Genomic DNA, 56,660 nt, shown 5'->3' on the forward strand with positions numbered 1-56,660 from the left:
CCATCGCTCTGCAGGAACGAGAGAAAACCCAGGGCAAGCTGGACGCGCTGTTTCTCGACAAGCAGGCCGACTACCGCTGGCATGGCAATACCCTGGTGACCCAGAGCGAACTGCAGATTTCGTTCCTCAAGGACCTGGTGACCCTGCGCAACCCCACCAGCCCGTACTCCTTCGTCAATTACCTGAAAGCCCACGACCGCCTGGTGGACTTCATCAACCTGGGCACCTTTTACCCGTGCCGCATGGAGTACAACGACTACCTGCGCTGGGTCGCAGCGCAATTCCAGAACCAGGGCCGTTATGGCGAGGAAGTACTGGCCATCGAGCCGATCCTGCATCAGCAGCAGGTCGAGGCACTGCGCGTGATTTCCCGCGATGCCCACGGTGAGCAGCACGTGCGCACGACGCGCTCGGTGGTGGTCAGCGCCGGTGGCACGCCACGGGTGCCTGCGGCGTTCAAAGGGCTCAAGGATGACAACCGCGTATTTCATCACTCCCAGTACCTGGCCCGCGTGGCGCAGCAACCCTGTGTGGACGGCAAGGCGATGCGCATCGCGATCATTGGCGGTGGCCAGAGCGCGGCTGAAGCCTTCATCGACCTCAATGACAGCTATCCGTCGGTGCAGGTCGACATGATCCTGCGCGGTTCGGCGCTAAAGCCGGCCGATGACAGCCCGTTCGTCAATGAGGTGTTCTCGCCGGCCTTCACCGACCTGGTGTTCCAACAAGTGGGGGCCGAGCGCGAGCGTTTGGTCGCGGAGTACCAGAACACCAACTATTCGGTGGTCGATCTGGACCTGATCGAGCGTATCTACGGGATTCTCTACCGCCAGAAAGTCTCCGGCATCGCCCGTCACGCGTTCCGCACCATGACCGTGGTGGAAAAAGCGGTGGCCGGCCCGATGGGTATTGAGTTGACCCTGCGCAACAATGCCAACGGTGACATCACCGTCAATCATTACGATGCGGTGGTGCTGGCGACCGGCTACGAGCGTCAGATGCACCGCGAACTGCTGGCGCCTCTGGAAGCGTATATGGGTGATTTCGAAGTGGCTCGTGACTACCGCATCGTGACCGACGATCGCTGTAAGGCGGGTATCTATATCCAGGGCTTCAGCCAGGCCAGCCATGGTTTGAGCGACACATTGCTGTCGATTCTGCCGATTCGCGCGGATGAAATTGCCGCGTCGTTGTATGAATACGACCGCAGCCGAGGCAAAGCGCGTTCGGTGCAGGACCTGCTGTTGGCCACCGCCAGCTGACAGACTGCACTTGTGACCCGGAGGGTTGCCTGATACTGTACAAAAAACCAGTATCGGTAGCCTTCCATGCAGTTGATCGAAAAACTCAGCATCCTCGCCGACGCCGCCAAGTACGACGCTTCGTGTGCCAGCAGTGGCGCACCCAAGCGCAGTTCGGAGGGCAAGGCGGGGCTGGGTTCAACCGATGGCATGGGCATCTGCCACAGCTATACGCCCGACGGCCGTTGCGTGTCGTTGCTGAAGGTGCTGCTTACCAACTTCTGTCTCTACGACTGCCAATACTGCGTTAACCGCCGCTCCAGCGACGTGCCCCGCGCGCGTTTCAGCCCGGAGGAGGTGGTCACCCTGACCCTCGATTTCTACAAGCGCAACTGCGTCAGCGGGCTGTTTCTCAGCTCCGGCATCATTCGTTCGGCCGACTACACCATGGAGCAGCTGGTACGGGTGGCGAAGCTATTGCGTGAAGAGCATGACTTCCGCGGCTATATCCACCTCAAGACCATTCCCGACGCCGACCCTGCGCTTATCGCCGAAGCCGGGCGCTACGCCGACCGGCTGAGCGTGAACATCGAACTGCCCACCGAGGCCAGCCTGAATACCCTGGCGCCGGAAAAACAAATCGTCACCATCAAGCAGGCCATGCAGACCATCTACACCGGCGAACAGACCGTGTTCAACGAACCTCGCGCCCCGCGTTTCGCCCCGGCTGGGCAGAGCACGCAGATGATCGTCGGCGCCGACGATACCGATGACAGCACCATCCTGCACGGCGCCGAGGCGCTGTATGGCAACTTCAAGCTGCGCCGCGTGTATTACTCGGCGTTCAGCCCCATCCCCAACAGCCCGAAAAGCGTGCCCCTGGCTGCGCCGCCTTTGATGCGTGAGCACCGTCTGTACCAGGCGGATTTCCTGCTGCGCAGCTATGGCTTCAGCGCCAATGAATTGTTCGAAGGCCCCGGCCATCTGGCGTTGGATATCGACCCCAAGCTGGCTTGGGCCCTGGAGCATCGTGAGGTGTTTCCCCTTGATCTGAACCGCGCCGAACCCACGCTTATTGCGCGCATCCCAGGTATCGGCCTGCGCACCACCCAACGCCTGGTGGACCTGCGCCGTGAACGCAAGATTCGCTTCGAAGACCTGGCCCGCATGCGCTGCGTGCTGGCCAAGGCCAAGCCGTTTTTCATCACCAGCGACTACCACCCGCAACAGGCTGACAGCACCAGCGTGCTGCTGCGCGAACAACTGCGCGATCGTCCGCAACCGCAACAGATGGGGTTGTGGGGATGATCAGCCTGGAATGCGACAACCTGTTCAGCACCTGGCGCGAACAGGCGCGCTGGTTGCTCAGCCATCAGGTCGACCCCAGCCAGGTGAGCTGGGGTGAGGCCGAAGTGGCGGATTTGTTCGCCACTGACGAGGCGATTCCTGAAGGGCTCGGTCCGTTTCAGGCGCGTATTCCCAAGGCGCTGATCGAGCTGCTGGAGTCTGCGGCCTGCTATCACGGCGACCAGCGTTGGAGCCTGCTGTATGAGGTGCTGTGGCGGGTCAGCCATGGCGACCGCACGGCGATGCTGGCGGGCGACAAGCTGGGCAGCGAATTGCAGCGGCGCATCAAACAGGTCAGCCGTGAAGCCCATCACCTGCATGCGTTTGTGCGGTTCATCGCGTTACCGGCAGAGGCGGGGCCTGAACTGCCGGAGTATGTGGCCTGGCATGAGCCGGCCCATGACATCTTGAAATCGGCCAGCCAGCACTTTGTCGGGCGTATGGGGCGTCATCGTTGGATGATCGCTACGCCGTTGGATGGGGTGTATTACGACGGTGAACAGCTGATTCATCAGCGCGAGTGCCCCGAGGCGTGGCAGCAATTGGCGCAGAATGTCGAAGACCCGCACAGCGCTATGTGGCTGACTTATTACAGCCATATTTTCAATCCGGCGCGGTTGAATCCCAAGGTAATGGAAGGGCACTTGCCCAGCCGGTTCTGGAAGAATCTGCCGGAGGGCAAGTTGATACCGGGGTTGATCAGCGAGGCGCGCACGGGCAAGCAAAAGGATGGGCAGGCGAAGCTGGTGGGCGCGCGCCAAGGTAAGAAAATCTTAAGCGGGCATGGTTAAAAATGTTGGAGGGGCGGTGCGACGATTCGACTTGCTCCCGATAGCAGTGTGTCAGTCAGCTCATCTTTCACTGACCCACCGCTATCGGGAGCAAGTCGAATCCTCGCACTGCCCCTCCCACATTCGATCCTCATTGGCTTGGCGAGTGGGGCTCAGGCCAGTTCGATGGCGGTATTTTTCACCACCGCCAACTCCGGATGCGCCACCAACTTATCAATGTGCAACTCATCATTGTTCAGCCAGATCTCCGATACCACCCGGTAGTGCTCCATGTCCCGACAGCGCATGCGCAGACTGTAGTCAAACGGCCCGCTGATCAACTGGCATTCGAACACCTGGGGGCAGGCTTTGATGCAAGCTTCGAAGGCCTTTTGCGCCGAGCGCCCGCTTTGGTTGGACAAGGCCACCAGCACCAGCAACGACAGCCCTGGCGAGACCATCTGCACGTCGATGATCGCCCCATACCCACGGATCACTCCACGGCGCTCCAGCTTGCGCACCCGCTCCAGGCAAGGCCTGGGGGTAAGGTGCACCAGTGACGAGAGCTTTTCATAGGTGATCCGCCCCTGATGGCGCAGTACTTCGATGATTGCCTCATCGATGCGATCCAGCGCGGGGGAGGTATGGGGTCCGTTGGCCTTGGTATCCATGGGTTTCACTTCAAACGGTTGGAAAGAAATTGCTGCAAGCGCTCGCTTTTGGGGTGGTCGAGGATCTCGGCGCTGCCTTGTTCCTCGACCCGTCCCTGGTGCAAGAACAGCACTTGGCTGGACACCTGGCGGGCAAAGCCCATCTCGTGGGTGACCATCAGCATGGTACGACCTTCCTCGGCCAACGTCTGTATGACTTTGAGGACTTCTCCTACAAGTTCTGGGTCCAGTGCGGACGTCGGCTCATCGAACAGAATGATTTCCGGCTCCATCGCCAAGGCCCGTGCAATCGCCACGCGCTGTTGCTGGCCGCCGGACAGGAACGCCGGGTATTGATCTGCCACGCGGCCTGGCAGGCCGACCTTGTCCAGGTACATCCGTGCGCGTTTTTCCGCCTCGGCCGCACTTACGCCCAGCACCCGGCGCGGCGCCATGGTGATGTTTTCCAGCACGGTCATGTGGCTCCACAGGTTGAAGTGCTGGAACACCATGGCCAGGCGCGTGCGCAGGTTCTGCAATTGCGCCTGATCCGGGGCACGGGTGCCGGCACGCCCTTGCTGCATTTCTATACTGATGCCGTCCAGGGTGATGACTCCGGCGTCGGGCTGCTCCAGAAAGTTGATGCAACGCAGCATGGTGCTTTTGCCGGAGCCGCTGGCGCCGATCAGGCTGATCACATCGCCTTGGCGCGCGTTAAGGGAAACACCCTTGAGCACTTCGTGCTCGCCGTAGCGTTTATGAATGCCTTCGACTTGCAGCTTGATGGCAGCAGTTGCAGCCTTGGTAGCGGGTACATCGACAGGATAAGTGGCCAGGGCCTGCGCGGACTGATTCATGGGTTAGCCTCGGGTAGGAACAAGAAAACGCATCCAGCGACGTTCGGCCAGTCGAAACAGGCCCACCAGTGCAAAGGACAGCAACATGTACAGCAGGGCAGCGATGCCAAAGGCCTGGAACGTCAGGAACGTCTCGGCATTGGCGTCGCGGGCCACTTTGAGGATATCGGCGACGGTGGCGGTGAACGCCAGCGAGGTGGCGTGCAACATCAGGATCATTTCATTGCTATAGGCCGGCAACGCGCGGCGCAGCGCGGCGGGCACTACCACAAACAGATTCTTGCGCCAGCCGTGCAGACCGTACGCGCGGGCGGCTTCGATCTCGCCATGAGGGATATTGCGAATCGCCCCGGCGAAGATCTCCACGGTGTAGGCGCAGGTGTTCAAAACAAACGCCAGTAGGGTGCAGTTCAGCGCATTGCGGAAAAACTGGTTGAGCAGGGCGTTGTCCTGCACCACTTCAAGGCTGTAGAGCCCGGTGTAGCAAATCAGCAGTTGGATATACAGCGGCGTGCCGCGAAACAAGTAGGTGTAGACCTCCACCGGCCAGCGCAGCCAGAAGTGCTCCGAGACCCGCGCCAGTGCCAGGGGAATCGACAGAATGAAGCCCAGCACCACCGAGATGATGAACAGCCACAGGGTCATGGCCACGCCGGAAAGGCCCGAGCCATCACTGAACAGGTAGGCCAGGCCGTATTGCTGGAACAATTCGATCATCGCGCCATCCCCTTGATGCCGAGGTTATAGCGCCGCTCGAGGCGCTTGAAGATGCGGTTGGAGAGGGTGGTGATCACCAGGTAGACCAGGCCGGCAAGGATCAGGAAGTACAGCGGCTCGTTGGTGGTCTTGCCGGCGTTTTGCGCGGCTTTGACCAGGTCCGACAGGCCGATGATCGACACCAGCGCCGTGGACTTGAGCAGTACCAGCCAGTTATTGCCCAGGCCCGGCAAAGCGAAGCGCATCAACTGCGGAAACAGCACCAGATGAAACCGCTGCCAGCGACTCAAGCCATAGGCGGTGGCGGCTTCCAGTTGGCCGACCGGCACACTGAGGATTGCGCCACGGAAGTTCTCGGTGAAATACGCGCCGTAGATAAACCCCAGTGTGATCACGCCGGCGGTAAACGGGTCGATTTCAAAATAATCCCAGCCGACGCGTTCGGTCAGGTCGTTAAGCCACAGTTGCAGGCTGTAGAAAATCAGCAGGATCAGCACCAGGTCCGGCACGCTACGGATCAACGTGGTGTACAGCGTGGCCGGCACCCGCAGCCATTTGGCGCTGGACAGCTTGGCGCCCGCGGCTAGCAGGCCGAGGGTGAGGCTCAAGGCCAGCGCGAGGAACGCCAGCTTGAGCGTCATCCAGGCACCCTGGGCCAGCATGGGGCCGTAGCCTTGCAGGTTGAGGAGTTCGTTCATGGGGGGAATCTCTAAAGGGCGCAGACATACCCCTGTGGGGGGCTTTTGTGGGAGGGGGCTTGCTCCCGATGAGGGTGTGTCAGTTGATGCAGTTGTGACTGACCCACCGCTATCGGGAGCAAGCCCCCTCCCACACAAATCTTTTCCCACAGGGATTGTGTTGGCTTATTCGTTGTAGATGTCCTGATCGCCGAAGTACTTCTTCTGGATCTGCGCGTAGGTGCCATCGGCCTGGACGGCGGCGATGCCCTTGTTGATCAGCGCACGCAATTCCTGGTCGTTCTTGCGCAACCCCATGGCGATATCCAGCGGCAGGGTCGGGTCCTTGAAGGCCGGGCCGGTCTTGAAGTCGGCGCCTTCAGGTTTGGACAGGAAGTTGAGCTGGGCTTCGAGTTTGTCGGTGAGGGTGGCGTCGAGGCGGCCGTTTTGCAGGTCGGCGTAGTTCTGTTCCTGGGACTGGTAGGCCTTGACCTGAGCCCCGAGCTTAGCCAGGTGCGCACGGGCATAGGCTTCCTGCAACGAGCCTTGCAGTACGCCGACCTGCTTACCTTTCAACGATTCAGGCGTGTCGCCGAAGTCGGCGCTTTTGCGGGTGATCACCGAGGTTGGGCTGAGGAACAGCCGGTCGCTGAAGTCGATGACTTTTTCACGGGCCGGCGTCACGGCCATGGACGACATGATGGCGTCGAATTTGCGCGCGCGCAGCGCCGGGATCATGCCGTCGAATTCGTTGTGCACCCAGGTGCATTTGACTTCGAGCTTGGCGCAGATGGCATTGCCCAATTCGATATCGAAGCCTTGCAGGCTGCCGTCAGCGGCCACGGATTCAAAGGGTGGGTATTCGGGGAATACGCCGAAGCGGATTTCTTTCCAGTCCTGGGCGTGGGCGGCGCTGGCGCACAGTGGCAACAGCAACGCAGCGAAAAGTGATCGCAGTGGAATCATGTGTCAGTCCCTATATTTTGTAATTGATGTCAGGGCAGTAAAAAGGGTGCGGCTTGCATTCATTCGGTGACTCTTCGGTCGGGCTCAGAATGCTTGATGGTGGTGCTTTTTTTGTGTCGTTTACCCGGTGCTCAAAGCGCAAATTGCGCTGTTAAAACGAGCATTGCAGCGGAATCGGCTGTTGCACCCGCTGAATCGGCTTTTCAGCTCTGTAAGTCGGGCCTGCCCTCGGCGCAAAGGGGCAGGCCAGAGCGGTCTCAGGCGCGCTTTTTGTGCTGTGCGCGTGGCTGCTGGGCCAGGCGTGCGAACAGGTCTTTCGGGTCGGCCAGGTCCGGCACCAACTCCAACTCGCTGCCCACATCCAGAGCCTTGGCCACGTCGAGCACGTAGCGCAGGGCCGAGTAGTCTTCGATGGCAAAACCTACCGAGTCGAACAGGGTGATCTGGCGCTCATTCTCGCGGCCGGCTACCTGGCCGTTGATCACCTGCCACAGCTCGGTCACTGGCGAGTCTTTCGGCATGTGCTGGATCTCACCTTCGATACGGCTTTGCGGCTCGTACTCGACGATGACCCGGGCGCGCTCGACGATGCGTTGGTCCAGTTCGGTCTTGCCTGGGCAGTCGCCGCCCACGGCATTGAGGTGCATGCCTGGTTCGATCATCTCGTCAGTAAGGATGGTGGCGTAGGCCTTGTCCGCGGTCACGGTGGTGACGATATCCGCGCCCTTGACCGCTTCCGCCACGCTGCCGGCCAGGATCACCCTGATCGCCGGGAAGGCCTTGAGGTTGGCTGCCAGTTTGGCAGTGGCCTTGGCGTCGATATCGAACAGGCGGATTTCGTTGATGCCGAGCATGGCGTGGAAGGCCAGGGCCTGAAACTCGCTCTGCGAGCCGTTGCCGATCAACGCCATGCTGCGGCTGTTGTCTCGGGCCAGATAACGCGCGACCAGCGCCGAGGTGGCGGCGGTGCGAATGGCGGTAGTCAGGGTCATTTCTGCCAGCAGCACTGGTTTGCCGGTGTCCACGTCGCCCAACGCACCGAACGCCATGACGGTGAGCATTCCGGCGAGGGTGTTTTTTGGGTGGCCGTTGACGTACTTGAAGGCGTACAGCGACGCGTCTGACACCGGCATCAACTCGATCACGCCATCCGGCGAGTGGTTGGCCAGGCGCGCGCACTTTTCAAAATCCTGCCAGCGCAGGTAGTCAGCGCGAATGTACTCGGCCATCTCGGTGATGCAGGTTTGCAGGCCTTTTTGCGAGACCAGGTAGCTGAGGTCGTTGACGTCGATATAGCGGGTCATGGCAAGACTCCTTATTGAAATGAGGGGCGGGCGGGCAGGTGCACTTCCGCGAGCATGCAGCGGGCACTGCCGCCGCCGATGCGTTCGATGTTGTCGATATTCACCACCACAGGCCGCGTATGGCGTTCCACATGCTGGCGCTGGGCCGGTTGCAGTGCGCCCCAGGCGCTGGCAGACATCACCAGCAGCGGGTGGCCGTCGCGGTCGTGGACTTCAAGCATGTTGCCGGCGAAGGCTTCCAATTGGTCGAAGTCGAGGGCGAGGATGTCCTTGCCGGTGTCGCGCAGGGAGCGTTCCAGGGCCAGGCGTTCGTTTTGGTCGGGCAGGGCTTGCAGGCACACCACCGACAGGTCGCGGCCGACGCTCATCATCACGTTGCTGTGGTAGATCGGCGCGTGGTGGCGGTCTACCGCATGGAATACGCAGAGCCGGTAGTCGAGGCGTTCGGCGAATTCGCGCAGCGCATCCTGATGGGTGCGCCCGGAGTGGCAGGCGTAGCTGATGCGGTGTTGGCGGTCGAGCACCATGCTGCCGGTGCCTTCGAGGAATATGTTCTGTTGTTCGAGGTGGCTGAGGTCGATGGTGCTGTTGATCGCAAAACGTTGCTCCAGCACTTGCAACACACCCTTGTTGCGCTCCAGTCGTCGGTTCTGGCCTTCCATCGGGTACAGCACCAGGCTGCCGTCGGCGTGGCTGCTCCACCAGTTGTTGGGGAAGATTGAGTCGGGAGTGTGGGGCGCCGGAGTGTCCTGCACCACCAGCACTTCCACACCGTGCTGGCGCAGGGTGTCGACATAACCGTCGAACTCTTCCAGCGCTTTCTGCTGTGCGCTGAGCGGGTCAAGGGGCGGGCGTTGAAAGCGGTTGTTGATCGCAGTGTCCGGGTTGAAGGCAAAGCGCGCCGGGCGAATCATCAAGACGGTGTTGGTGGTTTGCATGGGTGCACGGATCCATGAGTAAGGCGGTGAACAAAGATGCAGTGGGGCTATTTTGTGGCTTGTGCGGGATGAATCCCGGCTGAAACCCAGGGGCGGCTCAGCCGGGAAAGCTGAAAAGGGGGGTAGGCCAGCCGAATCGGCTGCGAGAGGTGGAATGCGGTCAAAATGCGGGAGGGGCAAGCCCCTCCCACATTGGTACAGTAGCGACTGTTATAGCGCCGTCAGCCAGGAGGAATCATGTCTACCGCCGTTCGTCTCGCCCAACCCACCGATGCCGAAGGGATCAGCCAGGTCATCCTGGCGGCCCTGCACAGCAGCAATGCGCGGGATTACCCGGCGGACGTGATTGCCCGTGTGGCGAGCAACTTCACGCCGGACGCGGTGTTGACCTTGCTCAAGCGCCGTGTCGTGCTGGTGGCGATTGAGGATCAGAGGGTGGTCGCCACGGCGGCACTTGATGCCAATGTGGTGCGCTCGGTGTTCGTCAACCCGACCTTGCAAGGGCAGGGCATTGGCCGGTTGCTGATGATGGAAATCGAACTACGCGCCCGCGAAGCAGGAGTCACCGTATTAAGTGTGCCGTCTTCGCTGACCGCCGAGCCGTTCTACACCAAGCTGGGGTTTCACACGGTGCGCGATGTTTACCATGGCAACGAGCGCACGCTGGTGATGGAAAAGACGTTGTCATCGCGCTACCCCATCGGGCCATATCGCGATCGTCCGCATCGCGCGCAGGTGATTGAGCTATGGCAGGCGGCGTTTGGTTATGACACGGCCCATAACCTGCCGAGCCTGGCGATCGATAAGAAGCTGGCGGTCAATGACGGGTTGTTCTTCGTGGCGACGGATAAAAAAACCGTGATCGGCACCATTCTCGCCGGGTACGACGGGCATCGTGGTTGGCTGTATTCGGTGGCGGTGCACACGGACTACCGGCGTCATGGCCTGGGCTCTTCGCTGGTGCGGCATGCGGAACAGGCGTTGACGGCGCTGGGCTGGATGAAGATCAACCTGCAGATCACCAGTGGCAATGAGGCGGTGGCGGGGTTTTACGAGGCGTTGGGGTATGGGGTGGAGGCGAGGGTCAGCATGGGGAAGAAGATTGCCGAGAATATCCCGAAAGAGTCTTGAATACGCCGGAGAGCAAATGTGGGAGGGGGCTTGCTCCCGATGGCGATGTATCAGTCAACAGATTCATTGACTGACCCACTGCTATCGGGGGCAAGCCCCCTCCCACATGGGATATGCGTTGAGGCTGTTAGACCTTCACGATCCAACCCGCTGGTGCTTCGACGTCGCCGGTCTGCACACCGGTCAGCTCTTTGTAGAGCTTCTGGGTGATCGGGCCGACTTCGGTTTCGCTGTGGAATACATGCAGGTTGCCGTTGTACTGGATGCCGCCGATCGGCGAGATCACCGCAGCAGTACCGCAGGCGCCGGCTTCCTTGAAGTCAGCCAGCTTGTCGATGAACACTTCGCCTTCAACCACTTCCAGGCCCAGGCGGGTCTTGGCCAGTTCGATCAGCGACAGGCGGGTGATGCCTGGCAGCACCGAAGGCGACTTCGGCGTGATGAACTTGTTGTCGTGGGTGATCCCGAAGAAGTTGGCCGAGCCGACTTCTTCGATCTTCGAGTGGGTCATCGGGTCCAGGTAGATCGCATCGGCGAAACCGGATTTTTTCGCTTCAGAGCCCGGCATCAAGCTGGCCGCGTAGTTGCCGCCCACTTTCGCAGCACCGGTGCCTTGTGGCGCGGCGCGGTCGAAAGTGGATATCTGGAAGTTGTGTGGCACCAGGCCGCCCTTGAAGTAGGCACCGACCGGAATGCAGAACACCGAGAAGATGAACTCCGGCGCGGTACGCACGCCGATGTTGTCACCGGTGCCTATCACGAACGGGCGCAGGTACAGCGCGCCGCCACTGCCGTACGGCGGGATGAAACGCTCGTTGGCCTTGACCACCTGTTTGCAGGCGTCGATGAACACGTCGGTCGGCACATGGGGCATCAGCAGGCGGGCGCAGCTGCGTTGCATGCGCGCGGCATTCTGGTCCGGACGGAACAGGTTGATCGAGCCGTCCTTGCAGCGGTAGGCCTTGAGGCCTTCAAAGCACTGCTGGCCATAGTGCAGAGCGGTGGAGCCCTCACTGATGTGCAGCACGTTGTCGTCAGTCAGGGAGCCTGCTTGCCACTCGCCGTCTTTAAAGGTCTGGATATACCGTTTGTCGGTCTTGATGTAGTCAAAACCCAGCTTGTCCCAATTGATGCTTTCGTTACCCATGACACCCTCTATCTTTGGTCAAGTCGGTTTTTTTCTGAATGGGCGCAACAATACTTCATTCTTGGCTTGTGTGGGAGCCACTGCGTGGACGCCTTCAGCCTCTGTATTGACCGATCCACCGCTATCGGGGGGCAAGCCCCGTCCCACATGTGGAATGCATTCCCCTGTGGGAGGGGCGGTGCGACGATTCGACTTGCCCCCGATGGCCTCACCACGGTTTTACAGATGCAACGCGTGGCCCAATGCGCGCAGCGCAGCTTCCTGCACCGCCTCGCCGAGCGTCGGATGAGCGTGGATGGTGCCGGCTACATCCTCCAGGCGCGAACCCATTTCCAGGCTCAGGCCGAACGCAGTGGACAGCTCAGATACACCCACACCCACGGCCTGCCAGCCGACAATCAGATGATTATCACGCCGCGCCACCACCCGCACGAAGCCGGTTTTTGACTCCAGGGTCATCGCCCGGCCGTTGGCTGCAAAGGGAAAACTCGACACGATACAGTCCAGGCCGGCGGCCTTGGCTTCATCGGGCGTCTTGCCGACCACCACCAGTTCCGGGTCGGTAAAGCACACCGCCGGGATTGCCGCCGGGTTGAATTCGCGGTGTTGACCGCTGATCAGTTCGGCAACCATTTCGCCCTGGGCCATGGCGCGGTGGGCGAGCATCGGCTCGCCGCTCAAGTCGCCGATGGCGTACACATTGCGCATGCTGGTCTGGCAACGGCTGTCGATCTTGATTGCCGCGCCATTCATCGCCAGGTTCAGCGCTTCAAGGTTCCAGCCTTGGGTGTTGGGTTTGCGACCCACGGCCACCAGGACCTGATCGGTCTTCAGCGACACCGTGTCGCCGTTCGGATCACGCACTTGCAGGCAGTTGTCGGCAAACCCGGTGACGCTGTGCTTGAGGTACAGCTTCACCCCCAGTTGCTTGAGAGATTCGTTCACCGGCTGGGTCAGCTCGGCGTCGTAAGCCGGCAGGATGCGATCCTGGGCCTCGACCACACTCACCTCAGCACCCAGCTTGCGGTAGGCAATCCCCAGCTCAAGGCCAATGTAGCCGCCGCCCACCACAATCAGGCGTTTGGGCACGCGGGTCGGCGCCAAGGCTTCGGTGGAGGAGATGATCGACCCGCCAATTGGCAGCATCGGCAGGTTGACGCTTTTCGAACCGGTGGCCAGCAGCAGGTGTTCGCACTGGATGCGCTGGTCGCCAACATCGACGGTCTTGCCGTCCACCACCTTGGCCCAGCCGTGGATCACCTGCACTTTGTGCTTTTTAAGCAGTGCGGCGACGCCAGTGGTCAGGCGGTCGACGATGCCGTTTTTCCATTCAACGCTTTTGCGGATGTCCAGGGTCGGCACATCCACTTCGATACCCAGTTGCGAACCCTGGCTATGGTGGATGGTTTGCTGAAACTGCTCGGCCACATGGATCAAGGCCTTGGACGGAATGCAGCCGATGTTCAGGCAGGTGCCGCCCAACGCCTGGCCTTCCACCAGGATGGTCGGGATGCCCAGTTGGCCGGCGCGAATGGCTGCCACATAACCGCCAGGGCCGCCGCCGATAATCAGCAGCGTGGTATGCAATGTCTGAGTCATGCCCTTACTCCAGGAACAGGCTGGCGGGTTGTTCGAGCAGGCCGCGAATGGCCTGGATGAATTGCGCCGCGTCCATGCCATCGACCACGCGGTGATCGAAGGAGCTGGAGAGGTTCATCATTTTGCGAATCACGATCTGGCCCTTGATCACCATCGGCCGCTCAACGATACGGTTGACGCCAACGATGGCCACCTCCGGCAAGTTCAGCACCGGGGTGCTGACGATCCCGCCCAAGGCGCCCAGGCTGGTCAAGGTAATGGTCGAACCCGACAACTCGTCACGACTGGCCTTGCCATTGCGCGCGGCCGTGGCCAAACGCGCGATTTCCTCGGCATTGCCCCACAGGCTGCGGGCTTCGGCGTGACGCACCACCGGCACCATCAAGCCCACGTCGCTCTGGGTGGCGACGCCCACATGCACCGCGCCGAGGCGGGTGATGACCTGGGCTTCGTCGTCATAACGCGCGTTGATCTGCGGGAAATCCCGCAGCGCCACGACCATGGCGCGCACGATAAACGGCAGTAACGTCAGCTTGCCGCGCGTTGCGCCATGCTTCTCGTTGAGGTGCACGCGCAGCTCGTCGAGGGCGGTGACGTCGATCTCTTCCACATAGCTGAAGTGCGCGGCACGGCGGGTGGCGTCCTGCATGCGCTGGGCAATCTTGCGGCGCATGCCGATCACCGGGATCTGTTCTTCGGTGTTGCGTTCGGCGTAAGGGTTGGCTGCCGTCGAAGCTTTTGACGCCCCTTGTTGCAGGTAGGCGTCGAGGTCTTCGTGCAGGATCCGCCCAGCGGGGCCGGAGCCCTGGACCAGCCGCAGTTGAATTCCGGCATCCAGCGCATGCTTGCGCACGGCGGGGGAGGCCAGGGGGCGTTCATCGGCATCGCGGGCCACAGGGGCCTGTGCGGTCACGACGGGCGCGGGCTTGCTTTCAACCACTGGTGCAGGTTTGGCCTCGACAACGGGAGCAGCTTTCACCGGCTCCGCCACCACGGGCGCCTCCTTGGCGTTGCCCGCACCTTCTACTTCAATGCTGATCAGAATACTGCCCACGGCCATCACTTCACCCGGCTCGCCGCCAAGGGAAATCACTTTGCCGTGCACCGGCGAGGGAATATCCACCATCGCCTTGTCGGTCATCACATCCGCCAGCACCTGGTCTTCGACGACCATGTCGCCGACCTTCACATGCCAGACCGACAGTTCAACTTCCGCGATGCCTTCGCCAATGTCCGGCATCTTGATAACGTGCGTGCCCATTCAGACCTCCATGACCCGTTTCAACGCCGCGCCCACTCGGGACGGGCCTGGGAAATACGCCCACTCCTGCGCGTGCGGGTAAGGGGTGTCCCAGCCGGTGACGCGTTCGATCGGCGCTTCCAGGTGGTGGAAGCAATGCTCTTGCACCAGCGCCACCAATTCGGCACCAAAACCGCAGGTGCGGGTGGCTTCGTGCACCACCACGCAACGGCCGGTCTTCTTCACGGATTTGACGATGGTCTCCAGGTCCAGCGGCCACAGGCTGCGCAGGTCGATGACTTCGGCGTCGATGCCGGTTTCTTCGGCAGCGACTTGGGACACATACACCGTGGTGCCGTAGGTCAGCACGGTGACTGCCGACCCCGGACGCACAATGGCGGCCACGTCCAGCGGCACGGTGTAGTAACCGTCCGGCACCTGCGCTTGCGGGTGTTTCGACCACGGTGTTACCGGGCGGTCGTGGTGGCCATCGAACGGGCCGTTGTACAGGCGTTTAGGCTCAAGGAAGATCACCGGGTCATCGTTTTCGATCGAGGCGATCAGCAGGCCCTTGGCGTCATAGGGGTTGGACGGCATCACCGTGCGCAGGCCGCAGACCTGGGTGAACACCGCTTCGATACTCTGGCTGTGGGTCTGGCCGCCGTAGATGCCGCCGCCGCAGGGCATGCGCATGGTCAGCGGTGCAGTGAACTGGCCGGCCGAGCGATAACGCAGGCGCGCCGCTTCGGAGATGATCTGGTCGGTGGCGGGGTACACATAGTCGGCAAACTGAATCTCAGCCACCGGGCGCAGGCCATAGGCACCCATGCCCACGGCCACGCCGATAATGCCGCTTTCCGAGATCGGTGCGTCGAACACCCGCGAGCTGCCGTATTTGGTCTGCAAGCCTTCGGTGCAACGGAACACACCGCCGAAGTAACCCACGTCCTGGCCGAACACCACCACGTTGTCATCACGTTCAAGCATCACATCCATGGCCGAGCGCAGGGCCTGGATCATGGTCATGGTGGTGGTGGTCATGGCGGTTTCCAATTCGATGCTGTTGTTGTGATCGTTCATGTCAGACCCCCAACTCTTGACGCTGGCGCTTCAAGTGCTCCGGCATCTCTTTATAGACGTCTTCGAACATGGTCGCGGCGCTTGGGATCTGGCCACCGGCCAGGGTGCCGTACTGTTCGGCCTGTTTCTGCGCGGCGATCACCTCGGCTTCAAGTTCAGCACTGACCGCCGCGTGTTCCTCTTCGGACCACTGGCCAATCTTGATCAGGTGCTGTTTGAGACGAGCAATCGGATCGCCCAACGGGAAGTGGCTCCAGTCATCGGCGGGGCGGTACTTGGACGGATCATCGGACGTGGAGTGCGGGCCGGCACGGTAGGTGACCCACTCGATCAGGCTCGGGCCGAGGTTGCGCCGCGCACGTTCAGCGGCCCAGGCGGAGGCAGCGTACACGGCGATAAAGTCGTTGCCGTCCACGCGCAGGGAGGCGATGCCGCAACCGACGCCGCGTCCGGCGAAAGTGGTGGCTTCACCGCCGGCGATGGCCTGGAAGGTGGAGATAGCCCATTGGTTGTTGACCACGTTGAGAATCACCGGCGCGCGGTACACGTGGGCGAAGGTGAGGGCGGTGTGGAAGTCGGATTCGGCAGTGGCGCCGTCGCCGATCCAGGCCGAGGCGATCTTGGTATCGCCCTTGATCGCCGAGGCCATGCCCCAGCCCACGCCCTGAACGAATTGGGTGGCGAGGTTGCCGGAAATGGTGAAGAAGCCGGCGTCTTTCACCGAATACATGATCGGCAACTGGCGACCCTTGAGCGGGTCGCGCTCGTTGGACAGCAACTGGCAGATCAGGTCCACCAGTGGCACGTCGCGGGCCATCAGGATGCTTTGCTGGCGGTAGGTGGGGAAGCACATGTCGTCGATGTTCAAGGCCAGGGCCTGGGCGCTGCCGATGGCTTCTTCGCCGAGGCTTTGCATGTAGAACGACATTTTTTTCTGACGCTGGGCGACCACCATGCGGTTGTCGAAGATGCGCGTCTTGAGCATCGCACGCATGCCTTTGCGCATGATGTCAGTGGAGACGCCTTCGGCCCACGGTCCCAAGGCTTGGCCCTGGTCGTCGAGTACGCGGATCAGGCCCTTGGCCAGGTCGGCGGTGTCGGCGGGTTCTACGTCGATGGCGGGTTTGCGCACCAAGCCGGCGTCGGTCAGGCGCAGGTAGGTGAAGTCGGTCTTGCAGCCTGGTCGGCCCGAGGGTTCAGGGACGTGCAGGCGCAGTGGTTCGTACTGCTGGGTCATGGCTTCTACGCTCGATCTTGTGAATTTCTTGTAGTGGGCGCGCTAGCTGACAGTCAGTCTTCGGGTAGAAGAAATCTTGTCCTACAACAATCATAGGCGTGGCGTAGAAGAATATTTATCTCTGTTTCGTTGCGCCTGGGATCAATTGCGGATAAAAAACCTGCATAAACATAATAAACAGGTGATTTTGTCTCATGCGCAAACTGGACCGTACCGATATCGGCATTCTCAACGCTCTGCAGGAGAATGCCCGCATCACCAACGCCGACCTGGCCCGCTCGGTCAACCTGTCGCCCACGCCGTGTTTCAATCGGGTCAAGGCGATGGAGGAATTGGGCCTGATTCGCGAGCAGGTCACGCTGCTCGACGCCGATTTACTGGGGCTGCACGTCAACGTGTTTATCCATGTGAGCCTTGAAAAGCAGAACGAGCTGGCGTTGCAGCAGTTCGAAGGCGCGATTTCCGACCGGCCCGAGGTGATGGAGTGCTATTTGATGGCCGGTGATCCGGACTATTTGATTCGGGTGTTGGTGCCGACGATCCAGTCGCTGGAGCGGTTCATGATGGACTTTCTGACCAAGGTACCGGGGGTGGCGAATATCCGCTCCAGTTTTGCCCTCAAACAAGTGCGTTACAAAACAGCATTGCCGCTGCCAAGAGATGGACTGATGGTCTAATAAAGTGGCGCGGTTTCCCTTGGCACGTTAATAGTTAGCTAGACAACTAAACTCGCTATTTAAATATTTAGGGTTGCCAATAAAAAAATACCTAATTAGTCACGTATTTTTCACGTCTGGTTTAACACATTAATCCCCATCAGGCCGTGAAGTTCGCGGCCCAGGAAAGGGGTGCGCCGCGATGTCCATGAGAGCCTTGAAGCTGAACTTCCGTACCACACTTTGTTTTGGTGTGGTGTGTCTTTTGCTGTTGATCCAAGGAGCAATGACGCTGATAAAAGTCGATAAAGTCTATTCATCGACGGTTGAAATCGAATCTAACTGGCTTCCCAGTATTCGTTCGGCAGGTGAAATAGATTCGGCTTTTTACAAACTGCGTCTTGATCTACGCCGCTATGCCATGGATATCGGGCGCCAGGATCCGGCCTCCCTTGAGAAGCTCAAAGCGACGCGCAAGGAAGCCCTTGATATTGCAGAGCGTTATGCGCCGTTAGTCTCAAGCCCCGAAGAACAAGCCAAGTACAACGACGCATTGACCGGCATAAAGAACTACAGCCAGAAGATGGATGAGTTCCTCGCGCAAGCCTCCACGCTGTCCGCTGAACAGATGTCGACTTATTTGCGTGACGTCAACGGGCCGATTGCCCTTGATGTACAGCGTTCCATCAGCGAGTTGATCGCGTTGAATTCCGGTGGCTCCAATACGGCGGTTCAGGTGGCTTCCAGCGAATATGACGCGGCGCGTCTGTTCACTTGGATATTGATGGGCACCTCCTTGATGGTCACCGTCGTGGTTGCAAGCCTGTTTACCCGCAGCATCATTACTCCGGTCCGTGAACTGTTGGTATCAACCGGCAAGATTGCTGACGGCGATCTGCGCGTGGCGATTGCCATCAATGGCAACGACGAGTTGACCGAGTTGCAACGATCTACCGCGTCTATGCAAATGAACCTGAAAAGCACCTTGCAGCATATCTCGGAGGCGTCCGGGCAATTGGCTGCGGCGGCGGAGGAGATGAGCGCCATTACCCGCGAGTCCAGCGCCGGTATTGAACGCCAAAGCATGGAAACCGATCAGGCCGCCACGGCGGTTAACGAAATGACGGCGGCCGTGGAAGAAGTGGCGCGCAATGCGGTGTCGGCTTCCCAGTCAACACAGGATTCCCAGCGCTCGGCCAAAGTCGGCCAGGAGCGTGTGAAGCAAACCATCGCCTCCATCGAGAAGCTCAGCGCCACGGTGCAGCAGACCGGCGTCGAAGTCGAAGGGTTGGCCAAGCAGGCCCAGGATATTGCCCGTGTGGTTGAAGTGATCCGTTCAATTGCCGAGCAAACCAACCTGCTGGCCTTGAACGCCGCCATTGAGGCGGCCAGGGCAGGGGAGCAGGGCCGAGGCTTTGCGGTCGTCGCCGACGAAGTGCGGGCATTGGCCCATAGAACCCAAACCTCGACCCAGGAAATCGAGCAGATGATCGCGAAAATCCAAACATGCTCCAGCGAAGCGGTGTCTTCCATGGCCCTTAACTGCAACGAAGCAGTGGATTCATTGAAGATCGCCCATGAAGCGGGCGCCGCGATTACTCAGATCACCGACGCCATTACCGACATCAATGACCGCAACCTGTTGATCGCCACGGCCTCCGAAGAACAGGCCCATGTGGCCCGCTCGGTGGACCAGAACCTGATCAGCATCCGTGATCTTTCCATCCAGAGCTCTTCGGCGGCTGGTCAGACGTCGATTGCCAGCCAAGAGCTGTCGCGGCTGGCGGTGGACCTCAAGCAGATCGTGTCGAAATTTGCCGTAGCCTGATCACACCTGCGTAACACCCTCGGAACATTCAATGGCATGGACGCCACGCGGGGCGGCTTTAGAGCTGGTTCAACGGAATCTTCAAGTAAACCACCCCGTTTGCCTCCGCTGGCGGCATATGACCGGCCCGCACATTCACTTGGATCGCCGGCAACAACAGCGTGGGCATCCCCAGCCCAGCATCGCGTTGGGTGCGCATCGCCACGAACGTCGCTTCATCCACTCCGTCATGCACATGAATATTGCCCGCTCGCTGCTGCGCCACGGTCGTCAGGCATTTTGCCTCGCGACCCTCGGGCGGGTAGTCATGGCACACGTACAGCTGCGTGTCGGGAGCGAAGGCCAACAGCTTGCGCATCGACGCATACAGCTGCCGCGCATCGCCGCCAGGGAAGTCGCAGCGGGCCGTGCCGACATCGGGCATGAACAGGGTGTCGCCGACCAGGATCAATCGATCCTCGATCAGATAAGCCATGTCCGCCGGGGTGTGGCCGGGCACGTGCAGCGCCTGGGCCTTGAGGTTGCCGATGTGAAAGATTTCATCCGGCGCAAACAGGTGGTCGAACTGCGAGCCGTCGACGCGAAATTCCGGCTCCAGGTTGAACAGGTTCTTGAACACGCCCTGCACCTTGCTGATCGACTGACCAATGGCGATCTTGCCGCCCACTGTCCGGCGCAGGTACGGCGCGGCGGACAGGTGGTCGGCATGGGCGTGTGTCTCCAACAGCCACTGCACTTGCAAGCTGTGCTCACGCACAAAGGCAATAACCTTGTCGGCCTGGGCGGTGTCAGTACGCCCGGAGGCCGGGTCGTAGTTGAGGACCGAATCGACGATGGCACAGGGGCCGCCGTCCGTTTCATAGACGACGTAGGTGTAGGTCGACGACGTCTCGTCCAGAAAGGAATGAATCAACGCTGACATGACGGCTGCCCCTGATGCTGAAAAAAGTGATTACAATCACTTTACATTTACACATAATGTTTTGAGCTTAAGTGAGGCAAAGGACCCGAGGCAAATGGAATCTACTCTGAGTGAAGGCGAAGTCGCCCAGTTGCGCGCGTCGGCGTCCAAGGCCTGTGCCTTGCTCAAGGCCCTGGCCAATGAGGATCGCCTGTTGATCCTGTGCCAGTTGACCCAGGGCGAGCGCAACGTCGGCGAGCTGGAAACCATGACCGGCGTGCGCCAGCCCACCCTGTCACAACAGTTGGGCATCTTGCGCGACGAAGGGTTGGTCGCCACCCGTCGGGAAGGCAAGTACATCTTCTACGGGCTGGCCAGCCACGAAGTGATCCAAGTGATGAAAACCCTGTCCGGGCTGTACTGCGGCGCGGTCATAAAAAGCTGGGCGTGACGCCATACGGCAACGACCCTTGTGTGCATTGACGATAAAAGGCATCAGACCATGACCGAACAACACTGGGGCCCATCCATCAGTGGCGATATCGTTGTCATCGGCGGCGGTTCGGCTGGCATCGGCCTGCTGGCCAGCCTGCTCAAGCGCGACCCCGACCTGAACATCACCCTCATCGAACCCAACGACCACCATTGCTACCAGCCGGCCTGGACCCTCGTGGGCGGCGGCGCCTATGACCTGAAAAAGACCCGCCGCCCGTTGGCCGACGTGCTGCCTAATGGCGTCACCTGGATACAGGCAGCGGTCAGCGAGGTGCTGCCGGACGAGCAAACCCTCTTACTCGACAGCGGCCAGCGCGTGAGTTGGCAACATCTGATTGTGTGTCCCGGCCTGCGCCTGGCCTGGGAGGCTATCGAGGGCTTGCAAGACACCCTCGGTCAGCACGGTGTCACGTCCAACTACAGCTACGAATACGCCGCCTACACCTGGCAGTTGGTGCAGCAGTTGAAGGGCGGCAAGGCGATCTTCACCCAGCCGGCCATGCCGATCAAATGCGCCGGCGCGCCGCAGAAAGCCATGTACCTGTCCTGCGATCACTGGCTCAAGCAGGGCCGTCTCAAGCACATTGATGTGGAATTCAACCTGGCCGGCGCGGCGCTGTTCGGGGTGGCGACCTTTGTGCCGCCGTTGATGAAGTACGTTGAAAAATACAACGCGCGCCTGGCGTTCAATTCCAATCTGGTGAAAGTTGACGGTCCGGCACGCAAGGCCTGGTTTGCAGTGAAAGACGCCGAGGGCAATACAACGGTTGAAGAGAAATCCTTCGACCTGCTGCACGTCGTCCCGCCGCAAGTCGCCCCGGACTTTATCCGCCAAAGCCCGCTGGCCGACGCCGCCGGTTGGTGTGAAGTGCACCCCCATACCCTGCAACACCTGCACTACCCGCACATCTTCGGCCTGGGCGATGTGTGCGGCACCACCAACGCCAAGACCGCCGCCGCTGTGCGCAAGCAGATCGTGGTGGTTGCCGAAAACCTGCTGGCCCTGCGTAAGCAAGCAACCTTGCCGCTCAAGTACGACGGCTACGGGTCCTGCCCGCTGACGGTGGAGAAGGGCAAGGTGGTGCTTGCCGAGTTCGGCTACGGCGGCAAGTTGCTGCCGACCTTCGCCCTCGATCCGACCAAGGCGCGCCGTTCGATGTGGTTCCTCAAGGCTACGCTGCTGCCGTGGTTCTACTGGAACGGCATGCTCAAGGGCCGCGAGTGGCTGACCCGTCTGAGCAAGGTGGACTGAATGCTGCTGGCCAGTGTGTTGGGTGTGTTGATGGGCCTGGTCATGGGCCTGACCGGTGCGGGCGGCGGCATCCTTGGGGTGCCGGCGTTGGTGCTGGGATTGGGCTTGAGCATGACCCAGGCCGCGCCGGTGTCTTTGCTGGCGGTGGGCGCGGCGGCGGCCGTCGGTGCGATTGATGGCTTGCGCCACGGCCTGGTGCGTTACCGCGCTGCGCTGCTGATCGCCTTGCTCGGCGCGCTGTTTTCGCCGCTGGGGGTGTTTCTTGCTCACCAAATGACGGAACCGGTGCTGATGGGCTTGTTCAGTGCGCTGATGGTGCTGGTGGCCTGGCGCATGTTGCAGCGTGAAAAGGTCGAGGCCGGGCCGAGTGATCACGGCGCCGCCTCCTGGGGCCAGAAGAACTGCATGCTCAATCAACAGACTGGACGCCTGGCCTGGACCGCCAAATGCAGCGCCACCCTGGCCGCGCTCGGCGCCGTGACCGGTGCGGTCTCCGGTTTGCTCGGCGTGGGCGGAGGCTTCCTGATCGTGCCGGCGTTCAAACAACTCACCGACGTGCAGATGCGCGGCATCGTCGCCACCTCGTTGATGGTGATCAGCCTGATCTCGCTGATCGGCGTGGCCGGTGCGTTGCATGCCGGGGTGAGCATCGAACCGGTGGGCTGGGTGTTTATCGGCGCCAGTATCGTCGGCATGCTGGTCGGCCGGCGCCTGTGTTCCGTGATCCCCGCGCGCACCTTGCAGGTGGGGTTTGCCAGTCTGTGTGTACTGGTGGCTGTGGACATGTTGGCCAAGGCCGGTCTTACGCACTAAGTGCCGGGCCTGTGACTGGGCCCGTCTTACACCAGAGTTACCGGGCACCCGCTGCCCGTCCAAAGCACCCTGAAACCACGGCCAAGGCAGCGTAGGCCGTGGCCTGGCGCTTTTCGATAATCGCCTCCGACATCAAGTCCCCGTTGCGGAGCGCGCCATGCATAACAATAAAAATCTCCCCCTGCGTCTGTTACCTGCTTTTATCGTCGGCCTTAGCCTCAGCCCGTTCGCTGACGCCGAAATCATGCTGTACGACAAGGACGAAACCACCTTTTCCACCGACGGCTACATCAACGCTTTCTACGTCAACAGTGACGTGGACCGCGCCGGCGACCAATACGACCGCCGCCAGTCCCGGGTGAAGATGGGTTTTCTGCCCAACTACTTGGGCTTCAACATGGGCAAGCAGGTCGACGACCTCAAGCTCGGCGCCCGCGCCTCGTTCTGGGTGACGATCAACGACAGCGAAACCAACGGCACCGACACCGCCATCGATGTACGCCAGTTTTACGGCACCGTGGCGAACCCAGAGTGGGGCGAAGTGCTGATCGGCAAGGACTTCGGCCTGTTCGCCCGCTCCAATATCCTGCTCGATGAACTGCTCGCCGGTTACGGCCAGGTCAGCGACAGCCTTGGCCTGGTGGACGGCGGCGGTGTGTCGTTCGGCAATATCGGCAGCGGCTACCCGTACCCGTTCCCCACCTCGCAGATTACCTACCGCACCCCAATGATGGACGGCCTGCGCGTGGCTGTAGGCATCATGGACCCGGTGGACACCAACGACAGCAGCGCACTGGGCAAGGCCTACCAGAAGAACCCGCGCACCGAGAGCGAGATCACCTACCAGTTCGACCTGGGCGGGGCGAAGATCTACAGCTGGCTCAATGGCAGCTACCAGACTTCGGACAACACCGACTCCACCGTCGAATCGGTGACGTCCAAAGGCCTGGGCTATGGCGTACAGGCGAAAATCGGCGGCTTGTCGCTGACCGGTTCGGGCTTCCAGGCCAAGGGCATCAACCCGTTCTTCACCAACAATGCCGGGGAAGCCACCCTGCGCAATGTGGACAGCAACGGTTACCTGGTGCAAGGCTCGTACAAAGTGGGCAAGAACCGTCTGGCGCTGTCCTACGGCAAGACAGAGGATGACGGCAACGGCGTGGTGGGCAGCGGGGCGGATTATGAGACGCGCGGGATTGCGTTGTTTCATGACGTGAACGACAACCTGAAGCTGGTGGCGGAGTACAACCAATTCCAGATCAAGGGGCATGACACCCGTGCGCAGAATGAAGACACCGATACCTTTGCTGTAGGTGCGGTCCTGACTTGGTAAGCCATTCAAAAATGGGGGAGGGGCGGTGCGACGATTCGATTTGCCCCCCACAGGCAAAGGTATCTACGCCTCTTTGGTGAAAACACATTCTGGGAAAATAGTGCTTTCGTGGTGAGCGGGCTTGCCCCGCGCTGGGCTGCGAAGCAGCCCCAAACCAGACGCTGAGTTCTACCAGAAATATCCCCGCGTTTTTATTGGGGCTGCTGCGCAGCCCAGCGCGTGACAAGCCCGCTCATCACAGCGTTATGTGTCGGCTTTTAGGCAAGGTGTAGATACCTATGCCCCGATGGGGTGGATCGGTCAGTGGAGAGACTCATCCCATCGCATCCCCCCACCCAGTACCCAAGTAGCATAGGTCCCACCCCCCGCCCTTCGTACACTCATGCCTCAGAGGGGGAACCAACGATGCATAACAGTGAAGGCGTAATCAGCGCCATGTCCCAGGCCACCGACGCCGGGCAGGCGGCTGAGGAGTTGGCCCGTCAACTGCTGCACCCCTACCTGGGGTTTGTGCTGTTTTTCTGTTCGGCCTCCTACGATTTGCAGGCGTTGGGCCAGGCCCTGCAACAGTGCTTCGGTAACGTGCGCGTGGTGGGTTGCACCAGCGCCGGCGAGATCACGCCCCAGGGCTACGGCCGCAATTGCGTGACGGCGATGGGCTTTAACCACGCGCACTTTTCCATCGCCACCGAGCTGATCGATCAGGTGGAACACTTCAGCCTGATCGACGCCCAGCAGATGGTCGAACGCCTGGTCGGCGGTTGCCGCAGCAATACCCTGGCGCCGATCAAGGGCAACACGTTCGCCCTGACCCTGCTCGATGGCCTGTCCAGCCGTGAAGAAGTGGTGCTCGCGGCCCTCAGCGCGGCGCTTGGCGACATTCCGCATTTTGGCGGTTCGGCCGGCGACGACAACTTCCTCACCCACACCCACGTGTACTTCAACGGCGCCTTCCACAGCGGCGCGGCGGTGGTGGTGTTGGTCAATACCTGGCTGGACTTCGAGGTGTTTACCACCCACCACATTCTGCCGCGCAGTGAAAAGCTGGTGGTGACCGGCGCCGACAGCCCGTCGCGCCGGGTCTTCGAGCTCAACGCCGAACCTGCCGCCGAAGAGTACGCGCGGCATATCGGCGTGGCCGTGGCCGATCTCGATCACCGCGTGTTCGCGGCGCACCCGCTGGCGGTACGCATCCACGATCAGTATTACGTACGCGCGATCCAGCAAGTGCACGACGACTTGAGCCTGAGTTTCTACTGCGCCGTGGAAAACGGCATCGTCCTCACCGTAATGAAGCCCGGGTCGATCCTGCCGAACCTGCAAACGCTGTTCGACGGCCTGCAAGCGCGCCTTGGCGACCTGCTGTTGACCATCGGCTGCGACTGCTTCCTGCGCCGCCTTGAGCTGGAAGACAGTGACAATCTGGAACAGATCGGCGGCTTCCTGCGTGACCAGCGGGTGATGGGGTTCAACACCTACGGAGAACAGTTCAATGGCATGCATATCAACCAGACCTTCACCGGGGTCGCCATTGCCCGAGGCCGGCGCTGAACTGCTCGCCCAGGTTGCCCAATTGCAACAGGACAACCACAAGCTGGCGCGGATCAACGCCGCGCTGATCGAGCGCATTGAGTCCGGCGTGACCCAGGGCAACAACCCCTACACCACCTTCCAGCATTCGGTGGTACTGGCCGAGCAAGTGCGCGAACGCACCGACGCGCTGAACCAGGCGATGGCCGAACTCAAGGCCAGCAACCACTTGCTGATCAACGCCCGGTTGCGTGCCGAAACCCTGCGTGGCGAACAGGTGGCGGCGCAGAAAGCCCAGGAAAGCGAGCGCTGGATTCGCTTGATCACCGACCATGTTCCGGCCCTGATCGGCTACCTGAATGCTGACCTGGTCTACGAGTTCACCAACAAAGTCTACGAAGAATGGTACTGCTGGCCGCGCGGCATGATGCTCGGCCAGAGCCTGCGCGAGGTCCACAGCGAACAGCACTGCCAGCGCCTGGACGCCTACGTCGCCCGGGCCTTGGCGGGGGAGAGCGTGACCTTTGAATTCGCCGAGACCAATATCAATAACCAGGAGCGCTACATGCTGCGCTCCTATGTCCCCAATCTGCTGGCCAGTGGCGAAGTGGTGGGGATCTTTGTGCTGATCCGCGACATCACCGAACGCCGCCGCACCGCCGAGGCCCTGCATCAGGCCTATCAACACCTGGAGCAGCGTGTCGCCCAGCGCACCTCGGAACTCACTGCGCTTAACGACCAGTTGCTCAAGGAAATCGACGAGCGCCGCCGCATGGAAACCCGCCTGCGCGAAGCCAAGCTCGAAGCCGAACAGGCCAACCTGTCGAAAACCAAATTCCTCGCCGCCGTCAGCCACGACCTGCTGCAACCGCTGAACGCTGCGCGATTATTCACCAGCGCTTTGCTCGAACGCCCCAGCGAACAGTTGGTGCGCAACGTGAGCAATTCCCTGGAAGACGTGGAAAACCTGCTGGGTACTCTGGTGGATATTTCCAAGCTGGATGCCGGGGTGATCAAGGCCGACATCGCGCCGTTTGCCCTGAGTGAATTGCTCGACAACCTAGCTGCCGAATACACCGAATTGGCCCGCAGCGAGGGCCTGGAGCTGCATTTTGTCGGCTGCTCGGCGCTGGTGCGCAGTGATATTCAGTTGCTGGCGCGGATTCTGCGCAACCTGCTGAGCAATGCGATTCGCTATACCTACAAAGGGCGTGTGGTGCTGGGATGTCGCCGCCAGCACCAGCGCCTGTCGATCCAGGTGTGGGACAGCGGCATGGGCATTGCCGAGGAGCGGCTGGAGGAGATTTTTCAGGAGTTCAAACGCGGCGATGTGCAGCGTCCGGACCAGGACCGCGGGTTGGGCCTGGGGCTGGCGATCGTGGAAAAAATCGCGGGGATACTGGGTCATCGCATCAGCGTCAAATCCTGGCCGGGCCAGGGCTCGATGTTCTCGGTGGAGGTGCCGTTGAGCGCCACGGCGCCCAAGTCACTGCCGATGCTGGCCATGAGCGAACCGATGCTCGAACGCCTGCAAGGCGCACGGGTGTGGGTGCTGGATAACGACGCGGCGATCTGCGCGGGCATGCGCACCTTGCTGGAAGGCTGGGGCTGCCGGGTGATTACCGCCTTGTCGGAACAGGATTTGGCACGGCAGGTGGACAACTACCATGCCGAAGCCGACTTGCTGATCGCCGACTATCACCTCGACGACGACCAGAACGGTGTAGATGCCGTGGCACGCATCAACGCACGCCGGGCCAGTGCAATCCCGGCGCTGATGATCACCGCCAACTACAGCAATGAGTTGAAGCAACAGATCCGCGAATTGGGGCACACCTTGATGCACAAGCCAGTACGCCCGATGAAACTCAAGACCGCCATGAGCCACCTGCTCGGTCGGCCCTGACAAACGGAGATCAAGTGTGGGAGGGGGCTTGCCCCCGATGGCGGTGTTTCAGCCAAGTAGATGCCGACTGACCCACCGCTATCGGGAGCAAGCCCCCTCCCACATTTGACCGGTGTTGTGTCTGGAAGATTGGCGCGCAGGTACGGCCGATGCAACTCAATACTGCCACGAGCCACCCCTCGGTCGTCCCTGACAAACGTAGATCAAGTGTGGGAGGGGGCTTGCCCCCGATGGCGGTGTTTCAGCCAAGTAGATGTCGACTGATCCATCGCTATCGGGAGCAAGCCCCCTCCCACATTTGACCGGTGTTGTGTTTGGAAGATTGGCGGCTCTGGTACGGCCAATGAAGCTCAAGACCGCCACGAGCCACCCCTCGGTCGGCCCTGACAAACGTAGATCAAGTGTGGGAGGGGGCTTGCCCCCGATGGCGGTGTTTCAGTCAAGTAGATGCCGACTGACCCACCGCTATCGGGAGCAAGCCCCCTCCCACATTTGACCGGTGTTGTGTCTGGAAGATTGGCGGCGCAGTTACGGCCAATGAAGCTCAAGACTGCCACGAGCCACCCCTCGGTCGTCCCTGACAAACGGAGATCAAGTGTGGGAGGGGGCTTGCCCCCGATGGCGGTGTTTCAGTCAAGTAGATGCCGACTGACCCACCGCTATCGGGAGCAAGCCCCCTCCCACATTTTATTTGTGTTGTGTTTGGAGGATTGGCGCCGCAGTTACGGCCAATGAAGCTCAAGACTGCCACGAGCCACCTGCTCGGTCGGCCCTGACATACGGAGATCAAGTGTGGGAGGGGGCTTGCCCCCGATTGCGGTGTTTCAGTCAAGTAGATGCCGACTGACCCACTGCTATCGGGAGCAAGCCCCCTCCCACATTTTATTTGTGTTGTGTCTGGAGGATTTGCGGCGCAGGCACGGCCAATGAAGCTCAAGACCGCCATGAGCCACCCCTCGGTCGGCCCTGACAAACGTAGATCAAGTGTGGGAGGGGGCTTGCCCCCGATGGCGGTGTTTCAGCCAAGTAGATGCCGACTGACCCACCGCTCTCAGGGGCAAGCCCCCTCCCACATTTGCCCACTGTTGTGTCAGGCGGATCAGCGGCGCAGGTACGAGCCGAAATCGATATCCCCGGCACTGAGGATTGCCTGCACCCGGTTGTGCACGTTCAACTTGCGCAGGATCGCCGACACGTGGGCCTTCACGGTGGTTTCGGCAATCTCCAGGGTGTAGGCGATCTGCTTGTTCGACTCGCCCTTGGTCATCCGCTCCAGCACCAGCAATTGCTTGCGTGTCAGGGCTTGCAGCAGTTCGGGGGCGAAGCCGGGGTTTTCGTTGAGGCGCCGGTGGGTGCCGGGCTTCTGGGTGCGGATGATGTCCGGCGGCAGGTACACGTTGCCGTTGAGAATCTGCTGGATCGCCTCGGTCATTTGCAGGCGTGGCGAGGACTTGGTGATAAAACCCACGGCGCCATAGGTGATGGCTTGCAGCACGATCTGCTTGTCCTGCTCGGCCGAGACGATCACCACCGGAATGGTCGGCGCCTCGTTGCGCAGGTTGATCAGGCCATTGAGGCCGTGCATGCCGGGCATGTTCAGGTCCAGCAGGATCAGGTCGAGGTCGTCGTGTTCCTGGGTCAGCGCCAGGGCGCTGTCCAGGTCGGCGGTTTCCATCACTTCGCTGCCGGGAAAGCCGTCGCTGATGACGTTATGGATCGCTTCGCGAAACAGTGGGTGATCGTCGGCAATCAGGATTTTGTACATGGCCGTTCACCTTTCTTATTGTGATGTTTGAAATGGCTCGGGTTGGGCGACCGTCACCGGCAGCTTCGCCGCCTCCCAGGCATCCAGACCGTCGCGATACCAGTACACAGAGGTATAGCCGAGGTTGGCGGCACGTTTTACCGCGTTCCAACTCAGCCAGCAATCGGAGCGGCAATAGAAGACCAACGGTCGCTTGAGGTCGCCGCCGCTGTAGGCATACAAGTGGCGCACGAAATAGCTTTGCCACTCCGGCGTGAGGTCGCCGTCGCCGGTATTGGCCAGCCAGTGGCTGCCGGGCAGGTTGGCGTGGGGCTGGTCTTCGATGAAGCGGCCTTGCAGCCATTGGCGGCGGTACACATCGATCAGCACCGGCGCCGGGCTTTGGCCGAGCAGGGTTTGCAGGGCCGCGGTGTCGACAATCGTGGCGCCAGGCAGGTGGTCGGGCGTGGGGCTGCGGTACAGGCTGATGCGGTAGCCGTCGGCGGAAAACAGTGGAGTGTCGGCCTGGACGTGGGCGACGAACAGGCACAGCAGTGCCAACAGAGGCAGTCGGGCGTGCAGCATGGCAGGGCAATCCTTATCGTTATGCGCGCATTACACGTGAGTCCCGAGCCCTTGGGAATGCGACGATAGACAGGAAAACCAGTACCAAAGTAGTAGTTTTATCGGCTTCAGCCTTTTTTGCGCAGTGCGGCATGCTGGGGATTGAAGGTCAGCACCGCCAGCAGCGTGAACAACAGGGTCAACCCCAGGCAAACCGCCAGGGCCAGGCCGGCGAAGCGTTCATACAGGGCAAAGCGCACCAGTTCCACGGCGTGGGTAAACGGGTTGACCGCGCACAGCCAGTACAGCCATTCGCTGGAGTCGCGCATTTTCCACAGCGGGTACAACGCCGACGACAGGAAAAACAGCGGGAAAATCACGAAATTCATCACCCCGGCAAAGTTCTCCAATTGGCGAATCGCGTTCGACAGCAGAAGGCCCAATGCACTGAGCATCAACGCCACCAGCAGCAACGCCGGCAGGGCAGTCAACAGGCCCATGGCTGGCGGTTGCACGCCGTAGACCCAGGCAATCGCCAGGAATCCGTATACCTGCAACAGCGAGATCAATGCCGTGGCCAACAGTTTGCTGCACAGCAAAAACGTGCGCGGCAACGGGCTGGTCAGTAACACGCGCATGCTGCCCATCTCGCGGTCGTAGACCATCGACAACGAGCCCTGCATGCCGTTGAACAGCAGGATCATGCAGGCCAGTCCCGGAATGATGTAGACCTCGTAGGGGATGTAGGTGTCGTAGGGCTCGATCACCGAGATGCCCAACGCGGCACGGAACCCGGCGGCGAACACCACCAGCCACAGCAACGGGCGCACGAGGGCGCTGAGAAAGCGCGTGCGCTGCAACACAAAACGCAGCCACTCACGCAGCACGATGCCGCGCAGGCATTGCCAGTAAGCGTTCATGCGGCGGCTCCCGTCACAGTGGGTCGGGTCAATCGGGCGAACACACTGCCCAGGTCGCCGCCTTGTTGCTGGATCAACTCATCAACTTGCCCGCTGGCCACCAGGCGGCCTTGGTGCAGAATCATCAGTGCATCGTTGGCCTGCACTTCGTCGAGCAAGTGAGTGGTCCACAGCACGCTGATGCCGTGCTCGGCGCACAGGCTGCGCACATGCTGGTTCAGCGCCAGGCGGCTGGCCGGGTCGAGGCCGACGCTGGCTTCGTCGAGCAACAGCACGCGCGGTTCGTGCAGCAGGGCGCGGGCGATTTCTACGCGGCGCCGATGCCCGCCGTTGAGTTCGCGGACTTTTTCGCGGCGGCGCTCGGTGAGGGCCTGGCGCGTCAGTTCGGCTTCTACCCGTGTGTCGGTCTGGCGCCGCGACAAACCGTGCAGCGCGGCGTGGTAGCGCAGGTTCTGCTCAACGCTCAAGTCCAGGTCCAGGGTGCTTTGTTGGAATACCACGCCCAATTGCTTAAGGGCGGCGCGCGGCGCATCGCGCAGGGAATGACCGCCCACGCGAATGTCGCCGCTTTGCAGGTCATACAGCCGCGTGAGCAGGGCGATCAAGGTGGATTTGCCGGCGCCATTGGGCCCCAGCAATGCCGCAAAACGCCCTGGCGCCAGGCTGAAACTCACCTCGCACAAGGCCTGCCGTGCGCCATAGGCGAAGCTCACGTCGCGCACCTCCAGGGCGTTCATGGCGTCACCACCACACCCCACGGGTAACGCCCGACTTTCACCGACTTGACCACCTTGAGGCTGTCCACGTCGATCACCGACACATCACCGCTCACGCCGTTGGTGGCGAGCAACTGTTTCTCGTCCGGGGTAAATGCCATCTGCCACACGCGGCGGCCCACCAACAGATAGTCGAGAATCTCAAAGGTCTTGGCATCAATCACCGCCACATGGTTGGCCGGGCCGAGGGCGACAAAACCGTATTTGCCGTCGGCGCTGAGCTTGATACCGACCGGCTGGACTTTGTCCGGGTGCACGCCCTTGATCTTGAAGGTCAGGGTCTTGAGGATCGCGCGGCTGGCCACGTCGAGGATGGTCACGGTGCCGCCGATTTCTGCCGAGGCCCACAGCTGCGAGCCATCGTGGTTGAACTCGACGAAGCGCGGGCGCTGGTCCACCAGGGTGCTGTCGGCCAGGGTCTGGGTGCTGGTGTCGATCCAGTGCAGCATGTTGGTGGTTTCGCTGGTGTTCACCGCCCACTTGCCATCCGGGCTGACGGCCATGCCTTCGGGTTCGACGCCGACGTTGATCTGGCCGAGCACTTTGGAGGTCTCGGTGTCGATCACGGTGACCAGCGCATCGTCTTCGTTGGACACGTACAGCCAGCGGTTATTGGGGTGCAGGGCGAACTGCTCGGGGTCTTTGCCGGAGGGCAGTTCCTTGATGATCTTGCGCGTGGCCACGTCCATCACCTGCACGCGGTCCGAGTCGCTGGCGCAGATGTACAGCAGCTTATTGTCATGGGACAGCAGCAAGCCTCGCGGGCGCTGGCCGACCTTGAGGGTGTCGGTGACTTGCAGGGTCTGCATGTCGATCAGGCTCAGGCTGTTGTCTTTCTCGTTGGAGACCCAGGCGGTACTGGCCACGGCGTGCCCGGCGGCAAGCAGCAGGGCGCATGAGAGCAGGGTGCGGCGCATGGCGGATTCCTTATTATTGTGGGTAGGTGATCAAGGGAAGCGGCAGGTCACCTCGGGTTTGTCATAGCCCAGGCTGTCCATTTCGTTAGTGGGGTGCAGGAAGCCTTCCTGGGGCGATGTGCTGACCAACGCGCGGGGTTGCACGATGGGAATCGGTTGGCGCAATTGGCCGTTCCAGGCGCGGTAACTGAGCTTGCGGCCCTTGAAGCCATCCAGGGGCAGTTGCTCGCTGATTTCCAGATCGCGGATCGCCATGGGCTCGACCTGGCGCAACTTGCTCACGGCACTGGCGACGCTGCGCACGGCCATCCAGGCGGCGAAGTCGCGATCGTTCATCCAACGTCCGGCCAGGGCCTCGAAGCGTTTCTGCAGTTGAGCGGCGCCGTAGGTCTCGACGGTCTTGTGCCAACCGGTGGGCGTCAGGCCCTGGGTGCCGGCGACGGGGCGCGGGTACCAGGTCTGGTAGGGCACGTACTCGCCGAAGTCGCCGCGCTCGTCGGCCACCAGCACCACGTCGTATTCGGCGGTCTGGGTGAACAGCGGCATATCCGCCTGGGCGCTGCGGCGTTGGTCGTTATCGAAGCGCCAGGCTTTCTCCGCCACCAGACGCACGCCGAAGCGTTTGGCGGCGCGGCGCAGAGCGGCGGCGTAGGCTTGGTCATCCTCGGTGGGGCCGACGATCAACAACGCTTTCTGCCATTTACGGACGACCAGGAACTGCGCCAGCGCATCGGCGAGCATCGCCCGGCTGGGCAGCGTATGCAGCACGTTGCCCAGGCAGTCGGTGCTGCGCAGGCTGTCATCCGGGCTGCCGGCATTGAACAGCAGGCTGTCAGGCAACGCGGCGCTGAGTTGGCGAAGGCTTGCGGCGGGGGCGTTGACCACGAACAAACGCAGGCCCTGGGCATGCTGGGCTTGGGCGGCGGTGAGCAGGGCGTCCGGCGTATCAACCGTGGCGGTCGTCAGGCTGTAGCGCTGGTTGAGAAAGGCGCCGGTGCTGTTGCTGTCGATGATCGCCAATTCGGCGCCGCGCTGCCCGGCATCGATGGGCTCGGGAATTACATTCGACAGCAGCGGGCCTGGATCGGGCCGATAACCCAAGTAGCCGATCTGCACCTGCAAGGGCTCGGCGGCCTGGCTGGCGGTGGCCACCCCGGCTGCGCAAGCAATCGCCAGCAGATAGATCACGGCGTAAGGGGCGAGCTGGCGCATAAGGCACTCCATGACAGGAAGCGCCAGCATAGAAAGCCTTAAGGTCGCTGCAAATATGCAGAAAGTAGCGCTGGGGCAGTACCAAGGTAGTAGCTCGCAGCGCGTGAAGCGGTCTTAGCATGACGCTTCAGTGTGTTGTTCGGGAGTTGGCTATGTCGGCGTTGTGGCGCATCAATCTATGGGTCTGCGGCTTCTTCGCCCTGGTGACCTGCGCCTGCACCGCGCTGTTGCTGCACCAGGCCCTGGCCGATGTGGAGCGCGAGTTGCAATCGGCCGAAGCGGTGGTGCACTACCTGAGCGAAACCGCCGAGCGCGACCCGGCCAGCCTGCAACCCCACCTCACCGCGAGTTTGCGTCATGTACGCGTGCACTGGCTGGCGAGCGGCGACACCGCGCAAGCGCAGGCCTCGGACGGACTGGACGCCTGGCTTGGGCGCCTGCTGTTCGTCGAGGCGCGACGCAGTGCCCAGGTGCTGGACTTGCCGGACGGTCGGCGCGTGTCCATCGCCGTCGACCCACGGGATGAAATCGACGAAGTCTGGGATTCCTTGCAACAACTGTTGGGCCTGTGCGCCCTGGCGTTGGCCCTGAGTCTGTTGACTATCCGCTGGGCCGTGCGGCGGGGCATGGGCGTGCTCGATGAATTGCTGCGCGCCCTGCAACAGGTGTGCGCCGGCCAGCTCAATGTGCGTCTGCGCGGTGAAGGCGCGCCGGAAGCACGGCAACTGGCGCTGCACTTCAACCGCATGACCGACGCCCTGGAGCAGGCGCGCACCGATAACACCCGGCTCACCCAGACCCTGCTGGCGGTGCAGGAGCAGGAACGCACCCACCTGGCCCAGACCCTGCACGATGACCTCGGCCAATACTTGGCCGGCATTCGCGCCCAGGCCTGCCTGTTGCGGCTGGTCGCCGATCAGCCGCACGTGCTGACCCGTACGGTGGGGCTGCTGGAAGATCATTGCGAGCACTTGCAGCAAGGTTTCCGCGCCCTGGTCCACGACCTCTACCCGGTGGCGTTGCAACACTTGCCGATGGGCGAGGCGTTCTCGATGCTGGTAACGCAGTGGCAGGCCAGCCATGGGATTCCCTGCCAATTGCAGGTCAGTGCCGACCTGCCGGCGTTGTCCGGCGCCAACAAAACTCACCTGTACCGCCTGCTCCAGGAAGCGCTGACCAACATCCTGCGGCATGCCGATGCCAGCCAGGTGCGCGTGCGCCTGCAACACCGCGGTTCACGTCTGCGCCTGTGGGTGCGTGATAACGGTCGCGGTGCAGTCACGCCCCAGCGGCCCGGCGTGGGCCTGTATTCGATGGCCGAACGCGCCCGCTGCCTGGGCGGCGAATTAAAGATCATCAGCCACCCCGGCGGCGGTTGGGCGCTGGCGTTGAACATGCCGTTGGAGGCCTCATGAATATTCTGTTGGTGGATGACCACGCCGTGGTGCGCCAAGGCTATGCCAGCCTGCTGCGCGCGCTGCTGCCAGCGGTCGAAGTACGCGAAGCGGCCAGTGGTGAAGAGGCCCTGAGCCGGGTGCAGGAGGCGGTGCCGCATCTGGTGATCATGGACTTCGGCCTGCCAGGCATCAGCGGCCTGGAAACCACGCGCCGCCTGCGCCAGCGCTTGCCACAATTGCGCGTGCTGTTTTTCAGCATGCACGACGAGCTGCCGCTGGTGCGCCAGGCGTTGGACGCCGGAGCCTCCGGTTACCTGACCAAAAGCTCGGCGCCCGAGGTGTTGATTGAAGCCGTGCGGCGCATCCTCGACGGCCACGCCTATATCGAACAGGCCCTGGCCACCGAGCTGGCCTACACCCCCAGTGATCAACGCTTGCAGGGCATGACCCCGCGCGAACTGGAAATCTTCCTGATGCTGGCCAAGGGCACGCCCACCCGAGCGATTGCCGACCAGCTGAATATCAGCAGCAAGACCGTGTCCAATCACCTGACCTTGCTCAAGAGCAAACTGCAGGTGAGCTCCCATGCCGAGCTGGTGCATCTGGGAATCGACATGGGGGTGGTGCGGGTGGTTGGATAATTGGGTGTGCACAAACCCACTGTGGGAGGGGCGTCGTTTCAGCGATCCCAGGTCGTTGGGCAATCCTGGCAGCCCTCCATATTGGCATCCTGAAAATTCCCATAATGTTGCCGCGCACCGGTTAGCGTGGCGTTTTCAAGGTTGCTCTCGCCGAACTTCGCTTCCTGCAGATTGGCGTCGCTGAGGTCAGCACCTTGCAAGTCGGCCTTGCTCAGCCAGGTCATCTCCAGGTCGGCCGCACGCAGGTTGGCCTTGTGCATTTTGGCCCCTGACAGCCGTGCAAATTGCAGGTAGGCCGCACTGAGGTTGGCGTTTTCGAACTGCGCGCCTTGGGCGAACAGGCCCCAACCCTGGATCGCCATCAGCGTGGCACCGCTAAAGTCCGCCAAGCGCAGGTTGCTTTGTTGCAGGCTGGCGCGGGTCAGGTTGGCGCCTTGCAGCTGGGCCTTTTCCAGGTTGGCCAGGTCGAGGTTGGCATGGCGCAGATCTGCATCGCGCAGGTCAGCGCCTGCCAGGTTCATTTTGCTCAGGTTCTGATTTCGAAGGTTGGCGCCCTTGAGGTTGGCGCCGGGGCATTGGCTGTGTTCGGCGATGGTGCAGCCGTTGATGATCAACGGGGCGTCGTCGCCATCGTCGGCGTGGGCCAGGGGTAGGGATAACAGGAGTAGCAAGGGCAGGTAGTTCATTGCGAGACCTCTGGAGATCCTGTGGTGAGCGGGCTTGTTGTGGTGAGCGGGCTTGCCCCGCGCTGGGCTGCGAAGCGGCCCTGGCATTCCTCCAGCACCTGCGTGCGCTCAGGTTCTACGACTGCTTCGCAGCCGAGCGCGGGGCAAGCCCGCTCACCACAGAAAAACGCGGCCCCGGCATTTTCTGATGGGTTACTTCTGGGCGTCGTCGCCATCGTCGCCATCGTCGGCGTGGGCCAGGGGTAAGGGACAACAGGAGTAACAAGGGCAGGTAGTTCATTGCGAGACCTCTGGAGATCCTGTGGTGAGTGGGCTTGTTGTGGTGAGCGGCTTGCCCCGCGCTGGGCTGCGAAGCGGCCCTGGCATTCCTCCAGCACCTGCGTGCGCTCAGGTTCTACGACTGCTTCGCAGCCGAGCGCGGGGCAAGCCCGCTCACCACAAAAAAACGCGGCCCGGCATTTTCTGACGGGTTACTTCTGGGCGTCGTCGCCATCGTCGGCGTGGGCCAGGGGTAGGGATAACAGGAGTAGCAAGGGCAGGTAGTTCATTGCGAGACCTCTGGAGATCCTGTGGTGAGCGGGCTTGTTGTGGTGAGCGGGCTTGTCCCGCGCTGGGCTGCGAAGCGGCCCTGGCATTCCTCCAGCACCTGCGTGCGCTCAGGTTCTACGACTGCTTCGCAGCCGAGCGCGGGGCAAGCCCGCTCACCACAAAAAAACGCGGCCCGGCATTTTCTGACGGGTTACTTCTGGGCGTCGTCGCCATCGTCGCCATCGTCGGCGTGGGCCAGGGGTAAGGGATAACAGCAGTAACAAGGGCAGGTAGTTCATTGCGAGACCTCTGGAAATCCTGTGGTGAGCGGGCTTGTTGTGGTGAGCGGGCTTGTCCCGCGCTGGGCTGCGAAGCGGCCCTGGCATTCCTCCAGCACCTGCGTGCGCTCAGGTTCTACGACTGCTGCGCAGCCGAGCGCGGGGCAAGCCCGCTCACCACAGGGGAACCCGCTTGCTACAAAAGGCGGCGCGGCATTCTCGCGGGGGCTATTTTTGCGCGGTCTTGTTATCCCAGCTCGGAATCTTGAACACCCAGAAAGACCCGCCTTGCGCCACCGGTTTGGTCAGTTCGGCCATGTCGCCGCCCCACAACGGCACCGCGCCGCCGTAGCCGACGGTCACGCCGATGTACTGTTCGCCATCCTGTTCCCAGGTGATCGGCGGCGAGACGATGCCGCTGCCGGTCTGGAACTTCCACAGCTCCTTGCCGGTTTTGGCGTCGAAGGCCTTGAAGAAACCGTCGCCGGTGCCGGTAAACACCAGGTTGCCCTTGGTGGCCAACACGCCGGCCCACAGTGGCAAGGCTTCCTTGTGCTCCCACACCACCTTGCCGGTAGTCGGGTTCATCGCGCGCAGGGTGCCGACGTGGTCGTCATACATGCGCTTGATGCGGAAACCCATGCCCAGGTAGGCCGAGCCCTTCTTGTAGTTGACCTCTTCGGTCCAGTATTCCTCTTTCCACTGGTTGCCCGGAATGTAGAACAGGCCGGTGTCCTGGCTGTAGGCCATGGGGTTCCAGTTCTTGCCACCCAGGAACGGCGGCGAGACTTCCACCGGCTTGCCTTTGGTTTCACCCGGCAATGGCTTGGCCGGACGCTGGCCTTCGTTTTCCACCGGACGCCCGGTCTTCAGGTCGATATGACTGGCCCAAGTGATGTTGTCGACAAACGGGAAGGCGTTCTGCAGCTTGCCGTTGTTGCGGTCCACCACGTAGAAGAAGCCGTTGCGGTCGGCGTGGCCGGTGGCCTTGACCACTTTGCCGTCCTTGTCCTTGTAGTCGAACAGCACCAGTTCGTTGTTGCCGGAGAAGTCCCAGGCATCGTTCGGGGTGTGCTGGTAGAACCATTTCACTTCGCCGGTGCTCGGGTCGACGCCAACCTGGCCCGAGGTGTAGAGGCTGTCGAAGTCGTGGGGGTTGCTGTCCTTGGCGGTGCGTGCCCAGGTGTTCCACGGGCCAGGATTGCCGGCGCCGACGATGATGGTGTTGGTCTCGGCATCGAAGCTTGCGCTCTGCCAAGGCGCGCCGCCACCGTGGCTCCAGGCCTCGACCTTGCCGGTTTCGGTGGTCGGGTCATCCGGCCACGAAGGGGCCTTGACGTCGCCAGTGGTGGTGCTGTCCTTGCCGTTGAGGCGGCCCATATGGCCTTCCACGAACGGGCGCATCCACACTTCTTCACCGGTGTCGGGGTCGCGGGCAAACAGCTGGCCGACCACGCCGAATTCATCGCCGGAGCTGCCGTGGATCAGCAGCACCTTGCCGCTGACCTTGTCTTTGATCAGCACCGGGGCGCCGGTCATGGTGTAGCCGGCGGCGTGGTCGCCGAATTTCTTGTTCCACACCACTTTGCCGGTGTTTTTGTCGAGGGCGATCAGGCGCGCGTCGAGGGTGCCGAAGTAGATCTTGTCGCCGAAGATCGCCGCGCCGCGGTTGACCACGTCACAGCACGGGCGAATGTTGTCGGGCAGGCGGTGGTTGTAGGTCCACAGGCGCTTGCCGGTCTTTGCATCCAGGGCGAACACGCGGGAGTAGGAACCGGTGACGTACACCACGCCGTCGCTGACGATGGCCTGTGACTCCTGGCCGCGCTGTTTCTCGTCGCCAAAGGAATAGGACCAGGCCGGGGTGAGTTTGAACACGTTCTTGTCGTTGACCTGGGCCAGCGGGCTCCAGCGCTGGGCGTTGGTGCCCATGCCGTATTGCAGCACGTCCTTGGTGGTCAGGTGGTCGTTGGCAATGTCTTCCCAGGTGACGTTGCGTGTCGATTTGGCAGGCTCGGCGGCTGCGAAGGTTGCAGCACTGAGGGACAGGCTGCCCACCAGCATAAAGGCTTGCACGGCAAGGCTTAAAGGTGAGCGGGCGGGTAGCGATCTTATTGTCATGGTTGCAGTTCCCAGTGGAGGTTTTGGCCTGCACAGGGTGGAACGCCGGGGCGCCGGGCGGATACGGAAAAAGTCCCGCTGTGGCCGGGAAGACTTCCCGGACCGCCGCTGTTTTAGGTGTGCCCCACAAGCCCTACTACCAAGGGAGGAGAGGGCGGCCACCAAAGCAGCATACGGCCCATGCCCCGGGGTTTCTAAGATGGTTGCCATAGCCTCTGCAATGAGGTTTTGCGTGCAATCCTGAGGGCAAAAATAATGACAACAAAACACAATGCCTGGCTCGTGGCTGGCCTGTTGGTGGGTGTATTCGGCGCCGGCTCTGTTTGGGCCCATGGCAACGTGGTCCCACAAGCGGTGGAAACCAAGGGCCTAACTTCGATCAAGGACGCCGGCGTGCCGGTCAACGAAGACGGCTGGGCGGCGGTCAATCCGTACCGCACCTCACCGGAACACGATCGGGCCGTGGAAATCGGCTCGTCCGCCTACAACCAGAACTGCGCCGCCTGCCACGGCCTGGAAGCCAAGTCCGGTGGTATCGCCCCCGACCTGCGCATGCTCGATGTGGGCGAAGCCGGTGATGAGTGGTTCGTCGAGCGTGTGCGCCATGGCGCGGTGCGTGACGGCCGCGTGTACATGCCCAAAATGGCCGACTACCTGAGCCAGGAAGCCTTGTGGGCGGTGCGCACCTACCTGGACAGCGTGCACGTCGAGGAGTAAGTCATGCGCCTGTTCGCTTATGTGCTTGGCCTGGCCCTGCTGTGTTGCCAGCCGGCACAGGCGCAGGTGCGCAGCTATGACCAGATGATCGCTGACGGCGAAATCAAGGTGGCGGTCTACAAGGACTTCGCCCCCTACAGTTTCGAAGACGGCGCCAACGCGCGGGGGGTCGACGTGGAACTGGCCCAGGCCCTGGCCACGGCGCTGGGGGTAAAGCTCAAGTTGATCTGGGCGCCGGCCGGCGAGAAGCTCGATGACGACCTGCGCGACTACATCTGGCGCGGCAGCCAGTTGCATAACCAGCAACTGGCCGACCTGATGATGCGCGCGCCCTACGATCGCGATTACGCACAAAAGCGCAACGACCAGGGCGAACTGGAAAACGGCCATGTGGTGATGTTCGGGCCGTACCAGAACGAACAATGGCAGGTGGCCTATGACCGTCGGCGTCTAGACACGGTCGCCAGCGTGGCGGTGTTCGAGCAGCACCCGATTGGCGTCGAAGTCGACAGCGTGCCGTCGTTCTACCTCACCTCGGTGTTCAACGGCATGCTCGCCGCCAAGACCCATCACTACCCCGACGTCCCCCAGGCCTTTGCGGCGATGAAAGCCGGTGAGGTCGACGCGGTGATGGCGATGCGCGGCGAAGTCGACTGGCAGGTGCATGAAGCCCACGACCCGCGACTGGCCCTCGCCGAAAACGCCTACCCGAACATGGGCAAGCAACGCTGGGAGATCGGCATGGCGGTGCACGAGAGCAATCGCCAGTTGGCCTACGCGGTGGAAGAGGCGCTGGAAGGCCTGATCCGCGACGGCGCGGTGCAAGCCATCTATGCCCGTTACGGCCTGCAGTACGAAGTCCCCGAGATGTATCAATAGGAGCAGGCGATGAACTGGCGACTGAGCTGCATCTTGGCGTGTTGGCTGCCGCTGGCGGCTCACGCCGTGGAGGTCGACCCGGTGCCGTCGGTGATGTGGGACTTCTATCACAAGCAGTTCCTGGCGCAGGCGCCGTTCGTGTTCGACGACCGAGTCAAGCTGCTGGCGCCGCCGTTCGCCGAAGATGCGCGCCAGGTGCCGCTGGAAATCGACGCCCGCGCCTTCAACGGCCATGTGGTGAAAATCCTCGCCTGGGCCGAGCTCAACCCATTGCCGAAAATCGTCGACTTCCAGCCCAAGGCCGGCGTGCTGCCGTGGCTGTCGCTGCGGATTCGTATCGAACAGGCCACGCCGTTGCGGGCGGCGGTGCTCACCGATGACGGGCTGTGGCATGTGGGCTCGACCCTGATCGACGCGGCCGGCGGCGGCTGCACCGCGCCCAGCGTGGTACGCACCCAGCCGGGTTGGGAAGAGCACATCGGCGAAGTGCTCGGCGGCCGTTACCCGCGCGGCGAGTTCAGCCGCGTGCGTGTGCAGGTGGCGCACCCGATGGACAACGGCATGGTCAGCGGCATCCCCGAGTTTTTTATCAACCATGCGCAACTGCGCGGCCAGGACGGCCAGGTGCTGGCTGATCTTGAGCTGTTCCCGGCGGTCAGCGAGAACCCCAACCTGGCCTTCGACATCGACGCGCCGGGGCCCACCCGACTGGTGCTGCGTGACAACAGCGGCAACGAGTTCGACGCGGCCATCCCCTGACCAGAAGGAGCGCGGCATGCGCTGGATTCTATTGTTGTGCCTGGGCCTGAGCTTGCCCGCCCTGGCAGATCTCGACTACGCCCTCAAGCCCCGGCTGATCGCCGACGACACCTGGCTACTCGAAGGCAGCACTGACAATTTTGCCAAGGCCAATGGCGGCAATATCGTCAACACCGCCTTCATCGTCACCGAGGCCGGCGTGGTGGTGATCGACACCGGGCCGTCGCGGCGCTACGGCGAAGCGATGCGCGAGGCCATCGCCCGCGTCACCCCCAAGCCGGTGATCCAGGTGCTGATTACCCATCATCACCCCGACCATGCGCTGGGCAACCAGGCCTTCAAGGACGTGCCCATCGGCGCCCTGGCCGAGACCACGCGGCTGCTGCATGAGCAGGGCGACGGCATGGCGGAAAACCTCTACCGCATGGTCGGCGACTGGATGCGCGGCACTGAAGTGGTGTTGCCCACTCAGGTGCTGGAACCCGGTGTGCTGAGCGTCGGCGGCCACGACTTGCGCCTGCTCGCGCTCACCGGCCACACCGGCGCCGACCTGGCGATCTTCGACCAGAGCACCGGCGTGCTGTTTGCCGGCGACCTGGTGTTTTACCAGCGTGCGCTCACCACCCCCAACAGCCCGGGCCTGGCGGTGTGGCTGGCCGACCTCGGCACCCTGCAAGCCTTGCCCTGGACCCTGATCGTGCCCGGCCATGGCCCGGTGGCCAGCGACGCGCAACCCTTCACGCAAATGCGTGACTACCTGACCTGGCTCGATCAGCTGCTGCGTGACGGCGCTGCCAAGGGCAACGACATGGCCGAGATGATCCGCAGCCCCATCCCCGAACGTTTCGCCGCGATCAGCCTGAGCCGCTATGAACTGATCCGCAGCGTCAGCCACCTGTACCCGCGTTACGAGCGCGAGCAGATGCAACCGCTACTAAGGAACTAGCAAACTCGATACTGCGGTCAATTGTGACAATGGCCCCTGCGCCCAAGAATCTGCACCAGACCGGGAAAATTTCCCGGGTATAACAAAAAACCGCAGAGGTAGCCGTCATGACCCAACCCGCACGTCGCCAACCCTTCGCCTTGAGTGTGTTGCTCGGTGCCATCCTGTTATCCGGCCAGGCCATGGCCTCGGTCACCGATGAGGACATCCTCCAGGACCCGAAAAACCCCGGGCAGATCGTCACCAACGGCCTGGGCGTGCAGGGCCAGCGCTACAGCCCCCTCGACACCCTGAACGTCGATAACGTCAAGGAACTGCGCCCGGTCTGGGCGTTTTCCTTTGGCGGCGAAAAGCAGCGTGGGCAACAGGCGCAGCCGATGATCAAGGACGGGGTGATGTACCTCACCGGTTCCTACTCGCGGGTGTTCGCGGTGGATGCGCGCACCGGCAAGAAACTCTGGCAGTACGATGCGCGTCTGCCCGATGACATCCGCCCGTGCTGTGACGTGATCAACCGTGGCGTGGCGCTGTACGGCGACCTGGTGTTCTTCGGCACCCTCGACGCCAAGCTGGTGGCGCTGAACAAAGACACCGGCAAAGTGGTGTGGAGCAAGCAGGTCGCCGATCACAAGGAAGGCTACTCGATCAGCGCCGCGCCCCTGGTGGTCAACGGCAAGCTGATCACCGGCGTGGCCGGTGGCGAATTCGGCGTGGTGGGCAAGATCCAGGCCTATGACCCGAAAAACGGCGAGCTGCTGTGGAGCCGCCCGACCGTCGAAGGCCATATGGGTTATGTCTACAAAGACGGCAAGGCTGTGGAAAACGGCATCTCCGGCGGCGAGGCGGGCAAGACCTGGCCGGGGGATTTGTGGAAAACCGGCGGCGCGGCACCGTGGCTGGGCGGCTACTACGACCCTGAAACCAACCTGCTGCTGTTCGGCACCGGCAACCCGGCGCCGTGGAACTCGCACCTGCGCCCTGGCGACAACCTTTACTCGTCCTCGCGCCTGGCGCTGAACCCGGACGACGGCACCATCAAGTGGCACTTCCAGAGCACGCCCCACGACGGTTGGGACTATGACGGCGTCAACGAGCTGGTCTCCTTCAACTACACCGAAGGTGGCAAGGAAATCAAAGCTGCGGCCACCGCCGACCGCAACGGCTTCTTCTACGTGCTCGATCGCACCAACGGCAAGTTCATCCGAGGCTTCCCGTTTGTCGACAAGATCACCTGGGCCACGGGCCTGGATAAGGACGGTCGTCCGATCTACAACGAAGCCAGCCGCCCAGGTGCGCCGGGCAGCGAAACCAAGGGCACTTCGGTGTTTGTCGCACCGGCGTTCCTCGGTGCGAAGAACTGGATGCCGATGGCCTACAACCGTGACACCGGGCTGTTCTACGTGCCGTCCAACGAGTGGGGCATGGACATCTGGAACGAAGGTATCGCCTACAAGAAAGGCGCGGCGTTCCTCGGCGCGGGCTTCACTATCAAGCCGTTGAACGAAGACTATATCGGCGTACTGCGCGCCATCGATCCTAAGACGGGTAAGGAAGTCTGGCGCCACAAGAACTTCGCGCCGCTGTGGGGCGGGGTGCTGACCACCAAGGGCAACCTGGTGTTCACCGGTACGCCGGAAGGTTTCCTGCAAGCATTCAACGCCAAGACTGGCGAGAAGGTCTGGGAATTCCAGACCGGCTCCGGCGTGCTCGGTTCGCCTGTGACCTGGGAAATGGACGGCGAACAGTACGTCTCGGTGCTCTCCGGCTGGGGCGGCGCGGTGCCGTTGTGGGGCGGTGAGGTGGCCAAGCGCATCAAGGACTTCAACCAGGGCGGCATGCTCTGGACCTTCAAGCTGCCCAAAGAGCTGGTCGCCAAACACTGAATCTACGACCAAATGACAAGTGCCCCCCTGCCAACGGCGCATTCGCCCGGCAACGGGGGCTCTTTACTATCGGGTCATCGCCTGTTGACCGACAGGCCCGGACCCAGACAGAGGCTTTAACATGATCTACGCACAACCTGGCACCCCTGGCGCTATCGTCAGCTTCAAGCAGCGCTACGGAAATTACATCGGCGGAGAGTTCGTCGCCCCGCTGAGCGGTGAGTATTTCACCAACACCTCGCCAGTGACCGGTGAAGCGATCGCCGAATTCCCGCGCTCCAACGCTGCCGATATCGACAAAGCCCTCGACGCCGCCCATGCCGCCGCTGACGCCTGGGGCAAGACGTCGCCCCAGGATCGCTCCCTGGTGCTGCTGAAAATCGCCGACCGTATCGAGCAGAATCTCGAAGTACTGGCCGTGACCGAAAGCTGGGACAACGGCAAGGCCGTGCGCGAAACCCTCAACGCTGACGTGCCCCTGGCCGCCGACCACTTCCGCTACTTCGCCGGCTGCATCCGCGCCCAGGAAGGCGGCGCCGCCGAGATCAACGAACACACCGCGGCCTATCACTTCCATGAGCCATTGGGCGTGGTCGGGCAGATCATTCCGTGGAACTTCCCGCTGCTGATGGCCGCCTGGAAACTCGCCCCGGCCCTCGCTGCCGGTAACTGCATCGTGCTCAAGCCGGCCGAGCAGACACCGCTGTCGATCATGGTGTTTGCCGAGTTGATCAATGACCTGCTGCCACCGGGCGTGCTGAATATCGTGCAGGGCTTTGGCCGCGAAGCCGGGGAGGCACTGGCCACCAGCAAGCGCATCGCCAAGATTGCCTTTACCGGCTCGACCCCAATCGGTGCGCACATCATGCATGCGGCCGCCGAGAACCTCATTCCGTCCACCGTGGAACTGGGCGGCAAGTCGCCGAACATCTTCTTCGAAGACATCATGCAGGCCGAGCCGCAATTCATCGAAAAAGCCGCCGAAGGCCTGGTGTTGGCGTTCTTCAACCAGGGCGAAGTGTGCACCTGCCCGTCGCGGGCGCTGGTGCAGGAGTCGATCTACGACGACTTCATGAAAGTGGTGATGAAGAAGATCGTCAAGATCAAGCGCGGCAACCCGTTGGACACCGAGACCATGGTCGGCGCCCAGGCGTCCGAGCAGCAATACGACAAGATCCTCTCCTACCTCAAGATCGCCCAGGAAGAGGGCGCCGAGCTGCTCACCGGCGGCGCGGCCGAGCGCCTGGAAGGCGACCTGTCCAGCGGTTATTACATCCAGCCGACCCTGCTCAAGGGCCACAACAAGATGCGCGTGTTCCAGGAAGAAATCTTCGGCCCGGTGGTGGGTATCACCACCTTCAAGGACGAAGCCGAAGCCCTGGCCATTGCCAACGACAGCGAATTCGGCCTCGGCGCCGGGCTGTGGACCCGCGACATCAACCGCGCCTACCGCATGGGCCGGGCGATCAAGGCTGGCCGCGTGTGGACCAACTGTTATCACCTGTACCCGGCGCATGCGGCGTTTGGCGGCTACAAGAAGTCGGGCGTGGGGCGTGAGAACCACAAGATGATGCTCGATCACTACCAGCAGACCAAGAATTTGCTGGTGAGCTACGACATCAATCCATTGGGTTTCTTCTAACCCTCGGATTGCAACGCGGTCCCCTGTGGGAGGGGGCTTGCTCCCGATGGCGGTGGGTCAGTCAACAGTGATGTGGCTGACACATTGCTATCGGGAGCAAGCCCCCTCCCACATTTTGATCGGCGTACACCCGCTACCAATGCGGGTGCGAGCTCCTTCGAAAGTAGCATTCGCACCCCCATCCCCCCATGCATTAATGCCTCTACCGGAATCTTCCGGCACAACAAGAGGACTCTCCCCATGTGGACCAAACCCGCCTTCACCGACCTGCGTATCGGCTTCGAAGTGACCATGTACTTCGCCAGCCGTTGATCCATCTCCGGCCAGCCTCGCGCTGGCCGGTGCCGTATTGGGAATGACCCTTTGGTCTGATTGCATTCGCCTGCGAATGGGTTAGTGTGAAGCGCATCTCCCAAAAATAATAAGAACAGGCTTTCCAATGAGCCCCAATCTGAGCCTCCTGCGTAAATTCGTCTCGCCTGAAATCATCTTCGGTGCCGGCTGCCGGCACAACGTCGGTAACTATGCCAAGACCTTCGGTGCGCGCAAGGTGCTGGTCGTCAGCGACCCCGGTGTGATCGCTGCCGGTTGGGTGGCGGATGTGGAAGCTAGCCTGCAAGCCATCGGTATCGACTACTGCCTGTACAGCGCTGTGTCGCCCAATCCGCGCGTCGAAGAAGTAATGCTCGGCGCCGAGGTGTACCGGGAAAACCATTGCGACGTGATCGTGGCCATCGGCGGCGGCAGTCCGATGGATTGCGGCAAGGCCATCGGCATTGTGGTCGCCCATGGGCGTAGCATTCTTGAGTTCGAGGGCGTGGACACCATTCGTGTGCCCAGCCCGCCGTTGATCCTGATCCCCACCACCGCCGGTACGTCGGCGGATGTCTCGCAGTTCGTGATCATTTCCAATCAGCAGGAGCGCATGAAGTTCTCCATCGTCAGCAAGGCGGTGGTGCCGGATGTGTCGCTGATCGACCCGGAGACCACGGCGAGCATGGACCCGTTCCTGTCCGCCTGTACCGGCATCGACGCGCTGGTGCATGCCATCGAGGCGTTCGTGTCCACCGGCCACGGCCCACTGACCGACCCCCATGCGCTGGAAGCCATGCGCCTGATCAACGGCAACCTGGTGCAGATGATCGCCAACCCCACGGACATTGCCCTGCGCGAGAAAATCATGCTCGGCAGCATGCAGGCGGGCCTGGCGTTTTCCAACGCGATCCTCGGCGCCGTGCATGCCATGTCCCACAGCCTCGGCGGCTTTCTCGATTTGCCCCACGGTTTGTGCAACGCGGTGCTGGTGGAGCATGTGGTGGCGTTCAACTACAACTCGGCGCCGGAGCGCTTCAAGGTGATTGCCGAGACCTTTGGCATTGACTGCCGTGGCCTCAACCATCGACAGATCTGCGGACGATTGGTCGACCACCTGATCGCGCTCAAACATGCCATTGGCTTCCACGAAACCCTGGGTCTGCATGGGGTGCGCGTGGCGGATATTCCGTTCCTGTCCGAGCATGCGATGGACGACCCCTGCATCCTCACCAACCCTCGTGAGTCCAGCCAGCGTGACGTCGAGGTTGTTTATGGCGAAGCGCTCTGACGACCAGCAACAAGCACTGGCAGGGCTGCTGGGCCTGGGCAATCACTCGGCACGCAAGAGTCACTACCCGGAACTCACCGCGCGCCTCGACGAGCTGGAGGCGGAGCGCAACCGCTATATCCGTCTCAACGATGAGCTGGAACAGCGCGTGGCCGCGCGCACCGATGAGCTGCTGGAAGCCAACCGCAACCTGCAACAGCAGATCGCCCAGCGTGAGCAGGTCGAGCAGGAATTGCGCGATGCGCGCGACGCCGCGGAGGCTGCCAACCGCAGCAAGGACAAATACCTCGCCGCCGCGAGCCATGACCTGCTGCAACCGCTGAACGCGGCGCGGCTGCTGATCTCCACCCTGCGTGAACGCAACTTGCCCAGCGTCGAGCAGGTGCTGGTGGAACGTACTCACCAGGCGCTGGAAGGCGCGGAAGATTTACTCACCGATTTGCTGGATATTTCGCGGCTCGACCAGGCGGCGGTCAAACCCGACGTGGCGCTGTATCGTCTGGATGAGCTGTTTGCGCCGCTGGTCTCGGAGTTCCAGTCGGTGGCGCTGGCGGCCGGGCTGAACCTGCGTGCGCGTACCGGTCATTATGCGATTCGCACCGACTTGCGCCTGGTGACGCGGATTCTGCGCAACTTCCTCAGCAACGCCTGCCGCTACACCGACGAGGGCTGCATCCTGCTCGGCGCGCGCCGCCGTGGCGACCGCCTGCGCCTGGAGGTGTGGGACACCGGGCGCGGCATCGCGGCCGACCGGCTCGACGCGATCTTCCTCGAATTCAACCAGCTCGACGTCGGCCGCGCCTCGGACCGCAAAGGCGTGGGGCTGGGCCTGGCGATTGTCGAGCGTATCGCCGAGATCCTCGGCTACCCAGTGGCGGTCCGTTCGTGGCCGGGGCGTGGCTCGATGTTCAGCATCGAGGTGCCCATCAGCGAAGAGATGCCCCTGGCGATCAGCCAACTGCCGGTGCTGCCGACCACGGGCAACCCGCTGCCGGGGCGGCGTTTGCTGGTGATCGATAACGAGGTGAGCATCCTCGAAAGCATGCGCGCGCTGCTGGTGCAGTGGGGCTGTGAGGTGGTCACCGCCACCGACCAGGCCGGCGCGTTACTGGCGTTGCAGGGCAGGGCGCCGGAGTTGATCCTCGCCGATTACCATCTCGACCACGGCGTGGTGGGCGCTGCGGTGGTCAAGCATCTGCGCGAGCATTTCGCGCAAAAGATCCCGGCCGTGATCATCACCGCCGACCGCACCGACCAATGCCGTCGCGTGCTGCGCCGCCTGGACGCGCCGTTGTTGAACAAACCGCTCAAGCCCGGCAAGTTGCGGGCGGTATTGAGCCAGTTATTGACCTAGGGTCTTGATACCCGTCAACACCCGTTGCGGCGCTTTGCCCCATGCTGCCTGCCTGATTTAGAGCACGACGGAGCCCGCCATGAACGCCCCCGCAACAACCGCAGCATCCTTCAAGTTGCCCCCGGGCCTGGTGATCGGCGTACTGGCGATGGTCGGCGTGCTGCTGTTGCCGCTGCCCGCCGATCTGCCGGTGGCCGGGCAGCGCATGCTGGCGATCCTCGCGTTTGCCGTGGTGGTGTGGATCACCGAGGCGGTGTCTTATGAGGCCAGCGCGATCATGATCACCTCGCTCATGGCGTTTTTGCTCGGTACGGCGCCGTCGCTGCAAGACCCCGCCCACCTGATCGGCTCCAGCCCGGCCATCAGCATGGCGCTCACCGGCTTTTCCAACCCGGCACTGGCCTTGGTGGCGGGCGCGTTGTTCATTGCGGCGGCCATGACCCACACCGGCCTCGACCGGCGCATCGCCCTCGTGACCCTGACCCGCGTCGGCACCAGCACCCGCGGCATTCTGCTGGGGGCGATTGCGGTGACCATCCTGCTCAGCCTCGTGGTGCCCAGTGCCACCGCGCGCAGCGCCTGTGTGGTGCCGATCATGATGGGCGTGGTTGCCGCGTTTGGCGTGGACAAGCGCTCCAATATTGCCGCCGGCCTGATGATCGTGGTGGCCCAGGGCACCAGCATCTGGAACGTCGGCATCCAGACCGCCGCCGCGCAAAACCTGCTGAGCGTGGGCTTTATGGACAAGATGCTCGGCCAGCGCGTGTCGTGGATCGATTGGCTGATCGCCGGCGCGCCGTGGGCGGTGATCATGTCGGCGGTGTTGCTGTTCCTGGTGATCAAGCTGCTGCCGCCGGAAACCGACAGCATCCCCGGTGGCAAGGAGGCCGTGGCCCAGTCCCTGGTGGACATCGGCCCGATGACCGGCCCGCAGAAGCGCTTGCTCACCGTGTCGGTGCTGTTGCTGTTGGCGTGGGCGACGGAAGGGCGCCTGCACCCTTTCGACACCACCTCGACCACCTACGCCGGGCTGGTGTTCCTGCTGTTGCCGGGGATTGGGGTGATGACCTGGAAGGATGTGCAGTCGCGTATTCCGTGGGGCACGGTGATTGTGTTCGGCGTGGGCATCAGCCTCGGCACCGCGTTGCTGACCACCCAGGCCGGGCAGTGGCTGGGCTCCCAAGTGGTGGCGCATACCGGGTTGGATCAGGTCGGGCCGTTGGGGGTGTTTGCGATTTTGGGAGCGTTTTTGATTGTGATCCACCTGGGCTTTGCCAGCGCCACGGCGCTGACCTCGGCGCTGTTGCCGATCCTGATTGCGGTGTTGCAGACCTTGCCCGGGGAGTTCAACCGGTTGGGGATGACCATGCTGCTGGGGTTTGTGATGAGCTACGGGTTTATCCTGCCGATTAATGCGCCGCAGAATATGGTGTGCCTGGGGACTGGGACGTTTACGGCGCGGCAGTTCGCCAAGGTGGGGATCCTGGTGACGTTGATCGGGTATGGGCTGATGTTGGTGTTTGCGGCGACTTACTGGAGTTGGTTGGGGTGGATCTGATCGGGAAGGCGGTTCTGGATGGGCATGCTATCCAAAGAGAGCAAGCCCCCTCCGACTTTTGACCGTACCAGCTCCAGGCATCAATTCCATGCCCAAGATGGCAAGATGAACCCTGCTCAGGTTTACTACTCTGAGTAATGGTTTTACCGACCTCACCCGTCGGGTCATCTAGGTCATCGAATGGATAAATACACCCCCCACACCTGGGAACCCCACGAGCGCCCGAGCCTGCCCGGTTCGCCGTCGACGCCGTGGCACCCTACGCACAAGCGTTGGCTGTATGCGCTGGTCGGTGTGCTGGTCGCGATCACTGGCGGCCTGGGAAATGCCCTGGTCATCGCCAACCTGCAATACCTGCAAGGCGCCCTCGGCGCGACCACAGCGGAAATGGCCTGGCTGCCCGCCGCCTATGTGATGACCAACGTGTGCATGAACCTGCTGCTGGTGAAGTTCCGCCAGCAGTTCGGCCTGCGCGTGTTCACCGAGGTGTTCCTGGTGCTGTACGCGCTGGTGACCTTCGGCCACTTGTTCGTTAACGATCTCAGTTCGGCCATCGCGGTGCGGGCGGCCCATGGGATGGTGGGCGCGGCCCTGAGTTCGTTGGGCTTGTACTACATGATCCAGGCGTTCCCCGCCAAGTGGCGACTCAAAGCCCTGGTGCTGGGTTTGGGCACGGCGCAGTTGGCGTTGCCGCTGGCGCGGTTGTTCTCCGAAGATTTGCTGCAAATCGCCGAGTGGCGCGGTTTGTACCTGTTTGAATTGGGGATGGCGCTGATCTGCCTGGGGTGTGTGTTCTTGCTCAAGTTGCCGCCGGGTGACCGCTTCAAGACCTTTGAGAAACTCGACTTCCTGACCTTCGGCATCCTCGCCACCGGCGTGGCGTTGCTCTGTGCGGTGCTGTCCCTGGGGCGCATCGACTGGTGGCTGGAAGCCCCGTGGATCGGTATCGCGTCAGCCTGTTCCCTGGTGTTGATCATGGCAGGCTTGGCCATTGAGCATAACCGCGCCAACCCGATGTTGATGACCCGTTGGCTGGGCAGCGGCACCATGATTCGCCTGGCACTGGCGGTGATCCTGATTCGCATGGTGCTGTCGGAGCAGTCCACCGGTGCGGTCGGGTTCATGCAGATGTTGAACATGAGCTACCAGCAGATGCATACGCTGTACGTGGTGATGCTGGCCGGCGCGATCAGCGGGCTGGCGGTCAGTGCGCTGACGATCAACCCGGCTCACTTGCTGATGCCGCTGGTGATCTCCCTGGCGCTGATGGCCACGGGCTCGGTGATGGACAGTTTCTCCAGCAACCTGACCCGGCCCGAAAACCTGTATATCAGCCAGTTCCTGTTGGGCTTTGGCGGCACTTTTTTCCTGGGACCGACCATGGTGTTGGGCACCAAGAACGTGCTGACGAACCCGCGCAATCTGGTGAGTTTTTCGGTGATGTTCGGCATTTGCCAGAACCTCGGCGGCCTGATTGGAGCCGCGTTGCTGGGAACGTTCCAGGTCGTGCGGGAGAAGTTTCATTCCAGCATGATCGTCGAACACTTGACCTTACTCGACCCGCGTGTGGCCGCGCGGGTGAGCAGCGGTGGCTCGGCCTATGGCGGTGTCATTGCCGACCCCGAGCTGCGCAACCTGATGGGTATCCGCAGCTTGGCCACGGCGGCCACCCGTGAAGCGAATGTCATGGCTTACAACGATGTGTTCATGCTGATTGCGATCATCGCGATCCTGACCATGCTCTGGATATTTATTCGCAGTCTGTGGCTGATGAGCACCACCCAAGCAGCAGCCCCTCCCGTTCAACCCAGCGGCGCACCTTCATGACCGAACCTTCGACAACCACCACCACCGCCATTGCATCCACCCCGGAAGGCACCATGCCGCCCGGCGCTACGGTCACCGAGCCGCGCTCATTGCGCGTGCGCATCCTTTCGTCCATGGGCTTCGCCGCGATTGCCATCGTCGGGGTATTGATCGTGCTGTATGCCTGGCAACTGCCGCCGTTCAGCAGCGCGGTGGAAACCACTGAAAACGCCCTGGTACGTGGCCAAGTGACGATTATTGGCCCGCAGCTCAGCGGCTATGTGTTCGAGGTGCCAGTGCAGGACTTCCAGTACGTCAAGGCCGGTGACTTGTTGGTGCGCCTTGATGATCGCATCTACAAGCAGCGCCTGGACCAAGCCTTGGCGCAACTGGCGGTGCAGAAGGCCTCGCTGGCCAATGTGGTGCAGCAGCGCAACAGCGCCGAAGCGACCATCAAGTTACGCCAGGCTGCGCTGGTAGACAGCCAGGCACAGGCGCGTAAAAGCACTGCGGATTTGCGTCGTAACGAGGAGCTGATCAGCGACGGTTCGGTGTCCAAGCGCGAGCTGGACGTGACCCGTGCTGCCAATGCGCAGACGGTCGCCGCCGTCGCCCAAGCCCAGGCCAGCCTGGAAATCGCGCGGCAGGATTTGCAGACGGTGATCGTCAATCGCGGCTCCCTGGAAGCGGCGGTGGCGAGTGCTGATGCGGCGGTGGAATTGGCGCGGATCGATCTGTCCAACACCCGCATCACCGCACCCCGCGACGGTCAGTTGGGGCAGATTGGCGTGCGCCTCGGTGCCTACGTCAACTCTGGCGCGCAGTTGATGGCACTGGTGCCGAAGCAGCTGTGGGTGATTGCCAATATGAAAGAAACCCAAATGGACAATGTGCAGGTCGGCCAGCCGGTGACCTTTACCGTGGATGCGCTGAACCACCGCAAGTTTCATGGCACGGTGCAGCATATTTCGCCGGCCACCGGCTCGGAGTTCAGCCTGTTGCAGGCGGACAACGCGACGGGCAACTTTGTGAAGATTGCCCAGCGCGTGCCGGTAAGGATTACGGTGGACCCGGATCAGGCTGAGAGCGAACGTTTGCGGCCGGGGTTGTCGGTTGTCGTGAGTATCGATACGGCTGGGCGTCTGAAAAACTCTCCACCCTGACATCACTGACAAAACCTAAATCAAAACTGTGGGGGGGGCTTGCCCCTGATAGCTATAGGTATTTACGCCACTTTATAGCAGTCAACGGTAATCACGATGCGAAGCGAGCCGCCGTAAGGGCGGAACCCATAGCGGCCGTTGGCTGAATAATGGATATGTACTCGGTCTGTTCCAGTATCCTGTTCGGCTGTCAGGCCGCCATCGGAGGCAAGCCCCCTCCCATATTTTGAATGTATTTCAGGTTGAAATTGAGTTGGACCGACTGATTGTGTTCCAGCAGTTTCAGGCCCGGCCGTCCCGCTAGGTGATGAGCATTCACCGGATGACTCACCGGCTCGATGCAAAAGAACCCCAGCCCCGGCGGGCAGTACAGCAGGAAGTAATCGGCCCCGCTGGCCTGGCATTCCAGCGCATAGCCCAGGTCCGGCTGTTCGATCCGGCAATACCCGTCCCACTGGCAAAAGCCGTTGTCCACCAAGCCTTGGGGCAGGGCATTCATTTCCTGGAAATCCCACTCGTCCGGCACCGGTGCCAAGCCGGTCGGCAGCTTGGACGCGTCACTCATCCACACCTGCGCGGCCTTGGCCTGCAACCGGGTACCCGGCCGACGCGGAAAGTACGGATGCAAGCCCACGCCATGCCACGCCGCTGTTTCGGCCAGATGGGTCACGCGCAGTTCGATACGCAAGGCCCCATCGCTCAAGTGAATCCGCTGCTCGGCGCGATAGGCAAAAGGCGTCTCGCAGACCACCTCCAGCACCACTTCATCTGCCGACTGGCTGACCACCTGCCACGCTTGTTGCCAGGCCGAACCGTGAATCGGCAGCGGATCGGTCAGGCTGTTAGGCGTGAGCACCAGCCAACCGTCGGGGTTATCGAAACCGCCGTGGGCAATGCGGTTGGACCAGGGCACCAACGGATAGCACCCCAGCTTGCCCGGCAAACCGGTATGGATCGCCTGCTCATCGTTATGGCGCAGCAACGGCTGCCCGGTGGCGCGCACCGTCCAGTTGACGATGCTGCCGCCCACGGCCGGATTCAAGGTGAGGTGGGTCAGGTTGTCTTCAAGTTCAATCAGCATTACAGCACCACGCTCGGCAGCCACAGCGACAATGCTGGAATGTACGTCACTGCTATCAGCACCAGGAACAGCACGGCATAAAACGGCACCAGCGCCTTTACGGTTTTCTCGATGGTGGTTTTGCCCACCGCTGCGCCGACAAACAGCACCGCGCCCACCGGCGGGGTGATCAGGCCAATGCCGAGGTTCACCAGCATGATCATGCCGAAGTGCACCGGGTCGACGCCGATACCCAACACCACCGGCAACAGGATCGGCGTGAGGATCAGGATCAGCGGTGCCATGTCCATCACCGTGCCGAGCAACAGCAGCATGGCGTTGATGCACATCAGGATCACGTAGCGGTTGTCCGACAGCGTCAGGAACAGCGTGGTGATCTTCGCCGGGATCTGCATCAGGGTCATGATGTAGCCGAAGCTGGCGGCGAAGGCGATCAGGATCATCACGATGGAAATCGTGCGCACCGTGCGGTGCATCAGCTTGGGCAGCTCGCGCCACTTGTAGTCGCGGTAGATGAACATGGTCACGAAGAACGCCCACAGCACCGCAATCGCGGCGGACTCGGTGGCGGTGAAGATGCCCGAGAGGATGCCGCCGAGGATGATCACCATGGCCATCAGGCCCCAGAGCGCATCGGCGGCAATCTTCAGCGCCTGCTTCAGGGGGATGACTTCGCCTTTGGGGTAGTTGCGTTTCTTCGCGAAGATCAGGCACAGCACCATCAGGCACGCGCTCATCAGCAGGCCCGGCACCACGCCGGCCATGAACAGCGAAGCGATGGACACAGTGCCGCCAGCCGCCAGGGAGTAGAGCACCGAGTTGTGGCTGGGTGGCGTGAGCAAGGCCTGCACCGAGCCGCTGACGGTCACCGCCGTGGCAAATTCCCGTGGATAGCCGCGGCGCTCCATTTCTGGAATCAGCACCGAGCCCACCGAAGCGGTGTCCGCCACCGACGAGCCGGAGATCGCGCCGAAAAACGTCGAGGCCATGATGTTCACCAGGGACAGGCCGCCGCGCACAAAGCCCACCAGCACCCCGGCAAACGCCACCAGCCGCCGCGACATGCCGCCCTCGGCCATGATCGCCCCAGCCAGCACAAAGAACGGTATCGCCATCAACGAAAACTTGTTCACCCCGCCGGCCACCTGAATCATCAGGGCCTGGAACGGGATATCGATCCACCACGCGCCGATCAGCGCCGACAGCCCCAGGGCATAGGCCACCGGCATGCCGATCAGGATCAGGGCGATAAAGCTGCCCAGCAGAATCATTGCGTCCATATCAGGCAGCCCCTTCGTTTTCTTCTACCAGGTCGAAGCGCACCACGCGCCGGTTGCTCTGGTCGCCCAGCAGCAGTTTTTCCAGCACGAAAATCAGCGTCAGCACGCCCCCGATGGGGATCGGCATATAGGTGATACCCACGCGCAGGTTGGGGATGGCGCTCATGAACTGGTTCCAGGTGGACAGGCACAACTTGGTGCCCCAGATCGCCATGAACAGGCAGATTGTCGCCATCAGCAGTTGCGAGAAAATGCCGACGATTCGGCGTTGGGCAGGTGGCAGGCGGTCCGTGACCATGGCCACCGACATGTGCGTCCCGGCACGATAACTGGCGGCTGCGCCGATAAAGGTGAACACCAGCATCAGCAGGATAGCGGTGGGCTCCGGCCAGCTGGAACCGGTGCCGAGGATGTAGCGGGCAAAGATGCCCCAGGGAATGATCAGTGCGACCCCGAGGACCGAGAGACCGGCGACCCAGATGCAGGTCATGTAGATACGGTCGTTGATGCGCAGCAGTAGATTCTTCATGGCGTTCACCGTCACCGGGCGCGTCGATGCCGACCGCGCCAGGCCTTGTCAGGGAATGGGG

50 protein-coding genes (1 of these 50 cut by a window edge) are annotated in these 56,660 nt (G+C 61.9%); 26 read left to right on the forward strand and 24 right to left on the reverse strand.

All coding sequences use genetic code 11. The features are described 5' to 3' along the window. The 3 genes from ACKZ62_RS10125 to ACKZ62_RS10135 form a co-directional block, all read left to right on the forward strand. On the forward strand, positions 1-1,262 hold the 3' portion of the coding sequence (locus ACKZ62_RS10125; RefSeq protein WP_032888163.1) for a lysine N(6)-hydroxylase/L-ornithine N(5)-oxygenase family protein. Its footprint begins 76 nt before the window's first position; the window shows 1,262 of its 1,338 coding nt (coding positions 77-1,338); the start codon falls outside the window, past its left edge; its stop codon occupies positions 1,260-1,262. A 66-nt stretch (positions 1,263-1,328) separates the two neighbouring features. Beyond that, positions 1,329-2,549, forward strand: coding sequence for a putative DNA modification/repair radical SAM protein (locus ACKZ62_RS10130; RefSeq protein WP_032888160.1), 1,221 nt, complete (start codon positions 1,329-1,331; stop codon positions 2,547-2,549). Then, positions 2,546-3,379, forward strand: a complete 834-nt coding sequence (locus ACKZ62_RS10135) for a TIGR03915 family putative DNA repair protein (protein ID WP_122680584.1) — start codon at positions 2,546-2,548, stop codon at positions 3,377-3,379. The genes ACKZ62_RS10130 and ACKZ62_RS10135 overlap by 4 nt, the downstream gene beginning before the upstream one ends. Positions 3,380-3,531: 152 nt before the next feature. Here the strand turns inward: ACKZ62_RS10135 and ACKZ62_RS10140 are convergent, their stop codons facing one another. From ACKZ62_RS10140 to ctlX, 7 genes are all read right to left on the reverse strand, one after another. Next, entirely contained in the window at positions 3,532-4,029 is a 498-nt protein-coding gene (locus ACKZ62_RS10140) for an Lrp/AsnC family transcriptional regulator (protein WP_032888155.1), read from the reverse strand. 5 nt (positions 4,030-4,034) lie between these two features. Then, entirely contained in the window at positions 4,035-4,865 is an 831-nt protein-coding gene (locus ACKZ62_RS10145; protein ID WP_233896853.1) for an ABC transporter ATP-binding protein, read from the reverse strand. Positions 4,866-4,868: 3 nt separating this feature from the next. Beyond that, positions 4,869-5,582, reverse strand: a complete 714-nt coding sequence (locus ACKZ62_RS10150; RefSeq protein WP_447096620.1) for an ABC transporter permease — start codon at positions 5,580-5,582, stop codon at positions 4,869-4,871. Next, positions 5,579-6,280, reverse strand: a complete 702-nt coding sequence (locus tag ACKZ62_RS10155) for an ABC transporter permease (protein ID WP_032888150.1) — start codon at positions 6,278-6,280, stop codon at positions 5,579-5,581. The genes ACKZ62_RS10150 and ACKZ62_RS10155 overlap by 4 nt, the downstream gene beginning before the upstream one ends. 165 nt (positions 6,281-6,445) lie before the next feature. Further along, entirely contained in the window at positions 6,446-7,225 is a 780-nt protein-coding gene (locus ACKZ62_RS10160; protein ID WP_032888149.1) for an ABC transporter substrate-binding protein, read from the reverse strand. A gap of 257 nt (positions 7,226-7,482) precedes the next feature. Then, a complete protein-coding gene (locus tag ACKZ62_RS10165) occupies positions 7,483-8,529 on the reverse strand; it encodes an ornithine cyclodeaminase (protein WP_122752836.1) in 1,047 nt (348 codons plus the stop codon). Between the two features lie 11 nt (positions 8,530-8,540). Then, positions 8,541-9,467, reverse strand: coding sequence for a citrulline utilization hydrolase CtlX (gene ctlX / locus ACKZ62_RS10170; protein ID WP_442117458.1), 927 nt, complete (start codon positions 9,465-9,467; stop codon positions 8,541-8,543). 237 nt (positions 9,468-9,704) lie between these two features. Here ctlX and ACKZ62_RS10175 point away from each other — a divergent pair, with 237 nt between their 5' ends. Next, positions 9,705-10,598 (forward strand): GNAT family acetyltransferase, encoded by an 894-nt coding sequence (locus ACKZ62_RS10175; protein WP_447096621.1) that lies wholly within the window; start codon positions 9,705-9,707, stop codon positions 10,596-10,598. A gap of 127 nt (positions 10,599-10,725) precedes the next feature. Here ACKZ62_RS10175 and ACKZ62_RS10180 read toward each other — a convergent pair whose 3' ends face one another. The 5 genes from ACKZ62_RS10180 to ACKZ62_RS10200 all read right to left on the reverse strand — a co-directional run bounded on the left by ACKZ62_RS10180 (position 10,726) and on the right by ACKZ62_RS10200 (position 16,901). Continuing rightward, a complete protein-coding gene (locus ACKZ62_RS10180) occupies positions 10,726-11,745 on the reverse strand; it encodes a branched-chain amino acid aminotransferase (protein WP_095184355.1) in 1,020 nt (339 codons plus the stop codon). A gap of 219 nt (positions 11,746-11,964) precedes the next feature. Continuing rightward, entirely contained in the window at positions 11,965-13,344 is a 1,380-nt protein-coding gene (gene lpdA, locus ACKZ62_RS10185) for a dihydrolipoyl dehydrogenase (protein ID WP_447096622.1), read from the reverse strand. 4 nt (positions 13,345-13,348) lie between these two features. Next, positions 13,349-14,605, reverse strand: coding sequence for a dihydrolipoamide acetyltransferase family protein (locus ACKZ62_RS10190; protein ID WP_442117455.1), 1,257 nt, complete (start codon positions 14,603-14,605; stop codon positions 13,349-13,351). Then, positions 14,606-15,664: an alpha-ketoacid dehydrogenase subunit beta gene (locus ACKZ62_RS10195; protein WP_032888135.1), complete on the reverse strand. Its 1,059-nt coding sequence runs from the start codon at positions 15,662-15,664 to the stop codon at positions 14,606-14,608. Between the two features lies 1 nt (position 15,665). After that, positions 15,666-16,901: a 3-methyl-2-oxobutanoate dehydrogenase (2-methylpropanoyl-transferring) subunit alpha gene (locus ACKZ62_RS10200; protein WP_122752832.1), complete on the reverse strand. Its 1,236-nt coding sequence runs from the start codon at positions 16,899-16,901 to the stop codon at positions 15,666-15,668. Between the two features lie 194 nt (positions 16,902-17,095). Here ACKZ62_RS10200 and ACKZ62_RS10205 point away from each other — a divergent pair, with 194 nt between their 5' ends. Next, positions 17,096-17,578, forward strand: coding sequence for an Lrp/AsnC family transcriptional regulator (locus tag ACKZ62_RS10205; RefSeq protein WP_015884756.1), 483 nt, complete (start codon positions 17,096-17,098; stop codon positions 17,576-17,578). A gap of 187 nt (positions 17,579-17,765) precedes the next feature. Further along, positions 17,766-19,385, forward strand: coding sequence for a methyl-accepting chemotaxis protein (locus tag ACKZ62_RS10210; RefSeq protein ID WP_447096950.1), 1,620 nt, complete (start codon positions 17,766-17,768; stop codon positions 19,383-19,385). 58 nt (positions 19,386-19,443) lie between these two features. Here the strand turns inward: ACKZ62_RS10210 and ACKZ62_RS10215 are convergent, their stop codons facing one another. Then, positions 19,444-20,307 (reverse strand): MBL fold metallo-hydrolase, encoded by an 864-nt coding sequence (locus tag ACKZ62_RS10215; RefSeq protein ID WP_032888127.1) that lies wholly within the window; start codon positions 20,305-20,307, stop codon positions 19,444-19,446. 94 nt (positions 20,308-20,401) lie between these two features. On the opposite strand from ACKZ62_RS10215, the gene ACKZ62_RS10220 reads away from it, so the two are divergent. The 6 genes from ACKZ62_RS10220 (at position 20,402) to ACKZ62_RS10245 (ending at position 27,615) form a co-directional block, all read left to right on the forward strand. Next, positions 20,402-20,737, forward strand: a complete 336-nt coding sequence (locus ACKZ62_RS10220; RefSeq protein WP_017527038.1) for an ArsR/SmtB family transcription factor — start codon at positions 20,402-20,404, stop codon at positions 20,735-20,737. A gap of 51 nt (positions 20,738-20,788) precedes the next feature. Then, the gene (locus ACKZ62_RS10225) at positions 20,789-22,033 is read left to right on the forward strand and encodes an NAD(P)/FAD-dependent oxidoreductase (RefSeq protein ID WP_095184359.1); all 1,245 of its coding nucleotides are present in this window, start codon (positions 20,789-20,791) and stop codon (positions 22,031-22,033) included. Further along, positions 22,034-22,846: a sulfite exporter TauE/SafE family protein gene (locus ACKZ62_RS10230; protein WP_447096623.1), complete on the forward strand. Its 813-nt coding sequence runs from the start codon at positions 22,034-22,036 to the stop codon at positions 22,844-22,846. A gap of 157 nt (positions 22,847-23,003) precedes the next feature. Then, on the forward strand, positions 23,004-24,179 hold the full coding sequence (locus tag ACKZ62_RS10235; protein ID WP_032888121.1) for a porin: 1,176 nt from the start codon (positions 23,004-23,006) through the stop codon (positions 24,177-24,179). Positions 24,180-24,584: 405 nt separating this feature from the next. Further along, a complete protein-coding gene (gene nosP, locus ACKZ62_RS10240; RefSeq protein WP_447096624.1) occupies positions 24,585-25,730 on the forward strand; it encodes a nitric oxide-sensing protein NosP in 1,146 nt (381 codons plus the stop codon). Further along, positions 25,672-27,615 (forward strand): PAS domain-containing hybrid sensor histidine kinase/response regulator, encoded by a 1,944-nt coding sequence (locus tag ACKZ62_RS10245; RefSeq protein WP_050442845.1) that lies wholly within the window; start codon positions 25,672-25,674, stop codon positions 27,613-27,615. The genes nosP and ACKZ62_RS10245 overlap by 59 nt, the downstream gene beginning before the upstream one ends. Positions 27,616-28,714: 1,099 nt before the next feature. On the opposite strand, the gene ACKZ62_RS10250 is transcribed toward ACKZ62_RS10245, so the two are convergent. The 6 genes from ACKZ62_RS10250 to ACKZ62_RS10275 form a co-directional block, all read right to left on the reverse strand. Next, positions 28,715-29,380, reverse strand: coding sequence for a response regulator transcription factor (locus ACKZ62_RS10250; protein WP_032889994.1), 666 nt, complete (start codon positions 29,378-29,380; stop codon positions 28,715-28,717). A gap of 15 nt (positions 29,381-29,395) precedes the next feature. Next, the gene (locus tag ACKZ62_RS10255; RefSeq protein ID WP_401380130.1) at positions 29,396-29,944 is read right to left on the reverse strand and encodes a PQQ-dependent catabolism-associated CXXCW motif protein; all 549 of its coding nucleotides are present in this window, start codon (positions 29,942-29,944) and stop codon (positions 29,396-29,398) included. A gap of 107 nt (positions 29,945-30,051) precedes the next feature. Continuing rightward, positions 30,052-30,843 carry a lanthanide ABC transporter permease protein PedC gene (locus ACKZ62_RS10260; protein ID WP_099600947.1) on the reverse strand — a complete coding sequence of 264 codons (792 nt, stop codon included), beginning with the start codon at positions 30,841-30,843 and terminating at the stop codon, positions 30,052-30,054. Further along, entirely contained in the window at positions 30,840-31,580 is a 741-nt protein-coding gene (locus tag ACKZ62_RS10265; RefSeq protein ID WP_122756690.1) for a lanthanide ABC transporter ATP-binding protein PedB/LutE, read from the reverse strand. The genes ACKZ62_RS10260 and ACKZ62_RS10265 overlap by 4 nt, the downstream gene beginning before the upstream one ends. Next, positions 31,577-32,536: a YVTN family beta-propeller repeat protein gene (locus tag ACKZ62_RS10270; RefSeq protein ID WP_032889983.1), complete on the reverse strand. Its 960-nt coding sequence runs from the start codon at positions 32,534-32,536 to the stop codon at positions 31,577-31,579. Before ACKZ62_RS10270 ends, ACKZ62_RS10265 begins: the two co-directional genes overlap by 4 nt. Before the next feature lie 30 nt (positions 32,537-32,566). Further along, on the reverse strand, positions 32,567-33,748 hold the full coding sequence (locus ACKZ62_RS10275) for a lanthanide ABC transporter ABC transporter substrate-binding protein PedA1 (protein ID WP_447096625.1): 1,182 nt from the start codon (positions 33,746-33,748) through the stop codon (positions 32,567-32,569). Positions 33,749-33,900: 152 nt separating this feature from the next. Between ACKZ62_RS10275 and ACKZ62_RS10280 the strand changes: the two genes are divergently transcribed. Both ACKZ62_RS10280 and ACKZ62_RS10285 read left to right on the forward strand, forming a co-directional pair. Further along, entirely contained in the window at positions 33,901-35,163 is a 1,263-nt protein-coding gene (locus tag ACKZ62_RS10280; protein ID WP_339483265.1) for a sensor histidine kinase, read from the forward strand. Beyond that, positions 35,160-35,786: a response regulator transcription factor gene (locus tag ACKZ62_RS10285; RefSeq protein WP_032889977.1), complete on the forward strand. Its 627-nt coding sequence runs from the start codon at positions 35,160-35,162 to the stop codon at positions 35,784-35,786. Before ACKZ62_RS10280 ends, ACKZ62_RS10285 begins: the two co-directional genes overlap by 4 nt. A 38-nt stretch (positions 35,787-35,824) precedes the next feature. On the opposite strand, the gene ACKZ62_RS10290 is transcribed toward ACKZ62_RS10285, so the two are convergent. After that, the gene (locus ACKZ62_RS10290; protein WP_032889975.1) at positions 35,825-36,472 is read right to left on the reverse strand and encodes a pentapeptide repeat-containing protein; all 648 of its coding nucleotides are present in this window, start codon (positions 36,470-36,472) and stop codon (positions 35,825-35,827) included. A 1,034-nt stretch (positions 36,473-37,506) separates the two neighbouring features. Beyond that, the gene (gene exaA / locus ACKZ62_RS10295; RefSeq protein ID WP_447096626.1) at positions 37,507-39,399 is read right to left on the reverse strand and encodes a quinoprotein ethanol dehydrogenase; all 1,893 of its coding nucleotides are present in this window, start codon (positions 39,397-39,399) and stop codon (positions 37,507-37,509) included. Between the two features lie 255 nt (positions 39,400-39,654). Between exaA and pedF the strand changes: the two genes are divergently transcribed. From pedF to ACKZ62_RS10355, 12 genes are all read left to right on the forward strand, one after another. Beyond that, positions 39,655-40,116 carry a cytochrome c-550 PedF gene (pedF, locus tag ACKZ62_RS10300; RefSeq protein WP_032889971.1) on the forward strand — a complete coding sequence of 154 codons (462 nt, stop codon included), beginning with the start codon at positions 39,655-39,657 and terminating at the stop codon, positions 40,114-40,116. Between the two features lie 3 nt (positions 40,117-40,119). Continuing rightward, positions 40,120-40,995, forward strand: coding sequence for a substrate-binding periplasmic protein (locus ACKZ62_RS10305; RefSeq protein ID WP_447096627.1), 876 nt, complete (start codon positions 40,120-40,122; stop codon positions 40,993-40,995). Between the two features lie 9 nt (positions 40,996-41,004). Further along, on the forward strand, positions 41,005-41,754 hold the full coding sequence (locus tag ACKZ62_RS10310) for a quinoprotein dehydrogenase-associated SoxYZ-like carrier (RefSeq protein ID WP_408014012.1): 750 nt from the start codon (positions 41,005-41,007) through the stop codon (positions 41,752-41,754). Positions 41,755-41,770: 16 nt separating this feature from the next. After that, on the forward strand, positions 41,771-42,700 hold the full coding sequence (locus tag ACKZ62_RS10315) for a quinoprotein relay system zinc metallohydrolase 1 (protein WP_122765526.1): 930 nt from the start codon (positions 41,771-41,773) through the stop codon (positions 42,698-42,700). A gap of 107 nt (positions 42,701-42,807) precedes the next feature. Beyond that, complete coding sequence (locus tag ACKZ62_RS10320) at positions 42,808-44,583, forward strand: PQQ-dependent methanol/ethanol family dehydrogenase (RefSeq protein ID WP_032889964.1); 1,776 nt, start codon at positions 42,808-42,810, stop codon at positions 44,581-44,583. A 121-nt stretch (positions 44,584-44,704) separates the two neighbouring features. After that, positions 44,705-46,225, forward strand: coding sequence for an acetaldehyde dehydrogenase ExaC (gene exaC / locus ACKZ62_RS10325; RefSeq protein WP_032889961.1), 1,521 nt, complete (start codon positions 44,705-44,707; stop codon positions 46,223-46,225). A gap of 240 nt (positions 46,226-46,465) precedes the next feature. After that, positions 46,466-46,537 (forward strand): pyrroloquinoline quinone precursor peptide PqqA, encoded by a 72-nt coding sequence (gene pqqA, locus ACKZ62_RS10330; protein WP_010209364.1) that lies wholly within the window; start codon positions 46,466-46,468, stop codon positions 46,535-46,537. A gap of 127 nt (positions 46,538-46,664) precedes the next feature. Continuing rightward, positions 46,665-47,828: an alcohol dehydrogenase-like regulatory protein ErcA gene (gene ercA / locus ACKZ62_RS10335; protein ID WP_032889958.1), complete on the forward strand. Its 1,164-nt coding sequence runs from the start codon at positions 46,665-46,667 to the stop codon at positions 47,826-47,828. Continuing rightward, positions 47,812-49,182 carry an ATP-binding response regulator gene (locus ACKZ62_RS10340; protein WP_032889957.1) on the forward strand — a complete coding sequence of 457 codons (1,371 nt, stop codon included), beginning with the start codon at positions 47,812-47,814 and terminating at the stop codon, positions 49,180-49,182. The genes ercA and ACKZ62_RS10340 overlap by 17 nt, the downstream gene beginning before the upstream one ends. A gap of 79 nt (positions 49,183-49,261) precedes the next feature. After that, a complete protein-coding gene (locus ACKZ62_RS10345) occupies positions 49,262-50,740 on the forward strand; it encodes a DASS family sodium-coupled anion symporter (RefSeq protein ID WP_447096628.1) in 1,479 nt (492 codons plus the stop codon). 180 nt (positions 50,741-50,920) lie between these two features. After that, a complete protein-coding gene (locus tag ACKZ62_RS10350) occupies positions 50,921-52,567 on the forward strand; it encodes an MFS transporter (RefSeq protein WP_032889953.1) in 1,647 nt (548 codons plus the stop codon). Beyond that, a complete protein-coding gene (locus ACKZ62_RS10355) occupies positions 52,564-53,709 on the forward strand; it encodes an HlyD family secretion protein (protein ID WP_032889950.1) in 1,146 nt (381 codons plus the stop codon). The genes ACKZ62_RS10350 and ACKZ62_RS10355 overlap by 4 nt, the downstream gene beginning before the upstream one ends. Before the next feature lie 190 nt (positions 53,710-53,899). Here ACKZ62_RS10355 and ACKZ62_RS10360 read toward each other — a convergent pair whose 3' ends face one another. The 3 genes from ACKZ62_RS10360 to ACKZ62_RS10370 are packed head-to-tail and all read right to left on the reverse strand — an operon-like array spanning position 53,900 to position 56,599. Next, positions 53,900-54,790 (reverse strand): aldose 1-epimerase, encoded by an 891-nt coding sequence (locus ACKZ62_RS10360; RefSeq protein ID WP_447096629.1) that lies wholly within the window; start codon positions 54,788-54,790, stop codon positions 53,900-53,902. Beyond that, complete coding sequence (locus ACKZ62_RS10365; RefSeq protein WP_447096630.1) at positions 54,790-56,070, reverse strand: TRAP transporter large permease; 1,281 nt, start codon at positions 56,068-56,070, stop codon at positions 54,790-54,792. The genes ACKZ62_RS10360 and ACKZ62_RS10365 overlap by 1 nt, the downstream gene beginning before the upstream one ends. A 1-nt stretch (position 56,071) precedes the next feature. Beyond that, positions 56,072-56,599, reverse strand: a complete 528-nt coding sequence (locus ACKZ62_RS10370; protein WP_447096631.1) for a TRAP transporter small permease — start codon at positions 56,597-56,599, stop codon at positions 56,072-56,074. Between the last annotated feature and the right edge of the window lie 61 nt (positions 56,600-56,660).

This window comes from Pseudomonas sivasensis (genome assembly GCF_052938085.1).

What these genes read in the sequence shown, in the direction of transcription:
- ACKZ62_RS10130 (WP_032888160.1), top strand. Translation starts at nt 1,329, where the DNA reads ATGCAGTTGATCGAAAAACTCAGCATCCTCGCCGACGCCGCCAAGTAC.
- ACKZ62_RS10135 (WP_122680584.1), top strand. Translation starts at nt 2,546, where the DNA reads ATGATCAGCCTGGAATGCGACAACCTGTTCAGCACCTGGCGCGAACAG.
- ACKZ62_RS10140 (WP_032888155.1), bottom strand. Translation starts at nt 4,029, where the DNA reads ATGGATACCAAGGCCAACGGACCCCATACCTCCCCCGCGCTGGATCGC.
- ACKZ62_RS10145 (WP_233896853.1), bottom strand. Translation starts at nt 4,865, where the DNA reads ATGAATCAGTCCGCGCAGGCCCTGGCCACTTATCCTGTCGATGTACCC.
- ACKZ62_RS10150 (WP_447096620.1), bottom strand. Translation starts at nt 5,582, where the DNA reads ATGATCGAATTGTTCCAGCAATACGGCCTGGCCTACCTGTTCAGTGAT.
- ACKZ62_RS10155 (WP_032888150.1), bottom strand. Translation starts at nt 6,280, where the DNA reads ATGAACGAACTCCTCAACCTGCAAGGCTACGGCCCCATGCTGGCCCAG.
- ACKZ62_RS10160 (WP_032888149.1), bottom strand. Translation starts at nt 7,225, where the DNA reads ATGATTCCACTGCGATCACTTTTCGCTGCGTTGCTGTTGCCACTGTGC.
- ACKZ62_RS10165 (WP_122752836.1), bottom strand. Translation starts at nt 8,529, where the DNA reads ATGACCCGCTATATCGACGTCAACGACCTCAGCTACCTGGTCTCGCAA.
- ctlX (WP_442117458.1), bottom strand. Translation starts at nt 9,467, where the DNA reads ATGCAAACCACCAACACCGTCTTGATGATTCGCCCGGCGCGCTTTGCC.
- ACKZ62_RS10175 (WP_447096621.1), top strand. Translation starts at nt 9,705, where the DNA reads ATGTCTACCGCCGTTCGTCTCGCCCAACCCACCGATGCCGAAGGGATC.
- ACKZ62_RS10180 (WP_095184355.1), bottom strand. Translation starts at nt 11,745, where the DNA reads ATGGGTAACGAAAGCATCAATTGGGACAAGCTGGGTTTTGACTACATC.
- lpdA (WP_447096622.1), bottom strand. Translation starts at nt 13,344, where the DNA reads ATGACTCAGACATTGCATACCACGCTGCTGATTATCGGCGGCGGCCCT.
- ACKZ62_RS10190 (WP_442117455.1), bottom strand. Translation starts at nt 14,605, where the DNA reads ATGGGCACGCACGTTATCAAGATGCCGGACATTGGCGAAGGCATCGCG.
- ACKZ62_RS10195 (WP_032888135.1), bottom strand. Translation starts at nt 15,664, where the DNA reads ATGAACGATCACAACAACAGCATCGAATTGGAAACCGCCATGACCACC.
- ACKZ62_RS10200 (WP_122752832.1), bottom strand. Translation starts at nt 16,901, where the DNA reads ATGACCCAGCAGTACGAACCACTGCGCCTGCACGTCCCTGAACCCTCG.
- ACKZ62_RS10205 (WP_015884756.1), top strand. Translation starts at nt 17,096, where the DNA reads ATGCGCAAACTGGACCGTACCGATATCGGCATTCTCAACGCTCTGCAG.
- ACKZ62_RS10210 (WP_447096950.1), top strand. Translation starts at nt 17,766, where the DNA reads ATGAGAGCCTTGAAGCTGAACTTCCGTACCACACTTTGTTTTGGTGTG.
- ACKZ62_RS10215 (WP_032888127.1), bottom strand. Translation starts at nt 20,307, where the DNA reads ATGTCAGCGTTGATTCATTCCTTTCTGGACGAGACGTCGTCGACCTAC.
- ACKZ62_RS10220 (WP_017527038.1), top strand. Translation starts at nt 20,402, where the DNA reads ATGGAATCTACTCTGAGTGAAGGCGAAGTCGCCCAGTTGCGCGCGTCG.
- ACKZ62_RS10225 (WP_095184359.1), top strand. Translation starts at nt 20,789, where the DNA reads ATGACCGAACAACACTGGGGCCCATCCATCAGTGGCGATATCGTTGTC.
- ACKZ62_RS10230 (WP_447096623.1), top strand. Translation starts at nt 22,034, where the DNA reads ATGCTGCTGGCCAGTGTGTTGGGTGTGTTGATGGGCCTGGTCATGGGC.
- ACKZ62_RS10235 (WP_032888121.1), top strand. Translation starts at nt 23,004, where the DNA reads ATGCATAACAATAAAAATCTCCCCCTGCGTCTGTTACCTGCTTTTATC.
- nosP (WP_447096624.1), top strand. Translation starts at nt 24,585, where the DNA reads ATGCATAACAGTGAAGGCGTAATCAGCGCCATGTCCCAGGCCACCGAC.
- ACKZ62_RS10245 (WP_050442845.1), top strand. Translation starts at nt 25,672, where the DNA reads ATGGCATGCATATCAACCAGACCTTCACCGGGGTCGCCATTGCCCGAG.
- ACKZ62_RS10250 (WP_032889994.1), bottom strand. Translation starts at nt 29,380, where the DNA reads ATGTACAAAATCCTGATTGCCGACGATCACCCACTGTTTCGCGAAGCG.
- ACKZ62_RS10255 (WP_401380130.1), bottom strand. Translation starts at nt 29,944, where the DNA reads ATGCTGCACGCCCGACTGCCTCTGTTGGCACTGCTGTGCCTGTTCGTC.
- ACKZ62_RS10260 (WP_099600947.1), bottom strand. Translation starts at nt 30,843, where the DNA reads ATGAACGCTTACTGGCAATGCCTGCGCGGCATCGTGCTGCGTGAGTGG.
- ACKZ62_RS10265 (WP_122756690.1), bottom strand. Translation starts at nt 31,580, where the DNA reads ATGAACGCCCTGGAGGTGCGCGACGTGAGCTTCGCCTATGGCGCACGG.
- ACKZ62_RS10270 (WP_032889983.1), bottom strand. Translation starts at nt 32,536, where the DNA reads ATGCGCCGCACCCTGCTCTCATGCGCCCTGCTGCTTGCCGCCGGGCAC.
- ACKZ62_RS10275 (WP_447096625.1), bottom strand. Translation starts at nt 33,748, where the DNA reads ATGCGCCAGCTCGCCCCTTACGCCGTGATCTATCTGCTGGCGATTGCT.
- ACKZ62_RS10280 (WP_339483265.1), top strand. Translation starts at nt 33,901, where the DNA reads ATGTCGGCGTTGTGGCGCATCAATCTATGGGTCTGCGGCTTCTTCGCC.
- ACKZ62_RS10285 (WP_032889977.1), top strand. Translation starts at nt 35,160, where the DNA reads ATGAATATTCTGTTGGTGGATGACCACGCCGTGGTGCGCCAAGGCTAT.
- ACKZ62_RS10290 (WP_032889975.1), bottom strand. Translation starts at nt 36,472, where the DNA reads ATGAACTACCTGCCCTTGCTACTCCTGTTATCCCTACCCCTGGCCCAC.
- exaA (WP_447096626.1), bottom strand. Translation starts at nt 39,399, where the DNA reads ATGACAATAAGATCGCTACCCGCCCGCTCACCTTTAAGCCTTGCCGTG.
- pedF (WP_032889971.1), top strand. Translation starts at nt 39,655, where the DNA reads ATGACAACAAAACACAATGCCTGGCTCGTGGCTGGCCTGTTGGTGGGT.
- ACKZ62_RS10305 (WP_447096627.1), top strand. Translation starts at nt 40,120, where the DNA reads ATGCGCCTGTTCGCTTATGTGCTTGGCCTGGCCCTGCTGTGTTGCCAG.
- ACKZ62_RS10310 (WP_408014012.1), top strand. Translation starts at nt 41,005, where the DNA reads ATGAACTGGCGACTGAGCTGCATCTTGGCGTGTTGGCTGCCGCTGGCG.
- ACKZ62_RS10315 (WP_122765526.1), top strand. Translation starts at nt 41,771, where the DNA reads ATGCGCTGGATTCTATTGTTGTGCCTGGGCCTGAGCTTGCCCGCCCTG.
- ACKZ62_RS10320 (WP_032889964.1), top strand. Translation starts at nt 42,808, where the DNA reads ATGACCCAACCCGCACGTCGCCAACCCTTCGCCTTGAGTGTGTTGCTC.
- exaC (WP_032889961.1), top strand. Translation starts at nt 44,705, where the DNA reads ATGATCTACGCACAACCTGGCACCCCTGGCGCTATCGTCAGCTTCAAG.
- ercA (WP_032889958.1), top strand. Translation starts at nt 46,665, where the DNA reads ATGAGCCCCAATCTGAGCCTCCTGCGTAAATTCGTCTCGCCTGAAATC.
- ACKZ62_RS10340 (WP_032889957.1), top strand. Translation starts at nt 47,812, where the DNA reads ATGGCGAAGCGCTCTGACGACCAGCAACAAGCACTGGCAGGGCTGCTG.
- ACKZ62_RS10345 (WP_447096628.1), top strand. Translation starts at nt 49,262, where the DNA reads ATGAACGCCCCCGCAACAACCGCAGCATCCTTCAAGTTGCCCCCGGGC.
- ACKZ62_RS10350 (WP_032889953.1), top strand. Translation starts at nt 50,921, where the DNA reads ATGGATAAATACACCCCCCACACCTGGGAACCCCACGAGCGCCCGAGC.
- ACKZ62_RS10355 (WP_032889950.1), top strand. Translation starts at nt 52,564, where the DNA reads ATGACCGAACCTTCGACAACCACCACCACCGCCATTGCATCCACCCCG.
- ACKZ62_RS10360 (WP_447096629.1), bottom strand. Translation starts at nt 54,790, where the DNA reads ATGCTGATTGAACTTGAAGACAACCTGACCCACCTCACCTTGAATCCG.
- ACKZ62_RS10365 (WP_447096630.1), bottom strand. Translation starts at nt 56,070, where the DNA reads ATGGACGCAATGATTCTGCTGGGCAGCTTTATCGCCCTGATCCTGATC.
- ACKZ62_RS10370 (WP_447096631.1), bottom strand. Translation starts at nt 56,599, where the DNA reads ATGAAGAATCTACTGCTGCGCATCAACGACCGTATCTACATGACCTGC.